At 59.8% G+C, this 57347-nt stretch carries 49 protein-coding genes and 1 tRNA gene (2 of these 50 only partly in view); 21 read left to right on the top strand and 29 right to left on the bottom strand.

Features of this window, described 5'->3' with window-relative positions; translation table 11 throughout:
* The 8 genes from tig to F6R97_RS06510 all read left to right on the top strand — a co-directional run.
* Window positions 1-764, top strand: partial view of a trigger factor gene (tig, locus tag F6R97_RS06545; RefSeq protein WP_038982404.1) — the 3' portion only. The gene continues 547 nt to the left of window position 1, outside the view; the window shows 764 of its 1311 coding nt (coding positions 548-1311); its start codon lies beyond the left edge, outside the window; it ends in the stop codon at window positions 762-764.
* Window positions 765-857: 93 nt separating this feature from the next.
* Complete coding sequence (clpP, locus tag F6R97_RS06540; protein ID WP_038982405.1) at window positions 858-1493, top strand: ATP-dependent Clp endopeptidase proteolytic subunit ClpP; 636 nt, start codon at window positions 858-860, stop codon at window positions 1491-1493.
* Window positions 1494-1605: 112 nt separating this feature from the next.
* Entirely contained in the window at window positions 1606-2889 is a 1284-nt protein-coding gene (gene clpX, locus F6R97_RS06535; RefSeq protein WP_007946893.1) for an ATP-dependent Clp protease ATP-binding subunit ClpX, read from the top strand.
* Between the two features lie 161 nt (window positions 2890-3050).
* Entirely contained in the window at window positions 3051-5447 is a 2397-nt protein-coding gene (lon, locus tag F6R97_RS06530; protein WP_007901802.1) for an endopeptidase La, read from the top strand.
* A gap of 149 nt (window positions 5448-5596) precedes the next feature.
* Window positions 5597-5869, top strand: coding sequence for an HU family DNA-binding protein (locus F6R97_RS06525; RefSeq protein ID WP_002552737.1), 273 nt, complete (start codon window positions 5597-5599; stop codon window positions 5867-5869).
* A gap of 53 nt (window positions 5870-5922) precedes the next feature.
* A tRNA-Asp gene (locus F6R97_RS06520) sits at window positions 5923-5999 on the top strand.
* A 102-nt stretch (window positions 6000-6101) separates the two neighbouring features.
* Window positions 6102-7973 (top strand): SurA N-terminal domain-containing protein, encoded by a 1872-nt coding sequence (locus F6R97_RS06515; protein WP_038982406.1) that lies wholly within the window; start codon window positions 6102-6104, stop codon window positions 7971-7973.
* Window positions 7974-8254: 281 nt separating this feature from the next.
* Window positions 8255-9109, top strand: a complete 855-nt coding sequence (locus F6R97_RS06510; RefSeq protein WP_038982407.1) for a DUF2242 domain-containing protein — start codon at window positions 8255-8257, stop codon at window positions 9107-9109.
* Window positions 9110-9456: 347 nt separating this feature from the next.
* On the opposite strand, the gene F6R97_RS06505 is transcribed toward F6R97_RS06510, so the two are convergent.
* Both F6R97_RS06505 and F6R97_RS06500 read right to left on the bottom strand, forming a co-directional pair.
* The gene (locus F6R97_RS06505; protein ID WP_038982408.1) at window positions 9457-10497 is read right to left on the bottom strand and encodes an AraC family transcriptional regulator; all 1041 of its coding nucleotides are present in this window, start codon (window positions 10495-10497) and stop codon (window positions 9457-9459) included.
* A 3-nt stretch (window positions 10498-10500) separates the two neighbouring features.
* Window positions 10501-11631 (bottom strand): carbon-nitrogen hydrolase family protein, encoded by a 1131-nt coding sequence (locus tag F6R97_RS06500; protein ID WP_315866272.1) that lies wholly within the window; start codon window positions 11629-11631, stop codon window positions 10501-10503.
* Between the two features lie 209 nt (window positions 11632-11840).
* Between F6R97_RS06500 and F6R97_RS06495 the strand changes: the two genes are divergently transcribed.
* Together F6R97_RS06495 and F6R97_RS06490 are read left to right on the top strand one after the other, a co-directional pair.
* Complete coding sequence (locus tag F6R97_RS06495; RefSeq protein ID WP_050682423.1) at window positions 11841-13880, top strand: NADPH-dependent 2,4-dienoyl-CoA reductase; 2040 nt, start codon at window positions 11841-11843, stop codon at window positions 13878-13880.
* A 169-nt stretch (window positions 13881-14049) separates the two neighbouring features.
* Window positions 14050-14973 carry a 1-aminocyclopropane-1-carboxylate deaminase/D-cysteine desulfhydrase gene (locus F6R97_RS06490; protein ID WP_315866271.1) on the top strand — a complete coding sequence of 308 codons (924 nt, stop codon included), beginning with the start codon at window positions 14050-14052 and terminating at the stop codon, window positions 14971-14973.
* A gap of 163 nt (window positions 14974-15136) precedes the next feature.
* Here F6R97_RS06490 and F6R97_RS06485 read toward each other — a convergent pair whose 3' ends face one another.
* The 3 genes from F6R97_RS06485 to F6R97_RS06475 form a co-directional block, all read right to left on the bottom strand.
* On the bottom strand, window positions 15137-15685 hold the full coding sequence (locus F6R97_RS06485; protein WP_315866270.1) for a cytochrome b: 549 nt from the start codon (window positions 15683-15685) through the stop codon (window positions 15137-15139).
* A gap of 190 nt (window positions 15686-15875) precedes the next feature.
* A complete protein-coding gene (phnX, locus tag F6R97_RS06480; protein ID WP_315866269.1) occupies window positions 15876-16703 on the bottom strand; it encodes a phosphonoacetaldehyde hydrolase in 828 nt (275 codons plus the stop codon).
* Window positions 16704-16852: 149 nt separating this feature from the next.
* Window positions 16853-17962, bottom strand: coding sequence for a 2-aminoethylphosphonate--pyruvate transaminase (locus tag F6R97_RS06475; protein WP_048396837.1), 1110 nt, complete (start codon window positions 17960-17962; stop codon window positions 16853-16855).
* Between the two features lie 113 nt (window positions 17963-18075).
* Here F6R97_RS06475 and F6R97_RS06470 point away from each other — a divergent pair, with 113 nt between their 5' ends.
* Window positions 18076-18942 carry a LysR substrate-binding domain-containing protein gene (locus tag F6R97_RS06470; RefSeq protein ID WP_050683296.1) on the top strand — a complete coding sequence of 289 codons (867 nt, stop codon included), beginning with the start codon at window positions 18076-18078 and terminating at the stop codon, window positions 18940-18942.
* Window positions 18943-19034: 92 nt separating this feature from the next.
* Here the strand turns inward: F6R97_RS06470 and F6R97_RS06465 are convergent, their stop codons facing one another.
* Window positions 19035-19913: a LysR family transcriptional regulator gene (locus F6R97_RS06465; RefSeq protein WP_050683297.1), complete on the bottom strand. Its 879-nt coding sequence runs from the start codon at window positions 19911-19913 to the stop codon at window positions 19035-19037.
* Between the two features lie 284 nt (window positions 19914-20197).
* Between F6R97_RS06465 and F6R97_RS06460 the strand changes: the two genes are divergently transcribed.
* Together F6R97_RS06460 and F6R97_RS06455 are read left to right on the top strand one after the other, a co-directional pair.
* Window positions 20198-21523 (top strand): MFS transporter, encoded by a 1326-nt coding sequence (locus F6R97_RS06460; RefSeq protein ID WP_315866268.1) that lies wholly within the window; start codon window positions 20198-20200, stop codon window positions 21521-21523.
* Window positions 21524-21533: 10 nt separating this feature from the next.
* Window positions 21534-22925 (top strand): FAD-dependent oxidoreductase, encoded by a 1392-nt coding sequence (locus tag F6R97_RS06455; protein ID WP_315866267.1) that lies wholly within the window; start codon window positions 21534-21536, stop codon window positions 22923-22925.
* A gap of 3 nt (window positions 22926-22928) precedes the next feature.
* Here the strand turns inward: F6R97_RS06455 and F6R97_RS06450 are convergent, their stop codons facing one another.
* Window positions 22929-24353: a type VI secretion system Vgr family protein gene (locus F6R97_RS06450; RefSeq protein WP_050683299.1), complete on the bottom strand. Its 1425-nt coding sequence runs from the start codon at window positions 24351-24353 to the stop codon at window positions 22929-22931.
* A 231-nt stretch (window positions 24354-24584) separates the two neighbouring features.
* On the opposite strand from F6R97_RS06450, the gene F6R97_RS06445 reads away from it, so the two are divergent.
* On the top strand, window positions 24585-25289 hold the full coding sequence (locus tag F6R97_RS06445) for a YebC/PmpR family DNA-binding transcriptional regulator (protein ID WP_038982422.1): 705 nt from the start codon (window positions 24585-24587) through the stop codon (window positions 25287-25289).
* A gap of 155 nt (window positions 25290-25444) precedes the next feature.
* Here F6R97_RS06445 and F6R97_RS06440 read toward each other — a convergent pair whose 3' ends face one another.
* From F6R97_RS06440 to F6R97_RS06405, 8 genes are all read right to left on the bottom strand, one after another.
* The gene (locus tag F6R97_RS06440; RefSeq protein WP_315866266.1) at window positions 25445-26746 is read right to left on the bottom strand and encodes a leucine-rich repeat-containing protein kinase family protein; all 1302 of its coding nucleotides are present in this window, start codon (window positions 26744-26746) and stop codon (window positions 25445-25447) included.
* A gap of 248 nt (window positions 26747-26994) precedes the next feature.
* On the bottom strand, window positions 26995-28041 hold the full coding sequence (locus F6R97_RS06435) for an ABC transporter substrate-binding protein (protein ID WP_315866265.1): 1047 nt from the start codon (window positions 28039-28041) through the stop codon (window positions 26995-26997).
* Between the two features lie 18 nt (window positions 28042-28059).
* On the bottom strand, window positions 28060-29175 hold the full coding sequence (locus F6R97_RS06430; protein ID WP_050683229.1) for an NAD(P)/FAD-dependent oxidoreductase: 1116 nt from the start codon (window positions 29173-29175) through the stop codon (window positions 28060-28062).
* Window positions 29172-30527, bottom strand: a complete 1356-nt coding sequence (locus F6R97_RS06425; RefSeq protein WP_315866264.1) for an NAD(P)/FAD-dependent oxidoreductase — start codon at window positions 30525-30527, stop codon at window positions 29172-29174. The genes F6R97_RS06430 and F6R97_RS06425 overlap by 4 nt, the downstream gene beginning before the upstream one ends.
* A gap of 154 nt (window positions 30528-30681) precedes the next feature.
* Window positions 30682-30972 (bottom strand): (2Fe-2S)-binding protein, encoded by a 291-nt coding sequence (locus F6R97_RS06420; RefSeq protein WP_048396853.1) that lies wholly within the window; start codon window positions 30970-30972, stop codon window positions 30682-30684.
* Window positions 30973-30979: 7 nt separating this feature from the next.
* Window positions 30980-31774, bottom strand: coding sequence for an ABC transporter permease (locus F6R97_RS06415; protein WP_315866263.1), 795 nt, complete (start codon window positions 31772-31774; stop codon window positions 30980-30982).
* 6 nt (window positions 31775-31780) lie between these two features.
* Complete coding sequence (locus F6R97_RS06410; RefSeq protein ID WP_038982429.1) at window positions 31781-32650, bottom strand: ABC transporter permease; 870 nt, start codon at window positions 32648-32650, stop codon at window positions 31781-31783.
* Entirely contained in the window at window positions 32647-33672 is a 1026-nt protein-coding gene (locus F6R97_RS06405; RefSeq protein ID WP_048396864.1) for an ABC transporter ATP-binding protein, read from the bottom strand. The genes F6R97_RS06410 and F6R97_RS06405 overlap by 4 nt, the downstream gene beginning before the upstream one ends.
* Window positions 33673-33916: 244 nt before the next feature.
* Between F6R97_RS06405 and F6R97_RS06400 the strand changes: the two genes are divergently transcribed.
* The gene (locus F6R97_RS06400; protein ID WP_007896916.1) at window positions 33917-34753 is read left to right on the top strand and encodes an IclR family transcriptional regulator; all 837 of its coding nucleotides are present in this window, start codon (window positions 33917-33919) and stop codon (window positions 34751-34753) included.
* A gap of 148 nt (window positions 34754-34901) precedes the next feature.
* Here F6R97_RS06400 and F6R97_RS06395 read toward each other — a convergent pair whose 3' ends face one another.
* Entirely contained in the window at window positions 34902-35654 is a 753-nt protein-coding gene (locus F6R97_RS06395; RefSeq protein ID WP_315866262.1) for an anti-sigma factor, read from the bottom strand.
* Entirely contained in the window at window positions 35651-36157 is a 507-nt protein-coding gene (locus F6R97_RS06390; RefSeq protein WP_048396953.1) for an RNA polymerase sigma factor, read from the bottom strand. Before F6R97_RS06390 ends, F6R97_RS06395 begins: the two co-directional genes overlap by 4 nt.
* A 164-nt stretch (window positions 36158-36321) precedes the next feature.
* On the opposite strand from F6R97_RS06390, the gene F6R97_RS06385 reads away from it, so the two are divergent.
* Both F6R97_RS06385 and F6R97_RS06380 read left to right on the top strand, forming a co-directional pair.
* Window positions 36322-37416, top strand: coding sequence for a catalase family peroxidase (locus tag F6R97_RS06385; protein ID WP_315866261.1), 1095 nt, complete (start codon window positions 36322-36324; stop codon window positions 37414-37416).
* Window positions 37413-37958 (top strand): cytochrome b, encoded by a 546-nt coding sequence (locus F6R97_RS06380; RefSeq protein WP_038982436.1) that lies wholly within the window; start codon window positions 37413-37415, stop codon window positions 37956-37958. Before F6R97_RS06385 ends, F6R97_RS06380 begins: the two co-directional genes overlap by 4 nt.
* A 139-nt stretch (window positions 37959-38097) precedes the next feature.
* Here F6R97_RS06380 and F6R97_RS06375 read toward each other — a convergent pair whose 3' ends face one another.
* Window positions 38098-39297: an MFS transporter gene (locus tag F6R97_RS06375; protein WP_315866260.1), complete on the bottom strand. Its 1200-nt coding sequence runs from the start codon at window positions 39295-39297 to the stop codon at window positions 38098-38100.
* A 96-nt stretch (window positions 39298-39393) separates the two neighbouring features.
* Here F6R97_RS06375 and F6R97_RS06370 point away from each other — a divergent pair, with 96 nt between their 5' ends.
* Window positions 39394-39840 (top strand): winged helix-turn-helix transcriptional regulator, encoded by a 447-nt coding sequence (locus tag F6R97_RS06370; RefSeq protein WP_048396955.1) that lies wholly within the window; start codon window positions 39394-39396, stop codon window positions 39838-39840.
* A 94-nt stretch (window positions 39841-39934) separates the two neighbouring features.
* Here the strand turns inward: F6R97_RS06370 and F6R97_RS06365 are convergent, their stop codons facing one another.
* Complete coding sequence (locus F6R97_RS06365; RefSeq protein ID WP_038982442.1) at window positions 39935-41086, bottom strand: M14-type cytosolic carboxypeptidase; 1152 nt, start codon at window positions 41084-41086, stop codon at window positions 39935-39937.
* Between the two features lie 483 nt (window positions 41087-41569).
* The gene (locus tag F6R97_RS06360; RefSeq protein ID WP_038982443.1) at window positions 41570-41911 is read right to left on the bottom strand and encodes a DUF6124 family protein; all 342 of its coding nucleotides are present in this window, start codon (window positions 41909-41911) and stop codon (window positions 41570-41572) included.
* A gap of 129 nt (window positions 41912-42040) precedes the next feature.
* On the opposite strand from F6R97_RS06360, the gene F6R97_RS06355 reads away from it, so the two are divergent.
* A complete protein-coding gene (locus tag F6R97_RS06355; RefSeq protein ID WP_030130884.1) occupies window positions 42041-42706 on the top strand; it encodes a LexA family protein in 666 nt (221 codons plus the stop codon).
* A 39-nt stretch (window positions 42707-42745) separates the two neighbouring features.
* On the opposite strand, the gene F6R97_RS06350 is transcribed toward F6R97_RS06355, so the two are convergent.
* The 4 genes from F6R97_RS06350 to F6R97_RS06335 form a co-directional block, all read right to left on the bottom strand.
* The gene (locus F6R97_RS06350) at window positions 42746-44701 is read right to left on the bottom strand and encodes an acetyl/propionyl/methylcrotonyl-CoA carboxylase subunit alpha (RefSeq protein ID WP_038982444.1); all 1956 of its coding nucleotides are present in this window, start codon (window positions 44699-44701) and stop codon (window positions 42746-42748) included.
* Window positions 44701-45516, bottom strand: coding sequence for a gamma-carboxygeranoyl-CoA hydratase (locus F6R97_RS06345; RefSeq protein ID WP_008014289.1), 816 nt, complete (start codon window positions 45514-45516; stop codon window positions 44701-44703). Before F6R97_RS06345 ends, F6R97_RS06350 begins: the two co-directional genes overlap by 1 nt.
* Before the next feature lie 124 nt (window positions 45517-45640).
* Window positions 45641-47248 carry a carboxyl transferase domain-containing protein gene (locus F6R97_RS06340; RefSeq protein ID WP_315866259.1) on the bottom strand — a complete coding sequence of 536 codons (1608 nt, stop codon included), beginning with the start codon at window positions 47246-47248 and terminating at the stop codon, window positions 45641-45643.
* A gap of 12 nt (window positions 47249-47260) precedes the next feature.
* Window positions 47261-48424, bottom strand: coding sequence for an isovaleryl-CoA dehydrogenase (locus F6R97_RS06335; protein WP_048396880.1), 1164 nt, complete (start codon window positions 48422-48424; stop codon window positions 47261-47263).
* Window positions 48425-48766: 342 nt separating this feature from the next.
* Here F6R97_RS06335 and F6R97_RS06330 point away from each other — a divergent pair, with 342 nt between their 5' ends.
* Window positions 48767-50464 (top strand): AMP-binding protein, encoded by a 1698-nt coding sequence (locus tag F6R97_RS06330; protein WP_315866258.1) that lies wholly within the window; start codon window positions 48767-48769, stop codon window positions 50462-50464.
* A 675-nt stretch (window positions 50465-51139) separates the two neighbouring features.
* On the opposite strand, the gene F6R97_RS06325 is transcribed toward F6R97_RS06330, so the two are convergent.
* The 3 genes from F6R97_RS06325 to F6R97_RS06315 form a co-directional block, all read right to left on the bottom strand.
* On the bottom strand, window positions 51140-52039 hold the full coding sequence (locus F6R97_RS06325) for a hydroxymethylglutaryl-CoA lyase (protein WP_048396882.1): 900 nt from the start codon (window positions 52037-52039) through the stop codon (window positions 51140-51142).
* A 146-nt stretch (window positions 52040-52185) separates the two neighbouring features.
* Window positions 52186-52587, bottom strand: coding sequence for a MerR family transcriptional regulator (locus F6R97_RS06320; protein ID WP_038982455.1), 402 nt, complete (start codon window positions 52585-52587; stop codon window positions 52186-52188).
* 196 nt (window positions 52588-52783) lie between these two features.
* Window positions 52784-53713, bottom strand: coding sequence for a LysR family transcriptional regulator (locus F6R97_RS06315; RefSeq protein ID WP_038982456.1), 930 nt, complete (start codon window positions 53711-53713; stop codon window positions 52784-52786).
* Between the two features lie 165 nt (window positions 53714-53878).
* On the opposite strand from F6R97_RS06315, the gene F6R97_RS06310 reads away from it, so the two are divergent.
* Window positions 53879-55108 (top strand): acyl-CoA dehydrogenase, encoded by a 1230-nt coding sequence (locus F6R97_RS06310; protein WP_038982457.1) that lies wholly within the window; start codon window positions 53879-53881, stop codon window positions 55106-55108.
* A 142-nt stretch (window positions 55109-55250) separates the two neighbouring features.
* On the opposite strand, the gene F6R97_RS06305 is transcribed toward F6R97_RS06310, so the two are convergent.
* On the bottom strand, window positions 55251-56585 hold the full coding sequence (locus F6R97_RS06305) for a substrate-binding domain-containing protein (RefSeq protein WP_038982459.1): 1335 nt from the start codon (window positions 56583-56585) through the stop codon (window positions 55251-55253).
* A 152-nt stretch (window positions 56586-56737) separates the two neighbouring features.
* A protein-coding gene (gene xthA, locus F6R97_RS06300) for an exodeoxyribonuclease III (RefSeq protein ID WP_123358309.1) crosses the window boundary here: on the bottom strand, window positions 56738-57347 show its 3' portion. It continues 203 nt past the right edge of the window; only the last 610 of its 813 coding nucleotides appear in the window; the start codon falls outside the window, past its right edge — the gene reads right to left on this strand; its stop codon occupies window positions 56738-56740.

The raw sequence follows: 57347 nt of genomic DNA, 5'->3' as shown, positions 1-57347 counted from the left end.
AGGGCACCCAGCTGGTGCTGGGTTCCGGCCGCATGATCCCTGGCTTCGAAGACGGTCTGGTCGGCGCTAAAGCCGGCGAAGAGCGCGTTCTGAACCTGACCTTCCCTGAGGACTATCAGAACCTCGACCTGGCAGGCAAAACCGCTGAGTTCACCGTGACCGTGAACACCGTTTCCGAGCCTAAACTGCCAGAGCTGACCGAAGAATTCTTCGCTCAATTCGGCATCAAGGAAACTGGTCTGGAAGGCTTCCGCACCGAAGTTCGCAAGAACATGGAGCGCGAACTGCGTCAGGCGATCAAATCCAAGGTCAAGAATCAGGTTATGGACGGTCTGCTGGCCACCAACCCGATCGAAGTGCCAAAGGCTCTGCTGTCCAACGAAGTCGACCGTCTGCGCGTGCAGGCTGTTCAGCAGTTCGGCGGCAACATCAAGCCTGACCAACTGCCGGCCGAGCTGTTCGAAGAGCAAGCCAAGCGCCGCGTTGTGCTGGGTCTGATCGTGGCCGAAGTGGTCAAGCAATTCGACCTCAAGCCTGACGAAGCCCGCGTTCGCGAGATGATTCAGGAAATGGCTTCGGCTTACCAGGAGCCTGAGCAGGTTGTGTCTTGGTACTACAAGAACGACCAGCAACTGAACGAAGTCCGTTCGGTTGTGCTGGAAGAACAAGTTGTGGATACTGTTCTGCAGAAAGCTAGCGTGACCGACAAATCGGTCTCTTACGAAGAAGCGGTCAAGCCGGTAGAAGCTCCACAAGCCGACTGATTGTTCTTGCGGTAAGAAGTACACACCATAAGCCAGCCTTCGTGCTGGCTTATGCGTATTCAAGACATAACTATTTGGGAGTGACTGCAGAGCATGTTCCGTAATTCGTATATTCAGCAGAACTCTGATATCCAGGCCGCAGGCGGCCTGGTCCCGATGGTTGTCGAACAGTCTGCTCGTGGCGAACGCGCCTATGACATCTACTCGCGCCTTCTCAAGGAGCGAGTGATCTTTCTGGTTGGTCCGGTAGAGGACTACATGGCCAACCTGATCTGTGCGCAACTGCTGTTCCTTGAAGCGGAAAATCCGGACAAGGACATCCATCTCTATATCAACTCGCCGGGCGGTTCGGTGACGGCGGGCATGTCGATCTATGACACCATGCAGTTCATCAAGCCAAACGTGTCGACCACCTGTATCGGTCAAGCGTGCAGCATGGGCGCGTTTCTACTGACGGCCGGTGCCCAAGGCAAGCGTTACTGCCTGCCGAACTCGCGTGTGATGATTCACCAGCCACTGGGCGGTTTCCAGGGCCAGGCCTCGGATATCGAAATCCATGCCAAGGAAATCCTCTTCATTCGTGAGCGTCTCAACACGCTGATGGCCAAGCATAGCGGGCGCACTCTTGAAGAAATCGAGCGCGATACCAACCGCGATAATTTCATGAGTGCAGATGCGGCGCGTGAGTACGGGTTGATCGATGAAGTGATCAACCAGCGGCCCGCTTAAAATAAGCAGCTCAAAATAAGGTTGGTCGGCAGGTCCGATCACCAGCGGGCTTGAAAAAGCCCGCAATAGCCTTCATCTTGTGTTGCAAGCCTATCGGATTTGGATCGAACGAATGACTGACACCCGCAACGGCGAGGACAACGGCAAGCTGCTCTATTGCTCCTTCTGTGGCAAAAGCCAGCATGAAGTACGCAAATTGATTGCCGGCCCCTCGGTCTTTATCTGCGACGAGTGCGTCGACCTGTGCAATGACATCATCCGTGAGGAGGTGCAGGAAGCCCAGGCCGAAAGCAGCGCGCATAAATTGCCTTCGCCTAAAGAAATCAGCGGCATCCTTGATCAGTACGTGATTGGTCAGGAACGTGCGAAAAAGGTTCTGGCCGTAGCGGTGTACAACCACTACAAGCGTTTGAACCAGCGTGACAAAAAGAATGACGACGTCGAACTCGGCAAAAGCAACATCTTGCTGATCGGCCCGACAGGCTCGGGTAAAACCCTGCTTGCCGAAACACTGGCCCGCTTGCTGAACGTTCCGTTCACCATCGCCGACGCAACCACCCTCACCGAGGCGGGTTATGTAGGGGAAGATGTCGAGAACATCATTCAGAAGCTGCTGCAGAAGTGCGATTACGACGTAGAAAAAGCCCAGATGGGCATCGTCTACATCGATGAGATCGACAAGATCTCGCGCAAATCTGACAACCCGTCGATCACCCGGGACGTTTCCGGTGAAGGCGTGCAGCAGGCCCTGCTCAAGTTGATCGAAGGCACGGTCGCTTCCGTTCCACCTCAAGGTGGTCGCAAGCATCCGCAGCAGGAATTCCTTCAGGTCGACACCCGTAACATCCTGTTCATCTGCGGTGGTGCGTTCTCCGGTCTGGAAAAGGTTATTCAAAACCGTTCCACCAAGGGCGGCATTGGTTTCAACGCGGAAGTTCGCAGCAAGGAAGAAGGCAAGAAAGTCGGTGAATCCCTGCGTGAAGTCGAACCTGACGATTTGGTCAAGTTCGGTCTGATCCCGGAATTCGTCGGTCGTCTGCCGGTACTTGCCACGCTGGACGAGCTTGATGAGGCTGCGTTGATGCAGATTCTCACCGAGCCGAAAAATGCTCTGACCAAGCAGTATGCCAAGCTGTTCGAGATGGAAGGCGTGGATCTGGAGTTCCGGGCCGACGCGCTGAAATCGGTCGCCAAACGTGCTCTGGAACGCAAAACCGGTGCCCGTGGACTGCGCTCGATCCTCGAAGGTGTATTGCTCGACACTATGTATGAAATCCCCTCGCAGTCCGAGGTGAGTAAAGTAGTGATCGATGAAAGCGTTATAGAAGGTAAGTCCAAGCCACTGTATATCTACGAAAACAGTGAGCCGGCTGCCAAGGCAGCGCCAGACGCCTAAGCGTCACACTGCTGGAATAAAGAAGGGGCCTTCGGGCCCCTTTGCTTTTAACGCGTTTTAACATTTTATTTGCGCTTGTTTTTTTTGAAAACAGCCCCCATCTTGGTTTCAAGCTTACATCCATCTGTTTACGGCCTTATGGCCGCCGTAGAGGCGAAATCATGAAGACAACCATCGAATTGCCTCTCCTGCCATTGCGTGATGTCGTGGTTTATCCGCACATGGTTATCCCGCTGTTCGTGGGGCGCGAGAAATCCATCGAAGCCCTCGAGGCAGCGATGACGGGCGACAAGCAGATCCTTCTGCTGGCTCAGCGAAATCCTGCTGACGACGATCCCGGTGAAGAAGCACTTTATCGCGTAGGCACCATCGCTACCGTTCTGCAGCTGCTCAAGCTGCCTGACGGCACAGTCAAGGTTCTTGTCGAGGGCGAGCAGCGGGGCGCCGTGGAGCGCTTCAGCGAAGTCGACGGCCACTGCCGTGCCGAAGTTTCGCTGATCGACGAAGTCGACGCGCCTGAGCGCGAGTCGGAAGTGTTTGTCCGTAGCCTGCTGGCTCAGTTCGAACAATATGTGCAGTTGGGCAAGAAAGTCCCCGCTGAAGTCCTGTCGTCGCTTAACAGCATCGATGAGCCAGGCCGCCTGGTCGACACCATGGCCGCGCACATGGCCCTGAAAATCGAGCAGAAGCAGGAAATCCTCGAAATTATCGATTTGTCGGCCCGGGTCGAGCACGTTCTGGCGTTGCTGGATGCCGAGATCGATCTGCTGCAAGTCGAAAAACGCATTCGCGGCCGCGTTAAAAAGCAAATGGAACGCAGCCAGCGCGAGTACTACCTGAATGAGCAGATGAAGGCCATTCAGAAAGAACTGGGCGACAGCGACGAAGGCCACAACGAAATCGAAGAGCTGAAAAAGCGTATCGATGCCGCTGGTCTGCCGAAAGACGCGTTGGCCAAGGCTCAGGCCGAACTGAACAAGCTCAAGCAAATGTCGCCAATGTCCGCGGAAGCGACGGTGGTGCGTTCGTACATCGACTGGCTGGTTCAAGTGCCGTGGAAGGCCCAGAGCAAGGTGCGTCTGGACCTCGCTCGTGCCGAAGACATTCTCGACGCCGACCACTATGGTCTGGAAGAAGTCAAAGAGCGGATCCTCGAATATCTCGCCGTGCAGAAGCGCGTGAAGAAGATTCGTGGTCCGGTGCTGTGCCTGGTTGGGCCTCCAGGGGTGGGTAAAACTTCTCTGGCGGAGTCGATCGCTCACGCCACCAACCGCAAATTCGTCCGCATGGCCCTCGGTGGTGTGCGCGATGAGGCGGAAATTCGTGGCCATCGCCGGACTTATATCGGTTCGATGCCAGGAAGATTGATTCAAAAGATGACAAAGGTGGGCGTCCGCAACCCGCTGTTCCTGCTCGATGAAATCGACAAAATGGGCAGCGATATGCGTGGCGATCCGGCGTCGGCGTTGCTGGAAGTGCTCGATCCCGAGCAGAACCACAACTTCAACGATCACTATCTGGAAGTCGATTACGACCTGTCCGATGTGATGTTCCTTTGCACCTCCAACTCCATGAACATTCCGCCGGCGCTGCTGGACCGGATGGAAGTGATTCGTCTGCCGGGTTACACCGAAGACGAGAAGATCAACATCGCCGTCAAATACCTTTCGCCGAAGCAGATTACGGCCAACGGTCTGAAGAAGGGCGAGCTGGAATTCGATGCCGAAGCGATCCGCGACATCATCCGCTACTACACCCGCGAAGCCGGTGTACGTGGGCTGGAGCGCCAGATTGCCAAGGTTTGCCGCAAGGCAGTCAAAGAGCATGCGATGGAAAAACGCTTCTCGGTGAAGGTCACTGCCGACATGCTCGAGCACTTCCTGGGCGTGCGTAAGTTCCGTTACGGTCTGGCTGAATCGCAGGATCAGATTGGCCAGGTAACGGGCCTGGCGTGGACTCAGGTGGGCGGCGAATTGCTGACCATCGAAGCCGCGGTCGTACCGGGTAAAGGCCAGTTGATCAAGACGGGTTCCCTGGGTGACGTGATGGTCGAATCGATCACCGCAGCCCTGACCGTTGTCCGCAGTCGTGCGAAGAGCCTGGGGATTCCCCTGGACTTCCACGAGAAGCGCGACACCCATATCCATATGCCTGAAGGGGCAACGCCGAAAGATGGCCCTAGCGCCGGTGTAGGCATGTGCACGGCCCTGGTGTCAGCATTGACTGGCATTCCTGTACGCGCGGATGTTGCCATGACCGGCGAAATCACCTTGCGTGGTCAGGTGTTGGCGATTGGTGGTTTGAAGGAAAAACTGCTGGCTGCTCACCGCGGTGGAATCAAGACGGTGATCATTCCTGAAGAGAACGTACGCGATCTGAAGGAAATTCCTGACAATATCAAGCAAGATCTACAGATTAAACCAGTTAAATGGATTGACGAGGTCCTGCAAATTGCGCTGCAATACGCGCCGGAGCCCTTGCCGGATGTGGTTCCGGAGATCGTTGCAAAGGATGAAAAACGCGAGTCTGACTCTAAGGAAAGAATTAGCACGCATTAGTACGCATTTGCCTGGGGGGCTTGTTGACAGTTTTTTAGAGCCCTTGTTATAAAGCGGCTCTTAAGTGTCTGTAGGCCATTCAGCACTCGTTTTTTTGCTTTCACCAAAAAACTTAGAATCAAACTCAAATAGATATAAGGGGACTTAGAGTGAACAAGTCGGAACTGATTGATGCTATCGCTGCATCCGCTGATATCCCGAAAGCTGCTGCTGGCCGTGCGCTGGACGCTGTAATCGAATCCGTCACTGGCGCTCTCAAGGCTGGCGACTCTGTTGTTCTGGTTGGTTTCGGTACCTTCTCCGTGACCGATCGTCCAGCTCGCATCGGTCGTAACCCACAGACCGGTAAGACGCTGGAAATCGCCGCCGCCAAAAAACCAGGTTTCAAAGCCGGTAAAGCACTGAAAGAAGCTGTCAACTAAGTTCGATTCAGGTTTTTGCCTATCCGGGTCGGGGTCATTCCTGACTTGGCAGCGGAGCGGTAGTTCAGTCGGTTAGAATACCGGCCTGTCACGCCGGGGGTCGCGGGTTCGAGTCCCGTCCGCTCCGCCAGTTACGAGAAGGCGCATCCTCGGATGCGCCTTTCTTCTATCCGGATTCTACCCACGCTCCACGGTTGCCTAATTTTGAAGTTCAACCGTTTCTGGGGGACGCATGCTGCAGAATATCAGGGACAATTCACAAGGCTGGATTGCCAAGACCATTATCGGGATCATCGTTGTACTGATGGCTTTCACCGGTATCGAGGCCATTTTCCAGGCGACGACCAACAGCCAGGATGCGGCCAAGGTCAACGGTGAAGAAATCAGTCAAAACGAGCTGAACCAGGCGGTTGATATGCAACGCCGTCAGCTCATGCAACAGCTTGGCAAGGATTTCGATGCTTCCTTGCTCGACGAAAAAATGCTTCGCGAATCGGCCCTCAAAGGCCTGATCGATCGCAAACTGCTGCTGCAAGGCGCAGAAAAATCGAAATTCGCTTTCTCCGAAGCAGCTTTGGATCAGGTGATCCTGCAAACGCCTGAATTCCAGGTGGATGGCAAGTTCAACGCCGAGCGCTTCGACCAGGTGATCCGTCAACTCGGCTATAGCCGTCTGCAATTCCGCCAGATGCTGGCTCAGGAAATGCTGATCGGTCAGTTGCGCGCTGGCTTGGCCGGTAGCGGCTTTGTCACCGATGCACAGGTTCTGGCCTTCGCCCGTCTGGAAAAACAGACCCGCGATTTCGCCACCCTGAACGTCAAGGCAGATCCTGCGGCGGTGAAACTGACTGACGACGAAGTCAAAGCCTACTACGACGAACACGCCAAGGAATTCATGACGCCGGATCAGGTGGTCATCGACTACCTCGAATTGAAGAAGGCGTCCTTCTTTGATCAGGTCAGCGTCAAGGACGAAGACCTGCAAGCGGCGTATCAGAAAGAAACCGCGAACCTGTCCGAGCAACGCCGGGCGGCGCATATTCTGATCGAAGTGAACGATAAGATGACCGAGGCGCAAGCCAAGGCCAAAATCGAAGAAGTGCAGGCGCGTCTGGCCAAAGGCGAGACATTCGAGGCCCTGGCCAAGGAATTCTCCCAGGACCCAGGCTCGGCGAACAATGGCGGTGACCTCGGTTATGCAGGTCCAGGCGTCTACGATCCAGCGTTTGAAAAAGCCCTGTATTCGTTGGCCAAGGATCAGGTTTCGGAGCCGGTTCGCACTGACTTCGGTTTCCACCTGATCAAGCTGCTGGGCGTTGAAGCCCCTGAAGTGCCGACGTTTGCCAGTCTGAAAGACAAGCTGACCCGCGAGCTGAAAACCCAGCAGGTCGAGCAGCGTTTCGTCGAGGCGACCAAGCAATTGGAAGACTCGTCGTTCGAAGCCTCCGATCTGGCCCAGCCGGCACAAGACCTGAAGCTGACCGTTCATACCTCCGCTCCATTCGGCCGTGAAGGTGGCGAAGGTGTGGCGGCCAACCGTGCTGTAGTGACCGCTGCGTTCAGTCCTGAAGTGCTGGATGAGGGTGCCAACAGCACCGCCATCGAGCTGGACCCGGAAACTGTGATCGTGCTGCGCGCCAAGGAACACCGCAAGCCTGAGCAACTGCCACTGGAAAGCGTGGCTGCCAGCATCCGTGCGCAACTGACCAAGGAGCATGCCAGTGCTGCCGCCAAGACCAAGGCTGATCAACTGATCGTCAGCCTTCGCGATGGCAAGACTGCGCTGGACAAGGCGATCGATGGCCAGAACTGGAAAGTGACTCAAGCGGCGAATCGCGCTCAGGAAGGGGTCGACCCAACTGTGCTGCAAGCGCTGTTCCGCATGCCGAAACCGGTTGCCAAAGACAAACCGACCTTCAGCAGCGTGACCCTGGCCGATGGTAGCCTGGTGATCGTGCGTCTGAACGGCGTGAACGAAGCCGCGGCGCCGACCGAAGAAGAGAAGGTTCAATACCGTCGCTTCCTCGCCTCGCGCATTGGCCAGCAAGACTTTGCGGCTTACCGCAAGCTGTTGGAAAGCGAGGCTGAGATCAAGCGTTTCTGATGCTTGGTTGAGCTATGCGCGACACAAAGACCCCGGCCGAAAGGCTGGGGTTTTTTGTGGGTGAAACGAAAAGATCGCAGCCTTCGGCAGCTCCTACAGAGGCACGCGATGCCATGTAGGAGCTGCCGAAGGCTGCGATCTTTTGATCTTCGCTCCAGATGGGACTTTCTCCTTAGAACCCGGCTCAACAAACCTGTAACCGTTTTAAGACACAATCGATGCTCCGCTAAGCATCGATCTGTTGCACAATACGCCCCGAACCGTTTTCCTCAGGATGTTCAATGTTTAGATCAATTCCCATGCGTGTTGTCGGGCTGGCCTTGGTGCTGGCCGCCGCTGCCGGTTGTTCATCGAAGAAAGCCGCCATCTACGAGCATGAGAACTTCGACGATTCCGGAACGTTTTCGCGCAATTACCCGGTGACCGATAAGCAGTCCTGCGAGGCTGCCCGTCGGGCTTTGCTCAGCCAGGGTTACATCATCACCAGCGCCGATCCGAAGCTGGTCAGTGGTCACAAGAGCTTCCAGCAGACTGGCGAGACCCACATGGAGATCAGCTTCAGCGTGGTTTGTGCCGATGATGGCAGCGAAGGGCACCACGCGACCGTGTTCGCCAATGCTCTGCAGGACCGTTATGCGCTGAAGAAGACCAACAACTCCGCCAGTCTCGGTGTTGGTGTGTTGGGCTCGGTGTCGATGCCGATCGGCTCGTCCGACGACTCGATGGTCAAGGTCGCCAGTGAAACCGTGTCCTCGGCCAAGTTCTACGAGCGTTTCTTTGCCTTGGTCGAGTTATTCCTGCCGCCGGAAGCGAAGAAGGCCGCGCACATTACCGAGAAGCCGAAGACTGATCTGGGTGTGCCTGAAGTCAAGGCTGCGCCGGCTCAGTTGGCGCCAACCCCGACCCCGACGGCAGAACCAGCGCCTGCTCCAGCGCCGGCAGCCGAACCTGCACCTGCCGAAACCGCTCCAGCCAGTTCGGAGCCTGTTGCACCGCCTGCTGAAACGGCGCCGATCAGTCCAGAGCAGGGCAGCGAGCCGGCTTCGTCCACAGAATCAGGGTCGCCGCCGGCAGACTCAAGCACCATGCCCCCTCCGAGCGAGCCGATTTCGGCCATGCCTGTCTCCGGGCAGTAATCGGTTAATGTTACGGATCGGGTCAGACGACTCCGATCCCGTAACACCTTCCAAGATTGATCCACATCAAATCGAGCCGAATTCCCACAGCTCGTATCGAAAAAATCCTGTGATAAATTCCTGACCACCTGCTACGTTTTATTTAGTAGCGAAGTAGTGTCGTGCCAGTGTCATTTTTCTTTCATGCAGGCACTTTATGCTCAGGGCGCTAGTCATTTATTCAGACGTTTTTTTCTACAAGCGATGGGGGTTTAATAATGGACGATTATCAAGAAGAACTGCTCGAGTATCAGGCGTTTGAACTGGACCCGCTGGAACCGGCCGAAGACGCTACCGAGTTGTAAGTCTTACGCGGATTGGCGATGACTGCGGCGAAACTCGCCGGGGGTCTGGCCGTTCCAGCGTTTGAAGGCCCGTTGAAAGGCTTCGGCTGAGGCAAAACCCAGCAGGTAGGCGATTTCCCCGAACGCCAGTTCGGTGTCGCGGATGTAGGTCATGGCCAGGTCGCGACGTGTGTCATTGAGGATCGCGCGAAATTGCGTGCCTTCCTCGGCGAGTTTGCGGCGCAAGGTCCAGGTTGGCAGCTTCAGGCGTGCCGCCACTTCTTCCAGGTCGGGTTCCCGACCACCATTGAGCAACGGCCCCAGTAACTGAGTGATGCGTTCACGCAGGCTGCGGGTGCGTGTCAGTTGCTCCAGTTCCCGTTCACACAGTTGCAGCAGGTGCCGCCAGGTGCTCGGGCAGTGCTGCGGGTTGCGCTGGGCGAGGCTGTCCAGGCTCAGCCGCAGTTGATTCTGTTCGGCGCCAAACTGAATCGGACTATCCCCCAGCACGGCGTACGCCTCGCGGTAATCCGGCGCTTCAAATTCGATCTCGATCCGTTCGGCGCGTAGCGGGGCAGGGCTTACGCTGGATAATTGCTGTAACCAGCCGGCGAGGATCGAATCCACCACGAAGCGGTTGTAGGCGTTATAGGGGCTGATGGAATAGAACCGCAGCCAAGCGCCTTGGGCGTCTTCGTGAAAGCTCGACTGGCCGCGATAGTTGGAGCCGTACAGCGCTTCGAAGCGAACCAGGCAACGCGCCGCTTCCCGCACGGTGGGGGCCTGGGCGGCGGTGACTCCGGCCAGGCCGGCCTGGCTCAGGCGACTGAGCCGGCCCATGCGCAAGCCCAGTGCCGGGTCGTCGGTCAGTTGAATGGCGCCGTGACCCAGGCGCATGTAGCGCGGGATCGAGAGACGGGCGCCGGCCTCGGCCAGTCGCGCGGCGTCGAGACCGTACTGTTCAAGCAGCGGTTGTGGGTCCAGGCCATGGCTGCGCACGGCATCGGCCAGGCTATGGACGAAGCCCACCGATAGATCCCCGAGACGCATCGGTTGCGGTTTCATCGTTTACAGCCAGAGGTTCAGCAAACGTGCGCCCCGGGCATCGCCGTCGGCAAAATGCTGCCCGTTGCTGCTGAGGAAGCTTTGACCGGCGCTGCCCTTGTCCCAGAATTGACCGCGCAGGAACACGCTCATGCCGGCGATGGCCTGGCTGCCGGGCGGTTGGGCGCTCAGCGTCAACCGATGCCAGGCCTGACCTTCACTCAGTTCGCCAGCCTTGAGGTTGACAGAATTCGGCGTGGACTGGCCTTTGTAGCCGGGCCACGGTTGATCCCAGGACCCGCGCCCGACGACGAACGCCGGGACCGCCACCAGCTGCGCGCCTTGATCGTCGAGTTTGCGATAGTTGTCGGGATACCAACTGTCGCTGCCGATCAGCACGCCCAGGCGTCCGGCCGGTGTATCGACGACGTTGATCGTTTGTTCGGAATTGGCTTGGACAGTGTCGTGCCCAGCGAAAGTCGAGTGCATTTGCCGCTGAGGCTGGCCGATCGGCAAACCGTCGCGACCGAACACTACGCTGCTGTTGTACAGGGCACCGCGGCCAATCTTCAGGGTGCCATCGCTGACACTCGGCTCGGGCAACACGATGGAACCCGCCACCAGAGTGATGCGGAACTCTTTTGCCAAGCCGCCAAACAGCGCCTGGTAATTCTTGGCCATTTTCTTGGCTTTCATGCGCAAGTGCGCGTCGTCGAGGCGGCTGCCGCCCTCGGCACTGATCAGAGCGCGGATGAACTGCAACGGGTTGCTCACAGCCAGCCAGTTCATGGCTTCCTTGAGAGAAGTGGCCTGGTACAACTCGTCCTTTTCGCCGCTGATCATCAGCCAGGTGCCGACATGTTCGGGCAGTACGACGATGGTTTTTTCATTCAGCAGGCCCTGATCCTGAGCCTTCTGCAAGTAAGCGGCGAGCTTGCGGTGCAGGCGTTCGGGGCTTTGGTAGTCGGTGGGGAACAGCTCGGGCTGGATCCCCAGCAGATTGCCGCGATCGGCGGGAGTGCCCTGATCGACCGCGAGACTGATGCGCAGGTCCGACAGGTAATGACCCACCGGACGGTCCGCGGCCCACATCGCGTAGGTCGTGAGGGCGGCGATCAACGCCATGGAGAAGGTCAGGTACAAAAGTTTGCGCATGGGGAAACAGTCAGCGGCCGTGTGCAGGGTTCGCGACTAGGGTAGGGCCCATGCCCGCGCTTGCCAAGGGGCGCTGCACATTTGGATCAATAAGTTGTCAGTTACGGTCATTGAGTGACAGCAGTGCGACTCTTAGTCTGTCGAACATGACTGACGGGGGCCGAAGAGCTCCTGCATTTTTTCCGTGATCGCTCGTTGTGGAGTTACCGATGGCCGCCGCTCATTACCCGCACCTGTTGGCCCCGCTGGACTTGGGTTTTACCACGTTGCGCAACCGCACCCTGATGGGCTCGATGCACACGGGCCTTGAGGAAAAGCCTGGCGGTTTCGAGCGCATGGCTGCGTATTTCGCCGAGCGTGCCCGTGGCGGTGTGGGCCTGATGGTTACCGGCGGTATCGGCCCGAACGATGAGGGCGGGGTTTACTCCGGCGCGGCCAAGCTGACCACTGAGGAAGAAGCCCTCAAGCACCTGATCGTCACCCGAGCGGTGCACGAGGCGGGCGGCAAGATCTGCATGCAGATTCTTCATGCCGGGCGTTATGCCTACAGCCCGAAACAGGTGGCACCGAGCGCGATCCAGGCGCCGATCAACCCGTTCAAGCCTAAAGAGCTGGACGAGGAAGGCATCGAGAAACAAATCAGCGATTTCGTCACTTGCTCGACCCTGGCGCAAAAAGCCGAGTACGACGGCGTCGAGATCATGGGCTCCGAAGGTTATTTCATTAACCAGTTCCTCGCGGCCCACACCAACCATCGCACTGATCGCTGGGGCGGCGCTTACGAAAACCGCATGCGCCTGCCGGTAGAAATCGTCCGCCGGGTGCGCGAAGCGGTCGGCCCGAACTTCATCATTATCTTCCGCCTGTCGATGCTTGATCTGGTTGAAGGCGGCAGCAGCTGGGAAGAGATCGTGCAATTGGCCAAGGCCATCGAGCAGGCCGGTGCGACGATCATCAACACCGGCATCGGCTGGCACGAAGCGCGGATTCCGACCATCGCCACCAAGGTGCCGCGTGCGGCGTTCAGCAAGGTCACGGCCAAGCTGCGTGGGGAGGTAGGAATTCCGCTGATCACCACTAACCGCATCAATACCCCGGAAGTCGCCGAGCAGATTCTGGCCGAAGGCGATGCCGACATGGTGTCCATGGCGCGCCCGTTCCTCGCCGACCCGGATTTCGTCAATAAAGCTGCTGCTGGTCGTGGCGATGAAATCAACACCTGCATCGGCTGCAACCAGGCATGCCTGGATCACACCTTTGGCGGCAAGTTGACCAGTTGCCTGGTGAACCCACGGGCCTGCCATGAAACCGAACTCAACTACCTGCCGGTGCAGCAGATCAAGAAAATCGCTGTGGTCGGTGCCGGTCCTGCGGGCTTGTCCGCTGCAACCGTGGCCGCCGAACGTGGTCATCAGGTGACCTTGTTCGATTCGGCCAGCGAAATCGGCGGCCAGTTCAACATCGCCAAGCGTGTGCCGGGCAAGGAGGAGTTCTTCGAAACCCTGCGCTACTTCAACCGCAAATTGCAGACCACCAACGTCGAGCTGTGCCTGAACACCCGTGTGGATGTGGTGAAGCTGGTCGAGGGCGGTTACGACGAAATCATTCTCGCCACTGGCATCGCCCCAAGAACCCCGGCGATTCCGGGCGTCGAGCACGCCAAGGTGCTGAGCTACCTGGACGTGATCCTCGAGCGCAAACCGGTGGGCAAGCGCGTCGCGGTGATCGGTGCCGGTGGTATCGGTTTCGACGTGTCGGAATTCCTCGTCCATCAGGGCGTGGCCACCAGTCAGGACCGCGAAGCATTCTGGAAGGAGTGGGGCATCGATACACACCTCGAAGCGCGCGGCGGTGTTGCGGGGATCAAGGCTGAACCGCATGCGCCGGCCCGTGAAGTGTTCCTGCTGCAGCGCAAGAAATCCAAGGTCGGCGACGGTCTGGGCAAGACCACCGGCTGGATTCACCGCACGGGACTTAAGAACAAGCAGGTGCAGATGCTCAACAGCGTCGAGTACCTGAAAATCGACGACGAAGGCCTGCACATCCGCATCGGCGAAAGCGGCGAACCGCAGGTGCTGCCGGTGGACAACATCGTGATCTGCGCCGGGCAGGATCCGTTGCGTGAGTTGCAGGACGGTCTGATCGCGGCGGGGCAGAACGTGCATTTGATCGGTGGCGCGGACGTGGCGGCGGAGCTGGATGCCAAACGCGCGATCAACCAGGGTTCGCGGTTGGCGGCTGAGTTGTAACAGCAAGCCCAGCGTGCCAATGGCCATCGCGGGCAAGCCCGCTCCCACAGATTCTATGTTGTTCATGCATTTTGTGAGCGACGCAAAATCCCTGTGGGAGCGGGCTTGCCCGCGATGGCATCCTCAAGGCTGCTAAGATGCCGGCTTCTTTCCCAGAGCCGGCAACTCGATGCTTCTCCCGCCCAGCGACTGGCTACCCCAAGCCCCCCTCGAATCCCTTCACCTCGACTGGCTCACCACCGCCGGAATCGAAGTAGCAATCCTGCGTCTGGACCAGATTGACCCGCTGATCAGTGGCAACAAGTGGTTCAAACTCATCGAACACCTGAAAGCCGCCGACCAGAGCGGCGCCCAAGGCATCATCAGCCTGGGTGGTGCTCATTCCAACCATCTCCATGCATTGGCCGCAGCGGGCAAACGCTTCGGTTTCACCACGGTCGGCCTGCAGCGCGGGCATCCGCAAGAAACGCCGACGGTGAAGGACTTGCAGGCGTTCGGCATGCACTTGCATTGGTTGGGTTATGGTGGTTATCGAGCGCGGCACGAACCAGGCTTCTGGGCACCATGGCGGGAGCAATATCCCGAGCTACATCCAGTACCGGAAGGTGGTGGCGGCTTGCTTGGGGCGAAGGGTTGCGGGCAATTGGTGACTCTGGCCCGCGAGCAATTGAGCGGTCTGGGCTGGAGCAATTACGACGGCTGGTGGCTGGCCTGCGGAACGGGTACGACCCTGGCCGGTCTGGTTCTGGCCGAGGCGGGTGAGCATCCGGTGTATGGCGCGTTGGCGGTGCCTGACGACCATGGCGTGGCGCAACAGGTCGAGATGATTGTGCAGGAAGCCGGCCTGATCGATCCCGGCTATGAACTGCTGGACGCCAGCCGTGGCGGTTTTGCCAAAGTCGACCCGCCGTTGCTGGCGTTCATCGAGCAGACCGAACAGGCCAGTGGCATTCCCCTCGAACCGCTGTACACCGGCAAAGCGTTGCTGGCGCTCAAGCAGCAAGTCGAGGCGGGTAAATTTGCCCGGGGAACGCGGCTGGTCTTCATCCACACCGGCGGCTTGCAGGGCCGCCGGGGGTTCAGTTCACGGTGAGGGGACTAAGAAATTCGAGCGACGAATATCCTGTAGGAGCGAGGCTTGCCCGCGAAGAATGCACCGCGGTTTTTCAGGTATTACGCGTCATCGTTCTTCGCGGGCAAGTCGGATCGCCGCACCGCTCGCTCCTACAGGTTTTGTGTCTTGATTGAGTAGCCGCTCAACCACGCTTGGGCATCATCCGCAGCAAGGTGTTATCGCGCACCACATAGTGGTGATAAAGCCCGGCCACGGCGTGCAGTCCGATCAGCCAATAGCCGATCGTCCCGCCGAGCACGTGCCAGCCCTCAAGCTCCTTGGCAAACGGTTTGTTTTCTTCGATCAGCAACGGCAGATCGATGCCATAGAACATCACCTGATGCCCCTCGGCGCTGGTAATCAGCCAGCCCAGAATCGGCATGGTGATCATGAAAATATACAACGCCCAATGCATCAGTTTGGCGAGCAGGGTTTGCCAGCGAGGCGAGGCGGGGAATATCTGCGGTGCCGGCCCCAGGCTGCGGGCGAACAGTCGCAGCCAAATCAGCACGAACACCGTCAAGCCGAGCATGAAGTGCGCTTCCTTGATCAGCGTCCGGCCGCCGCTGCCTTTGGGGAATATCCCGCGCAATTCGATACAAGCGTAAACCACTATTAACAGCACCAGCATCAACCAGTGCAGCGCGATCGATACGGAGCTGTAGCGTGATTCGGAATTCTTCCAGGGCATACGGCGTTCCTCACAGGTGTGGTCTGAAGTCACCGTTCTTGTTCGACGGCGTGGCGTTAACTGTAATCCTGTTTGGAGGATTTGCCTGAGACCAATCGGCTGTTCAATGCTCTGAATCAAGTAATCGGCCACAAAAAAGCGCCAGTTCCGTTAAAGGTACTGGCGCTTTTTTGTGAGGCGAGGGATGCAATCAGTTGGTTTGCGGCATCTCGCCCTTGGCCAAGCGCTTGTTGATGTCGGCGATCACCTCGGGCAAGTCGGTGATGGTGTCGATCATGTAGTGCGGCCGCGAACCTTCGAACATCGCGTGAATGCGCTTGCGTTCGCTGGCCAGTTTATCGCTGCTCAGGGCGCGATAACCTTCGTAGTCCAGACCCAGCGCGTTGCCGGAACAGATCAACGCCACGGTCCACATGCCGGCGCGGCGACCTTCGAGAATGCCCGGGACCGTGTCATCGATCTTCACGCAGGCCGCGACGTCGTCGATGCCCAGGGCGATCACGTTGGCCAATGCCTGAGCCGGCCAAGGGCGACCGTTGGGCACTTCGTCGGTGGCGACCACGTGATCGGCGATGTAGCCATTGGTGGCGGCCAGTTCGACGACTTTGTCCATGACCTGTTTCGGGTAGCCGGAGCACGAGCCGATCTTGATCCCTTGTTGACGCAGGTTGGCGATGGTGTCCAGGGCACCCGGAATCAGTGCCGAGTGTTCGGCGATTTTTTCGATCTGCAGCGGCATGAAACGTTTGTAGATGGCAGTGACGTCATCGTCGGTCGGGGTGCGACCGAACGCGTGGCGGTAACGCTCGGCGACTTGCGGCTGATCGCACAGGGTACGAATGTGGTCCCACTTGCCCATGCCCATCGGCCCGCGGGCTTCTTCAATGGAAACCTGGACGTCGAACTCGGCGAAGGCTTCGACAAAAATCTGCGTCGGGGCGAAGGAGCCGAAGTCGACCACGGTGCCGGCCCAGTCGAGGATGGCGGCTTGGAGTTTGGTTGGGTTGCTGTAGTTCATGGTGATTAAATCCTGTGGCAACTGGCTAATAGGGAGCTGCTTTTGGTGGGAGCGGGCTTGCTCGCGAAGGCGGTGTGTCAGTCGACATCAATGTTGAATGTCAGTCCGCTTTCGCGAGCAAGCCCGCTCCCACAGGGATTGGGGGTGAATCAGATTTCGAGGACTTCCATCTCGCGCAGCACATCGGCGACTGCCGCCACCGCCGCGTGCATTTCGCCCTGGTTGACGTGGCCGATGCAGCCGACGCGGAAGGTTTCGACCTGGGTCAGTTTGCCGGGGTAGAGGATGAAACCCTTGGCCTTGACCCGCTCGTAGAATTCCTTGAACTGATAGCGCGGGTCTTTCGGCGCGTGGAAGGTGACGATGATCGGCGCCTGGATCGCGGCGGGCAGGAAGCTGCGCAGCCCCAGTTTGGCCATGTCATCGAGCAGCACCTGGCAGTTATTGGCGTAGCGCTGATACCGTGCGGGCAAGCCGCCTTCTTCGTTGTATTGCAGCAGCGCTTCGTGCAACGCCGCGACCACGTGGGTCGGCGGGGTGAAGCGCCATTGGCCGGTCTTGGCCATGTAGGTGTGCTGATCGAACAAGTCCATCGCCAGTGAGTGCGAGTTACCGGCGGCATTGGCCAGCGCTTCTTTGCGTGCAAAGACGAAACCCATTCCCGGCACACCTTCCAGGCATTTGCCCGAGGCGGCGATCAGTGCGTCGAATGGCACGTCTTGGGCGTCGATCGGCAAGGCGCCAAACGAACTCATGGCGTCGATGATCAGGCGCTTGCCGTGCTGCTCGATAACGTGGGCGATTTCCGCCAGCGGGTTGAGGATGCCGGTGCTGGTTTCGCAGTGAATCAGCGCGACGTGGGTGATGCTGGCATCGGCCCGCAGCAGGCGGTCGACGTCGGCGGCGGTGGTTGGTTCGTCTTCGGCGGTTTCGAAGGTGCTGAACGAGCGACCGAGCACTTCGCAGATTTTCGCCAGGCGTTTGCCGTAGGCGCCGTTGATCAGTACCAGCACTTTACCGTCGCGAGGCACCAGCGTGCCGATGGCCGCTTCGACCGCGAACGTGCCGCTGCCTTGCAACGGCACGCAGTGATGGCTGTCGCCGCCGTTGATGATCGTCAGCAGTTGTTCGCAGAGGCTGGCGGTCAGTTGGTTGAAACGGTCATCCCATGAGCCCCAGTCGACCATCATTGCCTGACGGGTGCGGCTCGATGTGGTCAATGGGCCGGGGGTGAGCAGGATGGGCTCGGCAGTACTCATTCTTGTGTCCTCGCAAAGGCTCAGTGGGATGAAGCTACGGGACATAAATTGCAATTCGGTGAGCTATCAATCAAATTGTTTGTTGTTATGCCAGCCATCAGCGAGGGTTATTCATGAATCTGTTTCAGCTGCGCGCCTTCGACGCTGTGGCTCGGGAAGGCAGCTTCACCCGCGCCGCCGAGCGCCTGTTTATCAGCCAACCGGCCGTCACCGGGCACATCAAGGCGCTGGAGGAGCACTACCAGATCACCTTGTTGCGACGCACCGCGCGGCGCGTCGAGCTGACGGAAGAGGGCACCAAACTGGCAGCGATCACCCGGGCGATGTTTGGTCTGGCCGAAGAGGCGCAGGTGATGCTGGAGGCAAACCGGCAGCTACTGACCGGGCGCCTGGAAGTGGCGGCGGACGGGCCGCACATGGTCATGCCGATGCTCGCCAGCCTGCGCGCGCGTTATCCGGGGATCACCGTGAACCTGCGGTTGGGCAATGCTCAGGAAACGTTGGCGGCGTTGTTGTCGGAGCATGCCGACGTGGCGGTGCTGACCGAGGTCGAGCCGCGCAAGGGGCTGCACCTGCAAGCGTTGAGCGAGTCGAGGATTTGCGCGTTGGTGCCTGCTGGACATCCGTGGGCGCAGAAGTCGAAAGGGGTACAACTCAAGGAGCTGGACCAGGTGATCATGGTCTTGCGCGAGCCGAGTTCGATTACCCGACGCACCTTCGACGAAGCGTGCGCTCAGGCCAAGGTCAATCCACGGGTGTTGCTGGAGCTGGACAGTCGCGAGGCAGTGACCGAGGCCGTGGCCGCAGAATTGGGCGTGGGCGTGGTGTCGTCGGTGGAAGTCAGCCACGACCCGCGAGTGGCTGCGGTGCCGATTATTGGCGAGGGGTTGGTCAATCGGCACATGATCGGGTGCATGGAACGGCGGCGGGATTTGCGCTTGATACAGGCGTTTTTTGGGTTGGCGCCAAATCTGACTTGATCGTGGAATCCCTGTAGGAGCTGCCGAAGGCTGCGATCTTTTGATCTTCGCATTTAAAAGCAGAATCAAAAGATCGCAGCCTTCGGCAGCTCCTACAGGGTGGGTAAGCTTTCGCGAACCATCTCCAGAAACGTCGCCACCACTCGCCGCGAACTCTGTTCGCGCAAGCACACCAGCGTCTCCGTCAGCCGCCGTGTGCAATCGGTAATCGGCAACGCGCACACCCGCGAATCCGCGCCAAATTCAGCGGCCGACACCACTCCCACGCCAATCCCGACCACCACTGCCTCGCGCGCCGCTTCCCGGCCTTCGACTTCAATCGCCGGGCGGATGCGAAATCCGGCCCGGGCCATTTCTTCTTCCAGGGTTTGCCGCGTCACCGAGCCGATTTCCCGCAGCACCAACGGCGTGTCGTCCAGATCCGCCAGGCAGATGGACTCGCGATCGGCCCATGGATGATGGCGTGAAACGAAGGCCACCATCGGGTCATTGCGCAGCGGCAACGAGAGCAAACGATCGTCGCTGACATCGCGCCCCAACAGGGCTAGGTCGGCTTGATAGTTGAACAGCCGAAACAGCGATTCGTCGGTGTTGCCGGTTTCAATCTTCACGCTGATGCCGGGGTAGCGCTCGCAGAACCGTGCAATCTGCGGCAGCACATGCACCGGCGCATCGACCGCCAGAATCAGGCTGCCGGTTTGCAACGCTTGAGACGCGTGAAGCAACTCCTGCGCCTCGGCTTCGATGACGAACAGTCGCTGGGTGATGCTCAACAGGCGTTCACCCAGATCGGTCAGGCGCACGGAGCGTTTGTTGCGGTGGAACAGCAACACACCGAAACGCTCTTCGAGCTTGCGCACTTGGTCGGAAATCGCCGGTTGCGTCAGAAACAGCCGCTCGGCGGCCCTGGTAAAGCTTCCATGGACCGCGACGGCGTGGAAGGCTTTGAGCTGGGCGTGGGATACCGACATCGAACTCTCCAGTAACGAGCTTAAGCAGTAACAAGCTGAGCTTATATTGGAAATACGATAAATCGATTTCACTTATTAATCAGTAATTGTTTTTATCGCCTCAGCCCCGGTGACTGTTCAGTCGAACAGCGCGCGGTGGCCATGAGCCCGTGCGTGCAATCAGCAGGACTCATCTGACCGGTATCGCCTCAGGGAACAGGCGATACCGCAGTGCTCAACAATAAAAAACACAGGCGTTTCTTCCAATTCTGCCGGCACACTCACACCCTGAGGTCAGAACCACAATGAACAGTCCCATCGGTACCATCAAACGTTGGCGCGTGCAGATTTTCGCCATCACCTGGCTCGCGTATGCCGCGTTCTACTTCACCCGCAAAGCCTTTTCCGTGGCCAAACTGGGGATCGCCGAAGACCCCGACTTCACCCTCGACAAAATGGCCATGGCCAACCTCGACGCCATCTACCTGGCCGCTTACGCCATCGGGCAATTCACCTGGGGCATCCTGGCCGACCGCTTCGGGCCACGGGTCGTGGTGCTCGGCGGATTGCTGATTTCCGCGTTGGCCGCGCTGGTGATGGGCAGCTTTGCCACGTTGCCGATTTTCGCCACTTGCATGCTGATTCAAGGTTTGGCGCAGTCCACCGGATGGTCGGGGCTGTGCAAGAACATAGGCAGTTTCTTTCCTGCTGAGCAGCGTGGGCGGGTGTTGGGTTTATGGAGCTCCTGCTACGCCTTTGGCGGGTTGGTAGCCTCGCCATTTGCAGGTTGGTGGGCGTATACGCTGATCGGCACTTGGCACGCAGCGTTCATTTCCAGTGCGGCGGTGGTTGGGCTGGTCGCCGTGCTGTTTTTTATTTTCCAACGTAACAAACCCGAAGACGTTGGCTTGCCGGCGGTGGAGCCGGAACCTGCGTTAACCGCCGAAGAGGCGCACGCTCAAAGCAAGATCAGCATCCTGGCGCCGCTGCGGGAAATCCTGCGCAACCGTACGGTGTTGGTGCTGGGGCTGGCGTACTTTCTGTTGAAACCGGCGCGCTACGCAATTCTGCTGTGGGGGCCGGTGATCGTCTTCGAGCAAATGCCCACGGTGGGCAAGGTTGGCGCGGCGATCATTCCCACCGCGTTCGAACTGGCCGGGTTGCTCGGGCCAATCCTGCTGGGGCTGGCCTCGGACAAATTGTTCGGCGCCCGACGCATGCCGGCCTGTGTGCTGAGCTTGTTGGCACTCACCGTTTCCCTGGCGCTGTTCATGGGCGCCCTGCATACCGGCAGCGTCTTGCTGGTGGTGGCGCTGCTGTTCGTCATGGGCCTGACCCTATACGGGCCGGACTCGATGATCAGCGGCGCGGCGGCGATCGATTTCGGCACCGCCAAGGCCGGTGCCACGGCGGCGGGCTTCGTCAACGGTTGCGGCTCGATCGGGGCGATTCTCGGCGGGCTGCTGCCGGGTTACTTCGACTCGGTCACGGTGTTCATTGTCTTTGCCGGCTGCGCATTATTCTCCGCTCTGGTGTTGATTCCTTACTGGAACAGCCGCCCGGCTGGCCTGCGTCCCGAAAGTGCATTTGTGCCTAACCAATCGATGACCGTAAAACCCCTGCGTACATAAGGATTACCCCATGAGACCTTACTGGCTGGAACAGGCGCTGGCGGCCGAGTCCTGCGCGCCGTGCGAACCTTTATCCGGGGATACCCGCGCCGACGTCTGCATTGTCGGTGGCGGCTACACCGGGTTGTGGACCGCAATCATGCTCAAGCAGCAGAACTCCGAACTGGATGTGTTGCTGATCGAAGCGGACATCTGCGGTGCCGGTGCCAGTGGGCGCAACGGTGGTTGTGCGCTGTCGTGGTCGGCCAAGTATTTCACCCTGGAACGGTTGTTTGGCGTCGAAGAAGCCGTGCGCTTGGTCAAGGAGTCCGAGCGTAGCATCCACGCTATCGGTGACTTTTGCGAACAGTACGCGGTGGACGCCGATTACCGCCTCGACGGCACGCTCTACACCGCTACCAACCGCGCCCAATGTGGCTCGACCGACGCGGTGATTGCGGCGCTGGAGCGCAACGGCATCAATTCTTTCACCCGGCGGCCACTGGCGGATGTACAGCGCATGGCCGGTTCCAGCAAACACCTGGAGGGCTGGTTTTCCCCGGCTGCCGCGAGTGTTCAGCCGGGCAAACTGGTGCGCGGCCTGCGTCGGGTGGCCTTGCAGCTGGGGGTGAAGATTCATGAAAACACCGCGATGACCGGCCTGGTAGAGGGCAAGCCTGCGGGGATTAAAACCCCCAATGGCACAGTCCGCGCCGACCGGGTGGTGCTGGCGATGAATGCCTGGATGGCCCGGGCGTTTCCACAGTTCGAACGCAGTGTGGCGATTGTTTCCAGCGACATGCTGATCACCGAACCGCGGCCGGATTTGCTCAACGAGATCGGTTTGACCAGCGGCGTGACGGTGCTCGATTCGCGGATTTTCGTGCACTACTACCACAACACCCCGGACGGTCGAATCATGCTCGGCAAGGGCGGCAATACCTTCACCTACGGTGGGCGAATGTTGCCGGTGTTCGATCAGCCATCGCCCTATGCCGGCTTGTTGCAGCACAGCCTGAGCGAGTTCTTCCCGGCGTTCGCCAAGGTCAAGGTCGAGGCCACCTGGAACGGGCCTTCGGATCGCTCCGTCACCGGTTTACCGTTCTTCGGCCAGATGAGCGCCAGCGACAATGTGTTTTACGGTTTCGGTTACTCCGGCAGCGGTGTCGGGCCTTGCCATATGGGCGGGCAGATTCTCGCCTCGATGGTGCTGGGATTGGACAACGCCTGGACCCGCTCGCCCTTGGTGAACGGCCCGTTGGGTTTTTTTCCGCCGGAGCCGATCCGCTACCTCGGCTCATTGATGGTGCGCAATGCCATTCGCCGCAAGGAGCGCGCCGAGGATTATGGGCATCGGCCACGGCACCTCGACGTGCGCCTGGCCAAGTTTGCCGCAGCGGCGGGCAAGGCCGACAAAGGATGAAACTCAAGGTGCGAGATCCGAGCGGTTGACCAGCCAATCGAGCAACAGACGGCCATCGCGACGTGGCTCGGGAGCGGGGCGGGAAGGCTGGGGATGGCCCATGCCAGCACACAAAACCGGCCGATCCGGGTCGCTGTCGAGGAAGCTGACCAACACCTCAATGCCGGCCATGGGCAGCCTGGCCGGATCGATCCGACCGTCCGGCGTTGCGAGGGCGACCGGTAGCCAGAGACCGTCGGATTCATCCGCGTCGAACGCTGGCGTCGGCCATAGTTTGACCTGTATCCGGCTCTGGTCATCGAGCACCACCGGTTGCCCGTCGGAGCCCAGTACCCGGGCGGTCTGATAGCCCGGGATGCTCGGCCTGGCCTGTTTGAGCGCCGGCCTGAACACCGTTGACCAAGGAATGGCAGTGAACTGATTGCTGTAGCGCCGGGCACTGCCGGGCTTGTCTTCAGTGAGAATTGACGACTGCTGTCCGTGGTGCCGGATATCGGTGAGCAGCCACTGATCGTTGAAACTCGAGAGCGGATGCTGCGCCACTTGCAGGATCCGTCCACTGCGCAGTTCGTTGTAGTTGCTTTGGCCGTGGATCTGCCGTTGCTGGCAGCGCAGGCGTTCCAGTCGTCGGCGGCTGAGCTGATCGTGATGAAGCTGTTCGGGCGCGGGGCGTGCCGTCATCGGGCCGGTTCTGGCGAGCGGGTGGTTGGCCGCTCCATCGCCGACCACCTGCGCACCGCGGTTTTTGGCCTCCCATCGTGCCGGGGCGAGGTCCGGGTCATGGCGCTGGAACAGTTCGCTGATCACCGGCAAGCCGGAGTCGTTGAATGTGTCGTCATGGAACGGCATCAGCAGCGGTTCCTGAGGGAAACTCAGGCTGTCATCGGCCAGTACCAGCACGTGCCCGTCGTGCTGATGTTCGAAGTGATAGTGGATGCCTTCTTCCTCACACAGCCGCTGCAGGAAGGCCAGATCGCTCTCATCGTACTGAATGCAAAAAGGCCGGGGCGGGTAGCAGCCGTTTGCCAGTTCGAAGCGGTAGCTGTGCTCGGGTAATTGATGCTCTTCCAGCAACTGGCGCACGATCGCGGGCACGCTGAGACGATGAAACACCCGACGCGAACTGTGTATGTGAAGTTGTTGAAGATGGGGCGCCAACACCAGGGAGTAGCCGACCCGGTGCGGGCCGCGATGTTCGCGACTGACGCTGTGGATCACGCCGTGAATGCCTTGGTCACCCGCCAACCGCAAAAACGCCGGTTGTTGCAGCCATTGGTCGGGATGCATCGCCGGTGCGAGGCCAATCACGTCGATGTCGAATCGATAGGGCTGGTTGAGACCTTCACGGCCACTGAACTGCAACACCTGCAGACTCAAACCGCCGTCGAAGAGTGTCAGGGTGAAGGGGCTTTCCTTGTCGTTGTGCATCGAGCGCGCTTCTGCCAGGGAGGATGGGCGCAGAGGGTACGAAACCACAGCCCTGAAGCGTCACCGCAAATCGACTTTTCAGAATCGCCCTACAAACATTGGTGAAGATGTCGATTCAACACAGGGTGAAGATCTTGGAATTTTTGGTCGATTGGCATCTTTAGGCCGTATAAACTTGCGCAACGCGTCGGCCAATAGATGTCTCGGCGCCACAGATCAAGAGAGTGAGTAATGGGCGCACAGTGGAAGGTTAAACACAAAGAAGCGGCATCTAACGCCAAGGGCAAGATCTTCGGCAAACTGGTGAAAGAAATCACCATCGCTGCCCGCAACGGTGCCGATACCGCCACCAACGCACACCTGCGTCTGGTGGTCGAACAGGCGAAAAAAGCCTCGATGCCCCGTGAAACCCTGGAACGCGCGATCAAGAAAGGCTCCGGCCAGCTCGGCGAAACCGTGCAATACCATCGCGTGACCTATGAAGGGTTCGCACCGCATCAGGTGCCGCTGATCGTTGAATGCGTGACTGACAACATCAACCGCACCGTCGCTGAAATCCGCGTCGCGTTCCGTAAGGGCCAATTGGGCGCTTCCGGTTCGGTGGCCTGGGACTTCAACCACGTCGGCATGATCGAGGCGTCCCCGGACAGCCCTGACGCCGATCCGGAAATGGCTGCGATCGAAGCCGGTGCCCAGGATTTCGAACCAGGTGAAGACGGCGCGACGCTGTTCCTGACCGAACCAGCGGACCTGGATGCGGTCCAGAAAGCGCTGCCGGAGCAGGGTTTCACCGTGTTGTCGGCCAAGTTGGGCTATCAGCCGAAAAACCCGGTCAGTGGTTTGAGCGATGAGCAGATGGCAGAAGTCGAAGCATTCCTCGAAGGCCTCGATAACCACGATGACGTGCAGGACATGTTTGTCGGGTTGGCGGGTTAAGCGGTTCCGACAGTTTGTGATCTGACTTGTGGCGAGGGAGCTTGCCTGTGGCGAGGGGGCTTGCCCCCGTTCGGTTGCGCAGCAGCCGTCGCTTTTGGGGTCGCTTCGCAACCCAACGGGGGCGAGCCCCCTCGCCACAGGTTCTGTCTTTGCGGTCAGAAACCCTTCAATTCCCGCACAACCTCGCTGAACCCCGGCCGCGCCAGCACATCCGGCTGACAGCAGCGCTGCTGCAACGCCCCTAACGACTCACGCCCTTCATCGCTCAACCCCGAGTCGATCCGCTCCAGCAATTCCCCCAGCAGCACCCCGAATGCCCGCACCTCGATCCGTTGCAGTGCGCGGCTTTCAAGGCTGTCCGAAGTGGCATGGAAAGACGCCGCGCCAAAGTCGCCCAACAGGCAATCACCGTCCTCGTTCCACATGATGTTGTGACCATAGAGATCACCGTGAGTGATGCCTTGGCGGTGCAAATGTTCAGCCACTGAAGCAATGCCACTGGCGATGCGCAGCGCCACGCCGGCGCTGAACCAGGTGTCATCGGCGTAGACGTCGCGGGTGCAGGACGCCAGGCTCGGCAGCCCGGCCAGGTTGCGGTAACTCGGATCGATCAGTTGCATCACCAGCCCGGCCTGCGCTTGCGGATGACCGACAATCCGCCCTTCGACCCGGATCAGATTGGGATGGATGCCGGCGGTGATGCAGGCGTTCATTTCGTGCAGCGGCGAGCCATCGCTGGTCATTTCGCCTTTATAGAGTTTTACCGCGACCTGTTTCGTCTGCTCCCACAAACCCTGATGAATAACCCCCGACGCGCCTTCGCCGAGTTTTTTCTCCAGGCTCAGTTGGGGCCAGGGAATACTCGCGGTGGCTTCGAGTGCGGCGGCATCGGCTTCGGTTTCCAGCGGGTTACCGGCGTACGCCAGCCAGGTCAGGCTCGGCAGGGTCAGCAGCCACTCGGGAAGCTCGGTGAGCTGATTGGCGGCGATGCGGATCAGTTCGAGTCGATGGCAGTGCTCCAGGCTTTCGGGCAAATGCTGTAACTGGTTGCCGGCGAGCATGAGCTTTTGCAGATGCGGGCGTTCACCCAGTTCGGTCGGCAGTTCCGTGAGGCGGTTGTCGGTCAGGATCAGCCAACGCAACAGCGGTGGCAGGGCGCCGCCCGGCACGTTTTCGATGGCGTTGGCCTTGAAGCCGATCATCGTCAGCGCGGTGCACTGGCCAAGGCAAGCGGGCAGTTCGGTGAACTGATTGTCCGAGCAGAACAGCACGCGCAAACGGGTCAGGCGGTGCAGGTCGTCTGGCAGGCTGCATAAAGCATTGCCGCTGAGGTTGAGCACTTCCAGCGAGTCCGCCAGGTCGAAGATTTCCCGGGGGAACTCGGTCAGGCCGCAGGACAGATCCAGGCGGGTGATGCCCGACAGTTGGCCGGCGCGCAGTTGTGCGAGGGTATCCATGGGCAGGTTCGCTATTGATCAGGAGGAGGGCGTGAGGGCCTGGAAATGGGCGACATGATAGCGGGAAAATCGGGCTTGCCCTAAAGGCCAGTAAGTCAAGACGCAGAACCTGTGGGAGCGTGGCTTGCCCGCGAAGAATGCACCGCGGTTTTTCAGGTATTACGCGTCATCGTTCTTCGCGGGCAAGCCACGCTCCCACAGGATTATCGTCGCTCAAATTTCTAGCTGCGATCTTTTGATCTTCAAGGTTAGCGCTCGATACTGCGATTCCACCGGGCATTCCACGCCGGGCGCTGTTCGTTGACCTGATCCCAGTCGATGGCGATCGCGGTCGTCAGGTACTGCTTCATCGCCTCGACCTGACCGCGGGTCTTGTCGGTGGTTGGCGTATTCGGGTTGGATGGAATCTGATCGCCGTCTTCCAGCGCGGCGGCTTGCGCTTCGGGCGTCAGCAGGAAGGCGGCGAGTTTCTGCGCCAGTTCCGGTTGGGTGTTATTGGCGATGGCGCATTCGGCGACGTTGAGCACCACGGAGCCTTCCTTCGGCTGCGCATATTCCACCGGCATGCCCTTGAGTTTCAGCGCGGTGACCTGGGTCGGCGTCAGCGGGAACAGCGCCGCTTCGTCGGTCTGGAGCATTTCGGAAATCTTCGCTGAACTTGGAATGTACTCCAGCACGTTACGCCCGACGGTGTTCGGCCAAGCCTTGAACCCTGGTTCGACGTCGGTTTCGCTACCGCCCTGAATCCGGTTGAACATCAGGAAACCGTGCAGGCCGAAGGTCGAAGACGCCATCGACTGGAATACCAGTTTGTCCTTGAAGCGCGGGTCGGCCATGTCCATCCATGAGGTCGGTGCGTTCCAGCCTTTTTCCTTGAACAGCCGCGTGTTGTACGCCAGCCCCGTGACCCCGAGGCTGACCGCCACGGCTTGATCCTTGATGCGGCCCTTGGCTGGAATCTGTGCCAGAGGCGGGCTGTCGTCGAGTTTGTCGCACAATCCCATGGCGATGGCGCGGTACATGATGCCGTCGTCGAGGAACATCACGTGCATCTGCGGGTTGCCTTTGCTGGCCTGGACCTTGGCCAGAATATCGGCGGAGGTACCCGGCACGATCACCACTTTGACGTTGTTGGCTTTCTCGAAAGCCGGCAGCACCTTGTCGGCGTAGAGCCGCTCCATGGTTCCGCCGTTCATGCCCAGGTAAAGCGTCGGTTCTGCCTGGGCCTGAGTGACCGTGAGCAGGGCGCTCATGCAGGACAAACCGAGCAGTGCAGTGCGTTTGAGGTTATTCATTGGCGCGACCTTCCTCTATCAAGCAACGGAGATGGAGTGAAACCGGGTGATGGAAAACGCATCCAGCGGCGTCTTTGACGCGCCGCTACAGATGATTTCGGTGAGCGCCTGGCCCACCGCAGGCCCGATCTGAAAACCCGCGCCGGCAAAGCCGAACGCGTGCAACAGACCGGGTTGAGTGCTGCTGTGGCCGATCACCGGTTGGCGATCGGGCAGATAACCTTCGGTGCCGCTCCAGGTGCGAATCGCCTGGGCGCCCTCAAGAAACGGGTAGAGTTCGACGGCCTGGCGCAGGATCTCGATGACGGCGTTCTGACCAGGTCGGGCGCGGGCGTTATCGAGGGCAAAGCCCTGGCCGCCGCCCAACACACAATTGCCGCGAGCGACCTGACGGGCATAGATGCCACCGCCCTCGACGCCGGTGCTGGCGTTCATCACCAGCGGCAACGGTTCGGTGACCAGCATTGCCGGGTGACCGGCGTGCATTGGCACCGCTTCGCCGAATTGCGCAGCGAGCTTTCCGGCCCAGGCGCCAGCGCAATTCAGCAGCCAGGGAGAGTGCAGATCGAGACCGGTTTGAGTGCTGACGCGAAAGCGCTGACCGTCATGCTCCACTGCGGTCACTGCGCATTGTTCATGGATTTGCGCACCGTGCCGACGCGCGGCCTGCGCGAAGGCCGGAGACACCAGTCGCGGGTTGGCGTGGCCGTCGTCCGGGCACAACGAGGCACCGACCGCGACCTCTCCGACCCACGGAAAACGTGCGCGCAACTCATTGCGGTCGAGTACCTGCAAATCGAGGCCGAACCCCTGGCTGCTGGCGGCGTAATCCTGCAAGGCGTGCAGGTCGTTGAGGCTGCGGGCGAGTTTCAGGTGACCGCTGCGCTGGTACTCGCCGTTGATGCCGATCAACTGCGGCAGTTGCCCCCAGATCTCGTGAGCCCGTTGTGACAGCGGTAATTGCGACAGCGGTCGGCCCTGACGCCGCACGCCGCCGTAGTTCACGCCGCTGGAGTGAGAACCGCAAAAGTCCCGCTCCAGCAACGCGACGCGACGACCGGCTTTGCTCAGAAACAGGGCGGCGGAAGCCCCGACAATGCCGCCGCCAATGATGACTGCATCGACTTCGATCATGGCTCGACCTCCAGACCGAACGGCAGGGGTTTGATCGGCGCCTGCGCCCGCAACCGGCCGATGTCGGACACCGCGCGCTGGCTTTCGCAGGCAATGATTTCCGCTGCGGCAGCGCCACACATCCGTCCCTGGCAGCGACCCATGCCGACCCGGCAATGGGCCTTGACCCGGTTGATCTCCCAATGGCCTTCGCGCACCACCTGACGGATGTCGCCGACGCGCACTTCTTCGCAGCGACAGATCATCAGGTTATCCGGGGCGTCAGCGGCCCAGCTTTCGGGAAAGATGAAGGCGCGCTCCAGGCCTTGGCGGAATCTGCCGATAGTGTTCAGCGACTGTTCCAGCTGAGTGGCTCGCTGTGGCGGGATCAGGTAACCGATGTCTTCGAGTAACGCCAGGGCTGCCCGTTCACCGGCCATTTCAGCCGCGTCGGCACCCATGATGCCGGCGCCGTCACCGGCCAGGTACACCTCGGCGATGCTGCTGCGACCGGCGCGGTCGCGCTGCGGCAGCCAGGCACGGTTGAGCGGGTTCCAGGTGAATTCGCAACCCAGCAGGTCGGCGAGTTGGGTTTCACTGCGCAGACCGTGAGCGAAGGCTACGGCGTCGCATTCGATTTGATGTTCGCTTGCTGCGTTATGCCAGTTCAGCGATTGCACGCGGTGTTCGCCATCGATGCGTTTCAAGGTGGCGCCCTGATGTACCGGGATGCCGTGGGCGGTTAGCCAGGTGCGGTAATAAATGCCTTTGGCCAGCGTGGAGGGTTGCGACAGCAGGCCGGGCAGGGCACGGGCCTGAGCGCTGAAGGGCGAGCTGTCGAGCACAGCGATCACGTCGGCGCCGGCGTTGGCGTATTGGTACGCCACCAGATACAGCAACGGTCCGCTGCCGGCGAACACCACGCGTTCACCGATGGCACAGCCTTGAAACTTCAAGGCAATCTGCGCCGCGCCGAGGCTGTATGCCCCCGGCAACGTCCAGCCTGGCACGGGCAAAATCCGGTCGGTGGCACCCGTGGCGACAATCACCCGGGAGAATTCCAGTCGGGCGGCGCGGCCCTCATGCAAGGTGTCGAGCGCGCCAGCCTCCGCGTTCCACACCAGCGTGTCGGGGCGGTAATCGAGTTGCTCGCGCAGTTCGTCGATTGTCTGATGCAGTGCCTTGGCCTTGCGTGCTTCGAAGCCATACAGCTTGACTGCCGAACGTTTGAAATTCGCCGGTTGACGCCGATAAATCTGCCCGCCACCGCGTGCGGCTTCGTCCAGCAGGACAGGGCGCACGCCATGAGCCACCAGCGTCTGCGCGGCACGAATCCCGGCGGGGCCTGCGCCAATGATGACTACGGACTTCATACCCACCCCCTATGTGATCGACGCCCCAATCCTGTGGGAGCGGGCTTGCCCGCGATGACGGCGGCACATTCAACATCGGTGGTGGCTGACAGTCCGCTATCGCGGGCAAGCCCGCTCCCACAGGGGATCGGGTTTCTGCAGGGAGAATTCGTGTTCATACCGATCGCCCCGGTTCGCGGCTGATGTGTTGTCCGGCTTCAAGCAGCGTTGAGCAGGCGCGCACCCGGCGGCCATCGCCCAGGCGTACCCAGCAATCCTGGCAGGCGCCCATCATGCAGAAACCGGCGCGGGGTTCGGCGCTGAAATCGCTGCCGCGCAGGTGTTCGCTGCAGGTCAGTACGGCGGTCAGCAGGGTATCGCCGAGCAAGCCACTGGCCGGCTTGCCGTCGAGGGTAAAGTCCAGGGCCGGGCGGTCGCCTTCGGCCAGTCGTTTCAGCAGAGCCATGGCGCCCTCATTGTTTACCCACCAGAACCCGATCCAGGCCGTAGACCCGATCGAGCAGAATCATCGTCAGCGCGGTCAGCGCAATCACCAGTGCCGACACCGCCGCCATCATTGGATCGATGGATTCGGTGGCGTACACGTACATACGCACCGGCAGCGTTTGCGTGGCTGGCGAGGTGACGAAGATCGACAACGTGACCTCATCGAAACTGTTGATGAACGCCAGCAGCCAGCCACCGGCGACCCCTGGCAAAATCATCGGCAAGGTGATTTGCCGGAACAGCGTGAAGCGTCCGGCGCCCAGGGATTGCGCGGCGTGTTCGGCGCTGCGGTCCAGACCGATGGCCGAGGCCAACACCAGGCGCAACACATACGGCGTGATCACCAGCACATGGGCGAAGATCAGCCAGGCGAAGCTGCCGTTGACGCCCATCAGTGCAAACAATCGCAGCAACGCGACGCCCAGCACTAGGTGCGGAATGATGATCGGCGACAGGAACAGCCCATTGAAAAAGTCCCGTCCGGGGAATTCGAAGCGCGTGATCGCCAGGGCTGCCGGCACCGCGATCAGGGTCGCCAGGGTGGCGGCGCAGAACGCCAGGATCAGGCTGTTGTAGAACGCATCGACAAAGTCCGCGCGCTCGAACACGGCGCGGAACCAGCGCAGGGAAAACTCCGTGGTCGGCAGGCTCAGGGTGTTTTCCGAGGTGAAGGCGACAAGGCACACCACCACCAGCGGCGCGAGCATGAACAGCACCACCAGGGTATGGAACAGCAGGGCGAAAGGACCGTTTCTGGACATGACGAGTTATCCCAATGACTTCTTGTAGCGGCCTTCGATCATCCGGTTCCACGACAGCATGATCAGCAGGTTGAGCAACAGCAGCGCGACGGCGATGGCCGCGCCCATCGGCCAGTTGAGCTCCGACAGGTACTGGTCGTAGATCAGCGTGGCGACCATCTTTATCCGGCGTCCGCCGAGCAGTCCGGGAATCGCAAATGAACTGGCCGCGAGGCCGAACACGATCAAGGTGCCGGAGAGCACGCCGGGCATGATTTGCGGCAGTACCACTTTGCGCATCACGGTGAGGTGGCTGGCGCCCAGTGACAGCGCGGCCTGTTCGGCAGCCGGGTCGAGTTTTTGCAGCGAGGTCCAGACCGGAATGATCATGAACGGCAGCATCACGTGAACCAGCGCAATCACCACCGCGAACGGCGTGTAGAGCAATTTCATCGGCGAACCACCGAAGGCTTGCAGCGTCTGGTTGACCAGGCCGTCGGCACCGAGCAACAGGCTCCAGCCGAAGGCGCGCACCACCACCGAAATCAGCAACGGCGTGAGGATCAGAATCAGGAAGATCGAGCGCCACGGCGCGCCCATGCGGCTGAGGATGTAGGCTTCGGGCACACCGATCACCACGCAAAGCAGGGTGGTCAGGGCGCTGATCCAGAACGTGCGTAGAAAGATTTCGTAGAAGTACGGATCGCCCAGCAGGCTGCTGTAGTGATCGAGGGTGTAGGCGTCGCTGTTGATCCCCGAGCTGTAGTCGAAGACGTTGAACGACAGCACCAGCGTCAGCAGCAACGGGATCACCAGCAGACCAAAGTACAACGCCAGGGCCGGTGCGGATAACCAGTAGCCCTGACGTCCCTGGCGGATGACGGCAAGCGTACTCATGCCGATACCTCGTCGACACTCAGCACCCGCAGCAATGTTGCATCCCAATCGAGACCGACCGCCGTGCCTTCGATCAAGGGCGCCGAACCGTCGTTGCGGCGCACCACGCTGAGTTCGCCCAACGATGTCGATACGCCGTACAGCCATTGGCTGCCCAGGAAAAAGCGGCTGACGATCTTGCCTGGCAGACGGCCCAGGCCTTTATCCAGCAAGTCGATTTTTTCCGGGCGCAGGCTCAGGGTCAGTTCGCCGTCGCCACGGTTGCAGACCTGCACAACACCAGCGCTGTCTCGCTCACCGGGCAGCAGATTGGCCTTGCCGACGAAGCCGGAAATGAACTCGGTGCGCGGGTGTTCGTAGAGGGTGTAAGGCGCGTCGATCTGAGTGATGCGTCCGGCCTGCATCACCACCACCCGGTCGCTGATCGACAGCGCTTCGGACTGATCATGGGTGACCATCAGTGTGGTGATGCCGACTTCACGCTGGATGCGGCGGATTTCGAACTGCATCTCTTCGCGCAGATTGGCGTCGAGGTTGGACAGCGGTTCGTCGAGCAGCAACACCGGCGGCTCGATCACCAACGCCCGGGCCAGCGCAACCCGTTGGCGCTGGCCGCCGGAAAGCTCCCGTGGATAACGCTCGGCGTGTTGGTTCAGACGTACCAGTTTCAGCACCCGATCCGCCCGTTGCTGCAACTCGCCGTTGGGCACTTTGCGCATGCGCAGGCCGAAGGCGACGTTGTCTTGCACGGTCATGTGCGGGAACAGCGCGTAACTCTGGAACACCACGCCCAGACCACGACTGGCGGGTTTGGCGTGGGTGATGTCGCGACCGTCCAGCACAATGCGCCCGCTGCTGACTTCGACGAAGCCGGCAATCATTTGCAGGGTGGTGGTTTTGCCGCAGCCGGAGGGGCCGAGCAAGGAGACGAACTCGCCTTTTTCCACCGAAAGGTTGGTGGCGACGACCGCGTCGATTTCGCCGTAACGTTTGCCGAGGTTTTCAAGTTGCACGAAGGCCATGACTGCGCTCCACCTGAGATTGTTATGCGTCGCCAAAGGCGCGCTTTTTTGTATGGGCAGATACGAAAAGGATGTTGCCGGGGTGCGTTGGCGCTCGACTTCTGTCGGCTGCCGCTGTTGTTCGAATCGCCCCTGATGGACGCAGAGTAGGACGAAGAATAGGATGGGCTCAATGGCCTATTTCACTGAAGCGATGACTATTTTCAGTTTCATTCAGTGAGTAAATTTATTGTCGAGAAATCACATGCCTGATTCCATTGAGCGGAATGAAAACAAAAATGAAGTCGGCGTCGGTGCCGTCTCGAGGCTATTTGCGGTGCTACGCAGCCTGGGGGATACCGTCGAAGGCGGAGAGCGCGTGACGCAACTGGCGCAACGCATTGGTTTGTCGCAACCGACCACCCACCGCTTGCTGCGCAGCCTGATGGACGAGGGCATGGTCGAGCAGGACGCGCGCAGCAAACGCTATCGCCTGAGCCTGGAGTTTTTTGCCTTGGCGGCCCGCGCCGGCAACACCGGCAACTTGCGCGAACTGGCGCGGCCGGCGTTGCTGCGGCTGTCGGCATCGTTGGGGGATTCGTTGTTTTTACTGGCACGCAGCGGCTTCGATGCGATCTGTCTGGACCGCAGTGAAGGGCCGTTTCCGATCCGCACGTTCACCGGTGATATCGGCGGGCGGGTGGCGCTGGGTGTGGGGCAGGGCAGCCTGGCGATTCTGGCATTTCTGCCAGAAGAGGAACGCGACACGGTGATTCATTACAACTTGCCACGGCTCAAGGATTTTCACCTGTACGACGAAGTGTTCCTGCGCTCGGAAGTCGAGAATGTGCGCACCCTCGGTTACGCCGGGCGCAATACCGGCGTATTGCAAGGCATGGCCGGGGTGGCGGTGCCGATCCTCGACCGCGAAGGTCGGGCGGTGGCGGCGCTGAGTGTGGCCACGGTCAGCGATCGCCTGGGGCCGGATCGCTTGCCGACGGTGGTGGAGATGCTCAAGCGTGAAGCCGCGCTGATCGGGCCGCGGATCAATCCGTTCGACCCGCTGTTGCGAAGGCCTTCGCAAGTGTTTGGGCAGGGGTGACCACAATCTCAGGCCTCCACAAATCCCCTGTGGGAGCGGGCTTGCTCGCGAAAACGGTGTGTCAGTCGACATAAACGTTGAATGTTAAACGGTCTTCGCGAGCAAGCCCGCTCCCACATTCGGTTGGTGTTGTCTCCGCTTCCTGAGATCAAAATTTCAGCGTCTGTTTGAGCATCTGCGCCGCCGGTGTATCACTCGGGCTGACCATCGCATAGTTGTACCCGGCCCCCGACCAGTACTCGGCCTGCAATTCACCATCGCTACGACTACCGCGAGGCAGCAGGGTGTTTTTCGGCCCGGGTGGACGGACGTAGAAGCTGACTTTATGGCCGCTCTGATCCTCGTACACCACCATCGCCGCCGGCCCTTGTTCGGTGCTGAGCAACCGCCCGCTGATGGGTGTGTATCCGGCAGCGGTCAGGTTCGGCAGACGATGGGCCTGGCTGAAATACCGATCGAGCCAGCCCTGCATATCGCCGTCATCGCTGACTGTGTAATCCGCCGGCAGGATGCCTTGCTGGGCAATCAGCCGGTAGGCCTGCATCGCATCGGTCATCGGCAACGGGGCGCGGACCAGGGTCATTTCCCGTGCCTGCCAACCGCTCAAACCGCCGACGCTGACCGCGATCAGCAACACCGCCGCGCTGGCCAGATGACGGCGCGACTGGTGTTTGACTCGCTGGCGGATCATTGCCGGGTCGAGTTCCGGGTTGGCCGGTTGCTGCAAGGCGCCGCTCAGGGCCGCGCGCAATTGTTGGGCATCGTGTTGCCAGGCGCGTACTTGCGCGGCCACTTCGGTGTTGTTGGCCAGATAAGTCTCCACCCGATGTCGGTCGGTATCGCTGAGTTGGTGATCGACGTAGGCGTGCAGGTCACGTTCGCTGGGAGGCATGGTGATCATTTGAGTCTCCGCAGAGAAGGGTGGGTGATTTCGCCGTCGCTGAGCTGGCGCAAGGCCTGGCGTGCGCGGGACAGGCGCGACATCACGGTGCCGATGGGGACGTCGAGAATCTCGGCGACCTCCTTATAGCTCAAGCCTTCCACCGACACCCAGAGCAACAGTGCGCGCTGTTCGGTGCTGAGTTGATCGAAGGCTTGCAGGGTCGATTGGGCGATCACCGTGCGTTCTGCCGAAGGTTGCGCATCATCACGGCCGGTAAAGAATTCGAGCATCCGCGCATAACGCCGGGAACGGCGATGAGCGTCGAGAAACTGCCGATAAAGGATCGAAAACAGCCAGGCACGCAAGTCGCCCTCGGGACGTTTGTCGCCCCAACTCGACAGCGCGCGCTCAAGGCAGGCCTGCACCAGATCATCGGCGCTGCTGGGGTTGCGCGTGAGCGATACGGCGAAACGCCGCAGCCTGGGAATGACTTCCCTGAGTTGTTCGTCGATATCGTTCATGAAGTTCTGACCAGTCACTACGCTGTGGTGAGTGTTCAGGAAGACGCCCGGCATTGGAGGTTATTCCACGCCTGGAAAAATAAACACCGGGCGATGGAATAAACCCTGGCGCGGTTCGTCTGCCTGATTCTTCTCACTTGTGGCCGATGGCCCTGGAGTCATTCATGGTAGATCGCTCATCACCGCCAACGGGGCCTGGCCGGCCACCGCTGAGTGCCGCGAGCCTGACGTTGCGCCTGACCGGCATTGCCGTGGTGGTCGCCGCGCTGGCCGGGGCTTTTGCCTATGTCAACGGCACACTCGACCCACAGCGCCTGACGCCGAAAGACTTGGTCAATGTGCTGGAGAAAAACAACGGCGTGCACCCGGGATTCCGTCGTAACCACGCCAAAGGCGTGTGCGTGATCGGGCATTTCGAGAGCAGTAGTCAGGCGCGCGAGTATTCCAGCGCCCAAGTGTTCAGCGAAGCGCGGACCCCGGTGGTCGGGCGTTTCGCGCTGCCTGCCGGCAATCCTTACGCGCCGGACAACAGCGTGCCGATCCGCAGCCTGGCGTTGCGTTTTACCCAGGCAAACGGTCAGCAGTGGCGCACCGGGATGAACAGTATGCCGGTATTCCCGGTGGGCACGCCCGAGGCGTTCTATCAGTTGCAACAAGCACAGTCACCGGATCCGGCTACCGGAAAACCGAACCCGGCGGCTGTGCCAGCGTTCTTTGCGGCGCACCCCGAAGCCGTGCCGTTTCTGACGTGGGTCAAGACCGCCAAACCGTCGGCCAGCTACGCGACGGAAACCTATAACAGCGTCAACGCGTTTTACCTGGTGAACGCAGTCGGTCAGCGGCAAGCGGTGCGTTGGAGCATGACGCCAGTGGCTCAGGACGCGGCAGGTGCAACGGCCCCCGAGGGCGGTGATTTCCTCGAGAAAGATCTGGTACAGCGCTTGTCCGCCGGCCCGTTGCGTTGGCAGTTGAACATCACCCTGGCGAACCCCGAGGATTCGGTCAACGACGCGAGCAAGGCCTGGCCCGTCGATCGAAAAGTGCTGAACGCCGGCACGTTGGTGCTCGAAAGTACTCAGCCGCAACTCAATGGCGAGTGCCGTGACATCAACTACGACCCACTGATATTGCCCAGCGGTATCGAAGGCTCCGACGACCCGCTGCTTGCCGCTCGCTCAGCGGGTTACGCCCGTTCCTACCTGCGTCGCACCAGCGAAGTGAAGCAGTTACCCAACGCCAAACAGGAGTCTCGACAATGAGCGCTCAACCGAACCATTTCGCGCCATTGGCGCGGCTGCTGCACTGGCTGATGGCGCTGATGATCATCTCTATGCTGTTTATCGGCGCGGGCATGGCGGCCTCGGTGTCCGAGCGTCATGAGTGGCTGATCCATTTGCATAAACCTTTGGGCGTTGCGATTCTGTTGCTGGTGATCGTGCGCCTGGCCGTGCGTTTTTCGACCCGACAACCACCGCTGCCGGCGGACCTGCCGGGTTGGCAAGCGCTCGCGGCCAAGGCTTCGCATATCTTGTTGTACGCCTTGATGCTGATTTTGCCGCTGCTGGGCTGGGCGATGATTTCGGCGGCTGGCGACCCGGTGATGCTCAGTAGTTCATTGCAGTTGCCTTCGATCTTGCCGGCAAATGCGCAGGTGTTTGCGTTCCTGCGCAAGGCGCATGGGTATCTGGCGTATCTGCTGTTCCTGACCGTGCTGCTGCATTTGGCGGCGGCGTTGTTTCACGGTTGGGTGCGTCGGGATAATGTGCTGAACAGCATGCTGCGGGGTAAGGATCGCGGGTGATCCCAACAGCTGCAGCCAAATTCTGCGGATGTACACGGTCAATGTAGGAGCTGCCGCAGGCTGCGATCTTTTGATCTTGGCGCCGTAAGACCGCGAAGATCAAGATCAAAAGATCGCAGCCTGCGGCAGCTCCTACGCGTCAGTGTGAAGCTGCTTCCACAGATCGGTCCTTCGTGGCCAACGTCATCCACCAATAAATCAGCGCCACGGCATTGATCCCCGCACCCAGCCAACACACTCCAATCCATCCCGCCCAGGCGTACATCGCCGTCGAACCGATGGAACCCAAGGCGCTGCCGATCGAATAGAACAGCATGTAGCCGGCGGTGAGTCGGCTTTGCGCTTCGGGACGCACGCTGTAGATCATGCTCTGGCTGGTAACGTGAACGGCTTGCAAACCCAGATCCAGCGTAATCACCCCGAGCAGCAGCGCCCATAACGAGGATTGGGTGAGTGCGATGGGTAACCATGAGGCGAGCATCAGCAGCAACGACAGTCCACTGGTCCATTGCCCCAGACCGCGATCGGCCAGATGCCCGGCGCGAGCGGCGGCCAGCGCACCGGCGGCTCCGGCCAGGCCGAACAGTCCGATTTCGGTGTGGGAAAGTGAAAGCGGCGGGGCACTCAGCGGCAGTACCAAGGGTGTCCACAGCACCATGGCGCTGGCGAAGGTCAGCAGGGCGAGCATGGCCCGTTGACGCAATACCGGTTCTTCCTTGATCAACGTGAATACCGAACCGATCAACGCGGCGTAAGCGCTTTCCGGTCGCGCCTCTTCGTGCTTGGGCAGCACACGAAACAACAGCAGCGCCATCAGCAGGGTCAACCCGGCGGACAACAGATAAATCGAACGCCAACCGGCCAGATCGGCCATGCCGCCCGCCACCGTTCGTGCCAACAGAATGCCGACGACAATGCCGCTGGTAATCACGCCCACCACACGTCCACGTTGCGCCGGGATGGCCAGGGTCGCGGCGTAGGCCACCAGGACTTGCGTCACGACCGCCAGCAATCCGGTCAGCGCCATGCCGAGCAACAGCCAGATGCTGTTCGATGCTAACGCGATCATCAACAAGGCCAGTGCTGAAAGCAGAGTTTGCACGACGATCAGCCGGCGGCGGTTGAGCAGATCCCCTAGCGGAACCAGCAACAACAGACCCACGCCATAACCGATCTGGGTAAGGGTGACGACGATACCGATGGTTGCCGGATCCATGGCGAAGGCTTCGGCCATGGCATCGAGCAGCGGTTGTGCGTAATACACATTGCCGACGGCCAGGCCGCAGGCGACGGCAAATAGCAGCACCACTGCGCCGCTTAACGGGTGGTCAGGTTTCATCACAGGCTTCCTTGTGTGGTTTCAAAATAAAACCAGTTGTACGGTAGGGAGTCTGGTTTTATATTGCAACCACATTTGTTGCCGGCGGACGCGGTCATGGTTAAACGTACAAGCATGGAAGGCGCCGAATGCCCGGTTGCCCGTTCACTGGATGCGATTGGTGATTGGTGGTCGTTATTGATCGTGCGCGATGCGTTCGATGGCCTGCGGCGATTCGGTGAGTTCCAGCGCAATCTGGGTATGGCCAAAAACATTCTCTCGGCACGTCTGCGTACGTTGGTGGCTCACGGTATTTTCGATTTGGTGCCTGCGTCGGACGGCAGCGCGTATCAGGAATACGTGCTGACGGAGAAGGGCAAGGGTCTGTTCCCGTTGATCATCGGATTGCGGCAGTGGGGCGAGGCGTTTTTCTATGAGGCGGGGGAGGCGCATTCGCGGGTTGTCGATCGTGAGAACGGTCGACCGGTGCGGGCTCTGGAATTGCGTGCCGAGGATGGGCGCTTGTTGGGGCCGGAGGATTGTGTGCGGATTGCTGCCGAGTGAAACGTCAAAAGATCGCAGCCTTCGGCAGCTCCTACAGGCGTACTCAAAACCCTGTAGGAGCTGGCGAAGCCTGCGATCTTTTGATCTTAAATAATCAACGCAAGGTATCGACCATGTCGGCGATGGTTGTCAGCACGTCCTTGCCCAACTGCTTCGAGCGTTTGCCGGACCAGCCGGTCAGCGGGTTCGGTGCGTCGTTGTGGTCTTTGAAGGGCATCTCCAGGGTCAGCGACAGGCAGTCGAACTTCTGACCGACGCTGTTGCAGGCCAGGGTCATGTTCGCTTTGCCAGGCTCGTCGCGGGTGTAGCCGTGTTTGGTCTGGAAGTCTTTGGTTTGATGTTTCAGATGACTGCGGAAATGTTCTTCGAGTTTTTCGATCCGCGACGTATAGCCCGGGTTACCTTCGCAACCGGCGGTGAACACGTGGGGGATTTCTTCATCGCCATGGATGTCGAGGAACAGGTCGACGCCATACTTTTCCATCTGCTGCTGAACGAACAGCACTTCCGGGCTGACTTCCTGGCTGGCGCTCTGCCACGCACGATTCAGGTCCTGGCCCATGGCGTTGGTGCGCAAATGACCGTGGAAGGCGCCGTCCGGGTTCATGTTCGGCACCAGGTACAGGTCGGCACTGGCCAGGAGTTTTTTCAGCACCGGGTCGTCGTGTTTTTCCAGGCGCTCGATCACGCCTTCCATGAACCATTCAGCCATGTGTTCGCCGGGGTGTTGCTGGGCGATGATCCAGACCTTGCGCTGACCTTCGGCACCCGTACCTTTGCGCAGTAACTGGATGTCGCGACCTTCAACGCTCTTGCCGGTGGCCAGCAGTTCTGTACCGGCTTTGGTCAGTGCCTGTTCGATCAGCCAGTCATGCCGGCCTCGGCTGTAGGGTTCGAAGTAGGCGAACCAGGCATGAGTGGCAGTGGCTTCGAGGCTGAAACGCAGGCAGTCGCCTTCGAAAATGGTCGGCACCCGGAACCAGTTGACGTGGTCATAGGACGCCACCGCCTGATAGCCATCCCAGGCTTTGTTGTACGAGGATTTACTGGCGTTGTTCAGGCGAAACCAATGCTCCTGTCCGACGTGCAGACCGCTGGCCTTGAAGTGGAACCACTGGAAATGCTGGCTGCGAGTGTCTGGCTTGATCGCCAGCAGCGCTTGCAAAGGATTGCTGATGTCCAGCACTTCGATGTTGCCACTGTCGAAGTTCGCGTTGATGTCGAAAGAAGATCTAGCCACGGCCATAATCAATTCCTGAATATGATTTTTATGGCTGCTACTTTACACGCAAGGAAGGGAGAAACCGGGGGAAATTGCGAGGGTGAGAATGGGGGGCGTCCTCCTTGACGCCGACGCAGCTTAGAGACTGTGCGAGTGATTCTCAAGTGCTATTTTGCGTTAGTTTGGCCCAATGCTACCGGGCCTCTCTTGCCAACAGACATTCTTTTGATATCATCCGCGCCAATCGAATTTGCAGCACCGACAGACTTCATTAGCCTGAAGCCAAAGCCAGAATAACTGGCAAAAAAAGACCCGGCAAAAAGCCGGGTCAAAAACCGTGATTAGCCTGATGAGGAGATAGTCCAGGAGACCGACCTAAGGTCCCTTGGGCCATCGACTGATCTCGCGATCAGTTGATGCAATAATAATCATTATCATTTGCAAGTCAAATGTTTTTATCTGCGCGATTGGAAAATTTTTCCTGTCTTCCTCCAAAGCGCTTCCTCGTCAATCGTTCTGATTGCCCTCCAGGGACCTGTCGACCATCGCCTTGGCCATGTCGATCATGTGCACCGTCGAAAACGCCAGATCCCGGCTTGCGCCCTGCAGCTGGTTGGCTGACTCATGCGCGGTGGCGGCAGCACAGCGCAACAGATCCGAAGCATGGACCAGTGCCTCTTCGCTGCTGATGTTACGGTTCACATCGAAGAAACGTTCTTCGCTGGCCTCTTCTGACACAGCTGGTTTCAAGTAATAGTCCAGCGCCCGCTGCGCGGCGGCAGAGCCTTTTGGCGAGTTGAGCGTAGTGTCGAATTGGGTGTCGGGCAGGGTAATGCTGGGGATGGTCATGACGATGGCAAGCTCCGTGATAGATTCAAATCCGTGAGCCCAGCTTAGTACTTACTGTATTTGTATCTTGGATTTAAATACTACAATTTGTGTTTTGTTGGTCGGAGTACCCCACGTATCGTGCCGCACATGGATAAATGGATTGAATTGGTCAAGGCCAAAATGAGTGAACTCAAAGTCACTCAAGAGATACTCGCCGAGCGCATCGGAATGTCCCAGGGCGGCGTCGGCCATTGGCTGAATAAACGTCGTCAGCCCCGCATCCAAGAGATGAACCGTGTCTTGCAGGCGCTGGGGATGGACTATCTGGAAGTCGCGATGGTGATCAGGGAACCGCAGATCTCACAGGATGAAGAGATCTCTCTGGCGCAAAAGTACAACCCGTACTTTCGCTACCCGGTCAGTGACTGGCGGGAAACCGGGGAGGTGCGCGACGGGGAGTTATTGACCTACGGAGCTTCATCGGCTGTCAGCAAACCGCGCTTCGAGCTGTCCGATTACCACGCACAGGGCGCGGCGTTCTGGCTGGTGGTGGTCGGCGATGCGATGACCGCGCCCACGGGTGTGAGCATTGCCGCGGACATGTTGATTCTGGTGGACCCGGCCATCGTGCCGGAGCCTGGCAAACTGGTGATCGCCCAATGGCCCGGCAGCGCCGAGGCGGTTTTTCGCAAACTGATCGAAGAGGGCGGGCAGCGTTATCTGGTCCCGCTCAATCCGACCTATCCGAAAGCCCTTTACACCGAAGAATGCCGAATCATCGGCGTGGTGGTTCAGGCGACTGCCAAATTCTAATCAGATCGGTCCTCGCAAAGCGTAGGACCGATCTTCATTTCACGCGTGTTCCAACTCCACCAAGGCACTGCCTTCGCTGACCATCTCGCCTTCCTGGCAATACAACGCCTTGATAATCCCCGCGTGGGGCGCGCGAATGCTGTGCTCCATTTTCATCGCTTCCAGCACCACCAATTGCGCCCCGGCGTCGACCGTTTGCCCGGCCTCCACCAGCACTCGCACGATGCTGCCGTTCATGGGGGCGGTGAGGCCGCCTTGATGGCTGTGACTGGCTTCGACAGCGCTGATCGGGTCGTAGGCCTCGATGCGGCGCAGCTCACCGTCCCATTGCAGATACAGCGTATCGCCACGGCGGATGGCCCGATGCTGGCGGCGCAAGCCGTTGTGTTCGGTCAGCAGGTATTCACCCTTGAGCTGGGCGGTATGAGCGTCGGCATCGCCCAGGGTCAGCGCCCGGTCTTGCCCTTCGCAACTCAAATGCAGGGTGATTTCTGTCGGCAGTCCGGCACGGAATCCGTTGCTGATACCCCAAGGCGAACTCAGGTCATCAGCGCGGGTCGTGCTCGGCTGGCTCTGGGCAAATGCCTGCGCGGCCGCTTGCCAGAATTCATCGCTGAGGTCTGAAGGTGCTGGCAGCAGTTGTTCCTGATAACGCGGAATAAAACCGGTATCCAGCTCCGCCGCGGCAAATGCAGGGTGGCCGATGATCCGGCGCAGGAAGTTGATGTTGGTTTTCAGGCCGCCAATGGCAAACTCATCAAGCATACTCAGCAACCGCAGCCGCGCCTGCTCACGGTCTTCGCCCCAGGCAATCAGCTTGCCGAGCATCGGGTCGTAGAACGGCGAAATCTCGTCGCCTTCTTCGACGCCACTGTCCACGCGACGCCCCGGTCCTTCGGCGGATTCGCGGTACAACGCCAGACGCCCGGTGGCCGGCAGGAAATCATGGCCCGGGTCTTCGGCGTACAGCCGCACTTCGATCGCATGGCCGATCAGCGGCACCTGGTCTTGAGTCATTGGCAGCGCTTCACCGCGAGCCACGCGAATCTGCCAGGCCACCAGGTCGAGGCCGGTGATGGCTTCGGTGACCGGGTGTTCAACTTGCAAGCGCGTGTTCATCTCCATGAAGAAGAACTCACCGCGCGCATCCAGCAGAAACTCCACGGTGCCGGCACCGACGTAACCGATGGCCTGGGCCGAGCGCACAGCGGCTTCACCCATGGCCCGACGCAATTCCGGGCTCAGGCCCGGAGCCGGCGCTTCTTCGACGACTTTCTGATGCCGGCGCTGAATCGAGCAATCACGTTCGTTGAGGTACAGGCAGTTGCCATGCTGGTCGGCGAATACCTGGATTTCCACGTGGCGTGGTTTGAGCAGGTATTTTTCCACCAACATTCGCGAATCGCCGAACGAGGACAGCGCTTCACGTTGTGCCGAGGCCAGGGCTTCGGCCAGTTGGCTGACATCCTCGACCACTTTCATGCCTTTACCGCCACCGCCCGCCGTGGCTTTGAGCAGCACCGGATAACCGATGCGTTCGCAGGCGTCGCGGAAGGTGTCGAGGTCCTGAGCTTCGCCGTGATAGCCGGGCACCAGTGGCACGCCGGCGGTTTCCATCAAGGCTTTGGCCGCGGACTTGCTGCCCATGGCGTCAATGGCCGAGGCAGGCGGGCCGAGAAAGATCAGGCCGGCCGCTTCGATCGCTCGGGCGAACCCGGCGTTTTCCGAGAGAAAACCATAACCGGGATGAATCGCCTGAGCGCCGCTGGCTTTCGCGGCAGCGATTAGTTTGTCGATTTGTAGGTAACTGTCGGCGGCTTTGCTGCCGCCCAGGTCGACGCGGATATCGGCTTCGCGGCTGTGCCGGGCGTCACGGTCGGTGGCGCTGTGCACGGCCACGGTGGTCAGGCCCAGAGCCTTGGCGGTGCGCATCACTCGGCAAGCGATTTCGCCGCGGTTGGCCACCAGCAAGGTGGTGAGAACAGGTGCGCTCATCAACGCGGCTCCTTGAGGGTGGTTTCGGCTTGCCAGTTCGGAGGACGTTTTTGCAGGAAGGCGCGCAGGCCTTCCTGGCCTTCGGGACTGACGCGGATTCGGGCGATGGCGTTCTCGGTGTAGCGCCGCAGCGCCGGGGTCAGCGCGCCGTGGCCGACCTCACGCAGCAAATCCTTGCTGGCGCGCATGGCCGCCGGACTGTTGAGCAGCAGGTTGTCGATCCACTGATCGACTTTCTGCTCCAGTTCAGCCATCGGGTAGCTTTCCGACAACAAGCCGATTTCCCGAGCCCGTTGCCCGCCGAAACGTTCGGCGGTCAAGGCATAGCGCCGTGCCGCGCGTTCGCCGATGGCTTGCACCACGAACGGGCTGATGACCGCCGGCGCCAGGCCGATGCGCACTTCCGACAGGCAGAACTGTGCGTCGTCGGCGCCGATGGCCATGTCGCAGCAGCTGATCAGGCCCAGCGCGCCACCATAGGCCGCGCCTTGCACCACCGCCACGGTCGGGATTTTCAGCTTGGCGAGGTTGTACATCAACTCCGCCAGTTCCCGGGCGTCGTCGAGGTTGGTGTGGTAATCGAGTTCGGCCGATTGCTGCATCCAGGCCAGATCGGCACCGGCGCTGAAATGCTTGCCGCGCCCACGGATCAGCAGAAAACGCAGGCTGGCATCGCTCGACACTTTGTCCAGCGCGAGGATCAGTTCGCGGATCATTTCGGCGTTGAAGGCGTTGTTCTTTTCTTCACGGCTGAGCCACAAGGTCGCAAAACCCCTTGGATCGGTCAGCAGTTCGAGGGTATTGAAGTCGCTCATATTCATCCGTCTCCACAACTCTATTCTGTAGGAGCGAGGCTTGCCCGCGAAGGAAGCGCCGCGGTGTACCTGTTGCACCGCGTCATGCCTGTTCGCGGGCAAGCCTCGCTCCTACAAGGTCGGATTACATCCGGAACACGCCGAAGCGGCTCGGTTCGATTGGCGCATTCAGCGACGCCGACAAGGCCAGGGCCAACACGTCGCGGGTCTGCGCCGGGTCGATAACGCCGTCGTCCCACAGTCGAGCGCTGGAATAATAGGGATGCCCCTGTTCTTCGTATTGATCGAGGATCGGTTGCTTGATCTCGGCTTCCTGCTCGGCGCTGAAACCATGACCACCGCGCTCGGCTTGCTCACGCTTGACCTGCACCAGCACGCCCGCCGCCTGTTCGGCTCCCATCACGCCAATCCGTGCGTTCGGCCACATCCACAGGAAGCGTGGATCGTAGGCCCGACCGCACATGCCGTAGTTACCGGCGCCGAAGCTGCCGCCGATGATCACGGTGAATTTCGGCACCTTGGCACAGGCCACGGCGGTCACCAGTTTCGCACCGTGTTTGGCAATGCCGCCGGCTTCGTATTTCTGGCCGACCATGAAGCCGGTAATGTTTTGCAGAAATAGCAATGGAATGCCGCGCTGGCAGGCCAGTTCGATAAAGTGCGCGCCTTTCTGCGCGGCTTCGGCGAAGAGGATGCCGTTGTTGGCGAGGATCGCGATCGGGTAACCGTGCAGGTGGGCAAAGCCGCACACCAATGTCGTGCCGAACAATGCCTTGAATTCATCGAACACCGAGCCGTCCACCAGGCGCGCGATCACTTCGCGCACGTCGAATGGTTGCTTGGCATCTGCCGACACCACGCCGTACAACTCATCACTGCTGTACAGCGGCGCGATCGGCGTGTGTTGTTGCAGTTCACCGAGCTTGCGCCAATTGAGGTTCGCGACGCTGCGCCGGGCCAAGGCGAGGGCGTGTTCATCGCTCTCGGCGTAATGGTCGGCGACGCCGGAAATCTTGCAGTGCACATCGGCCCCGCCGAGGTCTTCGGCGCTGACCACTTCACCCGTTGCGGCCTTCACCAGCGGTGGGCCGGCGAGGAAAATCGTTGCCTGCTGACGAACCATGATCGCTTCGTCAGCCATGGCCGGCACGTAGGCGCCACCGGCGGTGCAGGAGCCCATGACCACCGCAATCTGCGGAATGCCCATGGCGCTCATGTTGGCCTGATTGAAGAAGATCCGCCCGAAGTGTTCGCGGTCGGGGAACACTTCATCCTGACGCGGCAAGTTGGCACCGCCGGAGTCCACCAGATAGATGCAGGGCAGGCGATTCTGTTGGGCGATGGTTTGCGCGCGCAGGTGTTTTTTCACGGTCAGCGGGTAATACGAGCCACCTTTCACGGTGGCATCGTTGGCGACGATCATGCATTCGACGCCTTCCACCCGACCGATTCCGGCAATCACACCAGCGGCGGGAACGTCTTCGCCGTACACCGCGTAGGCCGCCAGTTGGCTGATTTCGAGAAATGGCGAACCCGGATCGAGCAGACGATTGATCCGTTCACGCGGCAGCAGTTTGCCCCGCGATGTATGCCGTTCTTGAGCCTTCGGGCCGCCACCTTGCTGCACTTTCGCGAGCAGGGTGTGTAGGGCGTCGACCTGTTTGAGCATCGCCGCGCTGTTGGCCGCGAACTCCGCCGAACGGGGATTGAGCTGGGTATGCAGGATAGCCATGTGCAGCTCCGTTTAGCGGGTTTCGTTGAACAGTTCGCGACCGATGAGCATGCGACGGATCTCACTGGTGCCGGCGCCGATTTCGTACAGCTTGGCATCACGCAGCAGACGACCAGCCGGGAATTCGTTGATGTAGCCGTTACCGCCGAGAATCTGGATCGCGTCGAGGGCCATTCGGGTCGCGCATTCGGCGCTATAGAGGATGACTCCGGCGGCGTCCTTGCGCGCGGTTTCGCCGCGCTCGCAGGCTTGGGCCACCGCATAGAGGTAGGCGCGGCTGGCATTGAGTTGGGTGTACATGTCGGCGACTTTGCCCTGGATCAGCTGGAATTCGCCGATGCTCTGGCCGAACTGTTTGCGGTCGTGGATGTACGGAACGATCAGGTCCATGCAGGCCTGCATGATCCCGGTCGGGCCGCCGGAAAGCACCACGCGCTCGTAGTCGAGGCCACTCATCAGCACTTTCACACCGCCGTTAAGTACGCCGAGGATGTTTTCTTCCGGGACTTCGACGTCATCGAAGAACAGCTCGCAGGTGTTCGAACCGCGCATGCCGAGCTTGTCAAACTTGCTGCTGCGGCTGAAGCCTTTCCAGTCGCGTTCGACGATGAACGCGGTGATGCCATGCGGGCCTTTTTCCAGGTCGGTCTTGGCGTAGATCACGTAGGTGTTGGCGTCGGGGCCGTTGGTGATCCAGGTCTTGCTGCCGTTGAGCACGTAGTGATCGCCGCGTTTGTCGGCGCGCAGTTTCATCGAGACCACGTCGGAGCCGGCATTCGGTTCGCTCATGGCTAAGGCACCGATGTGCTCGCCGCTGATCAGCTTCGGCAGGTATTTGCTTTTCTGTTCGTGAGTGCCGTTGCGATTGATCTGGTTGACGCACAGGTTGGAGTGAGCGCCGTAAGACAAAGCGACCGAGGCCGAACCACGGCTGATTTCTTCCATGATGACCACGTGGGCCAGGTAACCCAGGCCAGCACCGCCGTACTCTTCCGGCACGGTAACGCCCAGCAGGCCCATGTCGCCGAATTTGCGCCACAGATCAGCCGGGAACAGGTTGTCGATGTCGATCTGAGCGGCGCGCGGGGCGATCTCTTTGGCGACGAAGGACTGAACCTGATCGCGCAGCATGTCGATGGTTTCACCGAGGGCAAAGTTCAGGGATGGGTAGCTCATGGGGCACCTTTTGGCTTTTTTGTAGGGTGGGGAGGGCAGTGATTCGGCTCTCACCTTTACGTTAACGTAAGCCTGTGATGAATGGCTGTCAATCACCCTTTACGTTAACGTCAACTTGAGCGAGAGTAGAGCCAGTTCAAGATTGAAAAGCGGACCAACCCTGTGGGAGCGACCCGTGGCGAGGGGGCTTGCCCCCGTTGGGCTGCGAAGCGGCCCCAAAATTTCCGATGTACCGAAGATCTTGTGAGTGCTACGCACTCAAACGGGGGCAAGCCCCCTCGCCACGGGTCGCTCCCACAGGTGACCGTCGGCAGCCCATTAAAAAAGACAATAGGGGTCGTCATGGATCAACCCAGTGCAAGCCCGCAGCGCAGCTATACCCGTGGTTCCCAGGACAAAGCCTTGCTGGCGATGACCATCGGTCAGGCGTTCGATACCACGGTCGCGCAATACCCGAACGGGGAGGCGCTGGTCGTGCGCCATCAACAGATGCGCTACACCTGGAAGCAGCTGTCAGAGACCGTCGACCTGCACGCCAGAGCGTTGTTGGCGTTGGGTTTGCAAACCGGTGACCGGCTCGGCATCTGGGCACCGAATTGTGCCCAGTGGTGCATCAGCCAGTTCGCCAGCGCGAGAATCGGCGTGATCCTGGTCAACATCAATCCGGCTTACCGCAGTTCCGAACTCGAATACGTGTTGAAGCAGTCCGGTTGCCAATGGCTGGTCTGTGCCGGGGCTTTCAAGACCTCCGACTATCACGCCATGTTGCAAGGATTGGTACCGGAACTGGCGGAGCAATCCATTGGCCAGTTGCAGAGCGAACGCCTGCCGGAACTGCGCGGGGTGATCAGCCTGGATGCGCAGCCGCCATCGGGGTTCCTGCCGTGGTCGCAGCTGACCGATCTGGCGGCCAGCGTGTCGGTCGAGCAATTGCGCGAGCGTCAGGACAGCCTGCATTTCGACCAAGCGGTAAACATCCAGTACACCTCCGGCACCACCGGTTTCCCCAAGGGCGCGACCCTCAGCCACTACAACATTCTCAACAACGGTTACATGGTCGGCGAAAGCCTCGGGCTGACCCCCGATGATCGGCTGGTGATTCCGGTGCCGCTGTATCACTGCTTCGGCATGGTCATGGGCAATCTTGGCTGCGTCACCCACGGCAGCACCATGATTTACCCCAATGACGCCTTCGATCCATTGCTGACGCTGAGCACCGTCGCCGAAGAAAAAGCCACCGCGCTTTACGGCGTGCCGACCATGTTCATCGCCATGCTCGATCAGCCCAAGCGCGCCGAGTTTGATTTGTCGAGCCTGCGCACCGGGATCATGGCCGGGGCGACCTGTCCGATCGAGGTGATGCGCCGGGTTATCAGCGAAATGCATATGAGCGAAGTGCAGATTGCCTACGGCATGACGGAAACCAGCCCCGTGTCTTTGCAGACCGGTCCGTCAGACGAACTGGAATTGCGTGTCACCACCGTTGGCCGTACTCAGCCGCAACTGGAAAGCAAAATCATCGACGAGGCGGGCAATCTGGTACCGCGCGGCACCATCGGCGAGCTGTGTACTCGAGGCTACAGCGTGATGCTCGGCTACTGGAATAACCCGCAAGGCACCGCCGAGGCTATCGATGAGGCGGGCTGGATGCATACCGGTGATCTGGCGAGCATGAACGACGAAGGCTACGTGTGCATCGCCGGGCGTAACAAGGACATGATCATCCGCGGCGGAGAGAATGTTTACCCAAGGGAGCTGGAAGAGTTCTTCTTCACCCACCCGGCGGTAGCCGACGTGCAGGTGATCGGCATTCCTTGCTCCCGCTACGGCGAAGAGATCGTTGCCTGGATCAAATTCCACCCCGGCCACAGCGCCACCGAGCAGGAACTGCAAGCCTGGTGCAAGGAGCGCATCGCGCACTTCAAGACGCCGCGTTACTTCAAGTTCGTCGAGGAGTTTCCGATGACGGTGACGGGGAAGATTCAGAAGTTTCGGATGCGTGAGATCAGTATCGAGGAGCTGCGCATCAACAAGGACTGACACATAACCAATGTGGGAGCGGGCTTGCTCGCGAAAGCGGTGGATCAGTCACCATTAGTATCGACTGACACACCGCATTCGCGAGCAAGCCCGCTCCCACATTTGGATCGCGAAAAACCGGAAGGCAAGAAAGCACAAAGGGGAGCCGAAGCTCCCCTTTAATTTTGTCGTACGTGCTCTTTTTTTATTATTGAGGGGCGGTCTGTTGTTGTTTTTGGTAACCGTGGCCCTTTACCGCTGTTTTTGTCGATCCCCATCCGGGATCAAGAGCAAACGTATTTTTTTGAGCGCTGATCTACTTTTTCGCTAAGCGATCCAACCAGTTCGGGAGCTACCTGAAGGTAGTTTTATTGTTCTCTGCCCGGTTGCGGGTTACTTCGAAAAGCACCCTGTAAAGCACATCTTCTCCAAAAAAATCTGTTAGCTGCGTCTCTGCCGTGTTGTTCTTGTTATGTCAGAGTCGTTACGTCTTATTTTTATTGGTTTGCAGTTTTTATTCTTGTTATGCCATAGAGATAGCAGAAGCCGTGCCAACTTTTAAAAATCCTTTAAATTCAATGCTTTGAGTTTTTAGTGGGATTTTTCATTCGGTCCAAACCCGACAATTTGTTTCCGTGTTACTCGTTTCCGCCCACGTTTCAGAACACGCGGTAACACCCGGACACATCCACGCTGTCACTGTGCGCTGCGGGCCTTGGCCACGCGCGAACCGGTAGGACGCCCCAGCACTGCGCAAATCTGTTGGCCGGCCCGAATCAAGGCGTCCAGGTCGATTCCGGTCTCGATGCCCAGGCCGTTGAGCAGGTAAACCACGTCTTCGGTCGCGACATTACCGCTGGCGCCCTTGGCGTACGGGCAACCGCCAAGGCCGGCGATGGAGCTGTCGAACACCGCAATGCCTTCCAGCAGGCTGGCGTAGATGTTGGCCATGGCCTGGCCATAGGTGTCGTGAAAGTGCCCGGCCAGTTTTTCCCGTGGCACATCGGCTGACACCACTTCGAACATCTTGCGGGTCGCGCCAGCGGTGCCGGTGCCGATAGTGTCTCCCAGCGAAACCTCGTAGCAGCCCATCGCATAGAGCTCGCGAGCGACCCGGGCGACTTGTTCAGGTGCGATGTCACCTTCATAAGGGCAGCCCAGCACGCAGGACACGTAACCGCGCACGCTGACACCGTGTTGTTTGGCGGCATCCATGATCGGCACGAAGCGCTCCAGGCTCTCGCTGATCGAGCAATTGATGTTGCGCTGGGAAAACGATTCGGACGCTGCGGCGAACACGGCGACTTCCTTGACCCCGGCGGCAATGGCATCTTCAAAGCCCCGCAGGTTGGGGGCGAGGGCGCCATAGGTCACGCCCGGCTTGCGCTGGATCTGCGCGAAGACCTCGGCGGAACCGGCCATTTGCGGCACCCATTTGGGCGAGACGAAACTGCCGACTTCTATATAACCCAGGCCTGCGGCGGTCAGCGCGTCGACCAGTTGCACCTTGTCTGCAACGCTGATGGGCTGGGCTTCGTTTTGCAGACCGTCGCGAGGGCCGACTTCGACCAGGCGTACGTGGGTGGGTAGGGACATGGGAATCGACCTGTGCTGATTGTCTGAATGCTGAGAGAACCTGTGGGAGCGGGCTTGCCCGCGATGGCGGTGGGTCAGTCAGCATCAATGTTGAATGTCATGCCCTCATCGCGGGCAAGCCCGCTCCCACAGGGAACTGTGTAGATCTACTGGACTGATTCCTGGCTCTTGATCGTCTGCTCCAGCGCCTGAGTACAGCGCTCTTCAGCCGTGTCGAGCTCCAGTTTCATCTGTTCGATGTCCAGCAGTTGCTGTTCGAGTTGTTCCCGACGTTCGGCGATTTTCGCCAGCATGCTGTGCAGTTGCTTGGTGTTACCGCTGGAGGGGTCATAGAGTTCGATCAGCTCTCGGCATTCGGCCAGGGAAAAACCAATGCGCTTGCCCCGCAGGATCAGCTTCAGGCTGACCTTGTCACGGGGCGAATAAATGCGTTCCTGGCCGCGACGCTCGGGGCTGAGCAGGCCTTGCTCCTCATAGAAGCGAATGGCCCGGGTGGTGATGTCGAGCTCGCGGGCGAGGTCGGAAATGCTATAGGTCTGGCTGCTCATGGAAGCGCTCGAAAAAGGTCATGGCGCTAAGCTAATGGCAGGTTGACGTTTACGTCAAGGGGCATGGATCTTCGTGGGTATCACTGACCTCTTCGCGGGCAAGCCCGCTCCCACAGGTGACCGCGTTCTCTCAGGGGAATGCGATCAAATGTGGGAGCGGGCTTGCCCGCGAAGAACGATGACGCGGTCCAAAGCCCTACACCTTATCGAGCTTCTTCTCATGCGCCGTAACCTGCTGGCACAACTCGATCATCTGCTCGCGCATCCAGCGGTTGGCCGGGTCCTGGTCAGTGCTTTCATGCCAATAAAGGTGAGTTTCCACCGGCGGGACCTCTTTAACCGGCAGGTTCACCGCGTACAAGTCATGGCGACGGGCGAAGCGTTCCGGCACGGTCATGACCATGTCGGTCTGCTGCAACACCTGGGACGCCATCAGGTAATGCTGGGAGCGCAGGGCGATCTTGCGCTGGATGCCCATTTTGCCCAGGGCCAGGTCGACATAACCCAGACCGCTGCGGCGGCTGGAGATATGGATGTGGGTCAGGGACAGATAATCGTCGAGAGTGAATTTGTCTTTGCCTGCCAGTGGATGCCCCTTGCGCATGGCGCACACGTAACGGTCCTCCATCAACTTGACGTGACGTACCTGCGGGTCGGTGTTGAGCGGCGCATCCACCGCGAAATCGAGACGACCGGCGGCCAGTTCCTTGGTGGTCTCGCGACGTTTGGACAGGAAACTTTCGATGATCACCGTCGGCGCCAGGCGTCGCAGGCGCTGGAACAGCGGCGGCAGGATCACCGCTTCAGTGAGGTCGGTCATGCTGATGCGGTAGGTCTTGACCGCCTGCAACGGGTTGAAGATGCGGCTTTCCTGCACCGACACACGCAGCAAGGAGAGGGCGTTGCGCACGGGGCCGATGATGTTCTGCGCCATCGGCGTGGGCACCATGCCTTGGGCGGTACGCACGAAAAGCGGATCGTTGAAGGTCTCGCGCAGGCGGGCCAGAGCGTTCGAGACTGCCGGTTGAGTAATGCCGACAATCTGCCCGGCCCGAGTCAGGTTGGCTTCGGTGTAGATCGCGTCGAAGACGATGAAAAGGTTGAGGTCGACCTTGCTCAGATTCATTGCGCTGCGCTCTCTGCTTCTTGTTTTAGGAAGGTGGCTCGATCAGTCGATCATATATCGGTGATGAATGTTAATACACGCCGAGAATAGGCTAGGTAAATTATCAACGCTGTTCTAGCATCGATTGCATGACCTGAACAACCTCCCTTTAGAAGGTAGCTGCCCATGGATTTCGCTTATTCGCCCAAAGTGCAAGAACTGCGTGAGCGCGTGACCGCGTTCATGGACACCTACGTTTATCCCGCTGAAGCGGTGTTCGAACGCCAGGTCGCCGAGGGCGATCGCTGGCAGCCGACAGCGATCATGGAAGAACTCAAACTCAAGGCTAAAGCTGAAGGCCTGTGGAATTTGTTTCTGCCTGAATCCGAACTCGGTGCCGGCCTGACCAACCTCGAATATGCGCCATTGGCGGAAATCATGGGCCGCTCGCTGCTGGGCCCTGAGCCGTTCAACTGCTCCGCGCCAGACACCGGCAACATGGAAGTGCTGGTGCGTTACGCCAATGAAGAACAGAAGCAGCGCTGGCTCGAACCGCTGTTGCGCGGCGAGATCCGCTCGGCGTTCGCCATGACCGAACCGGATGTGGCCTCGTCCGACGCCACCAACATGGCCGCCCGCGCTGTGCGTGATGGCAACGAATGGGTGATCAACGGCAAGAAATGGTGGACCTCAGGGGCCTGCGATCCGCGCTGCAAGATCCTGATCTTCATGGGCCTGAGCAACCCGGATGCACCGCGCCATGCGCAGCACTCGATGATTCTGGTGCCGGTGGATACCCCAGGCGTGAAGATTGTGCGTCCGCTGCCGGTGTTCGGTTATGACGACGCGCCTCACGGTCACGCCGAAGTGCTGTTCGAAAACGTCCGGGTGCCGTACGAAAACGTTCTGTTGGGTGAAGGACGCGGCTTCGAAATTGCTCAAGGTCGCCTAGGCCCAGGCCGGATTCACCACTGCATGCGTTCGATCGGCATGGCCGAGCGTGCGTTGGAGTTGATGTGCAAACGCGCGGTCAACCGCACCGCGTTCGGCAAACCCTTGGCGCGGCTGGGCGGCAACATCGACAAAATCGCCGACTCACGGATGGAGATCGACATGGCGCGCCTGCTGACGTTGAAAGCGGCGTACATGATGGACACCGTCGGCAACAAGGTGGCGAAGAGCGAAATCGCGCAGATCAAAGTCGTCGCGCCGAACGTGGCATTGCGGGTGATCGATCGGGCGATCCAGATCCATGGCGGGGCAGGGGTTTCCAACGATTTCCCGCTGGCCTACATGTATGCGATGCAACGCACCCTGCGCCTGGCCGATGGCCCGGACGAAGTGCACCGCGCGGCGATCGGCAAGTTCGAGATCGGCAAGTATGTCCCGAAAGAGATGATGCGTAGCGGGCACTGACAGGCACCGCGTCATCGTTCATCGCGGGCAAGCCCGCTCCCACAGTAGCAGTGGTGTTCACAGATTTTGTGTACGACACGGACACTGTGGGAGCGGGCTTGCCCGCGATGGCGTCGGCCCATTCAGCCCATAAACATCAGATTCAATACACCCAAACCTCAACCCGCCGATTCTTGATCCGTCCCTCATCCCCGCTGTTGGTCGCCACCGGCATCTCGGCGCCGAAACCGCGAATCTCACGAAACACCACGCCGCTTTTCACCAGCTCTCGCCGCACCGCCATGGCCCGCAGTTTCGACAGCAAGTCGGCCCGCGCCGGGTCGCTCTTGGCGTCGCCAAACCCTACCAGCGTCACCTGTCGATTGGTTTTGTCGTGCTGCTTTATATAGTCGAGCACCCGCGACAGGTCCTGTCGGGCCTTGTTGTCCAGTGTCGCGCTGCCTTCTTCGAAACGAAAATTCACCGTCAGGCGCTGGGCATGACGGCTGAGCGCCTGATAACCCTCGGGCATCAGCGCATTCGGTGTGACGGCCATGGCCTGAACCGTCTGCGCGATAAAACCATTGTCCGCGACGATCGCCTGGCCTTTGCTGCTTTGGGCAAACTTCACCAAGGCCTTGGCCCAAGGATTTTTCCCATTCGGCGGTAAGTAAAAGAACAGCCGACGGGACAGTGGGTAATCTTCCGTCGCGATCAGGCTATTGAGCGGCAGCATGGCCTGGGAGTCGCCATCGACAATGGCCACGGCTTTGGCCTGGCGCACATAAGGCAAACCGATGAAGCCAATGCCTTGCGGGTCCAGACTGACGGCGTCGGACAATTGCTCGCTGGATTCGAACCGTTTCGCGTTGCCGCTCAGCATTTTCCCACGCGGGCTGAGGACCAATTCCTTGAACGTGTCATAGGTACCCGATTGATCATCCCGCGCATAGAGATGAATCGTCCCACCGGTGCCGCCGAGTTCTTCCCAGGTTTTCGCTTCGCCGCTGAAGATTCGCGCCAGTTGTACGGTGTTGAGTTGCTTCAGCGAATTGTTCGGATGAAGGATGATTGCCAGCCCGTCGATGGCGATGACTTGCTCGGCAATCGGGCTTTTCAGGTCGCCCAGCGGTTCGAGATCCAGCCGTTCGCTGTCCTTGATCGGGCGCGACGAGGCCGCGAGATCGGCGGATGCGATTTTCAGGGCTTTGAACCCGGTGCTGGAACCGTGGGCCGCGACCTCCACTTCAACTCGGCGTCCCTGAACGGTTTCGCCGACGATGCGTTGTTCGTTGGCTTTGTCCGGGGCTTCGCGATGAACCTTAAGCAGGCCCTGTTCGCGCATCAAGCCCTCGACCAGCGCCGGGCCCAATGCCGCACCAATGGTGTTGGAGCCCTGGATGTGCAACACCGGACCACGTTCGGGCGTCGGCAAGTCGCCAGCCGACACCGGCAGCACAGCGCCGAACAGCAACAGGAACAACACGCGCAGCGTCATGCCGGTACCTTATAAGCCTGGGAAAGTGCCGGGAGAATAAGTCAGTAAGGTTTCTGAACGATGACAGATCAAAAGATCGCAGCCTGCGGCAGCTCCTACAGGAGGTACGCCGACCCAATGTAGGAGCTGCCGCAGGCTGCGATCTTTTGCTTTTAGCTCAACTCAAGCCAGATCGGCGCGTGGTCGGAAGGTTTTTCCATCCCGCGCAAGTCGTAATCCACGCCGGCATCCTTCACTCGCGGCAACAATCCATGGGACGCCATGATCAGGTCAATCCGCAGCCCGCGCTTGGGCTCATCCTCAAAACCACGGCTACGGTAGTCGAACCAGCTGAAACGGTCGGCAACGTCCGGGTTCAGGTGACGGAAACTGTCCACCAGGCCCCAATTCTTCAGGCGGGCCATCCATTCGCGTTCTTCGGGCAGGAAGCTGCATTTGCCGGTTTTCAGCCAGCGTTTCATGTTGTCCGGGCCGATGCCGATGTCGCAGTCTTCCGGGGAAATGTTCACATCGCCCATCACCACAATCGGCTGGTCGTTGCTGAACTGGCTTTCCAGCAACTGCTGCAAATCGCTGTAGAAGCGTTCCTTGGCCGGGAATTTGGTGGGGTGATCGCGGCTTTCACCCTGTGGGAAATAGCCGTTCATGATGGTCACCGGCACGCCATTGGCGTCGGCGAAAGTGCCCCAGATGAAGCGCCGCTGAGCGTCTTCTTCGTCAGTGGTGAAGCCTTTGTACAAGGCAATCGGTTCCTGGCGCGAG

The organism is Pseudomonas sp. JV414 (assembly GCF_032424305.1).
Lineage (GTDB): Bacteria > Pseudomonadota > Gammaproteobacteria > Pseudomonadales > Pseudomonadaceae > Aquipseudomonas > Aquipseudomonas lini.
The sequence above is the reverse complement of the archived record's forward strand: the minus strand, read 5'-3'. Positions and strand labels throughout refer to the sequence as shown.

Bases quoted from the DNA above. Each gene is read 5' to 3' on its own strand.
- clpP (WP_038982405.1), top strand. From the start codon at position 858: ATGTTCCGTAATTCGTATATTCAGCAGAACTCTGATATCCAGGCCGCA.
- clpX (WP_007946893.1), top strand. From the start codon at position 1,606: ATGACTGACACCCGCAACGGCGAGGACAACGGCAAGCTGCTCTATTGC.
- lon (WP_007901802.1), top strand. From the start codon at position 3,051: ATGAAGACAACCATCGAATTGCCTCTCCTGCCATTGCGTGATGTCGTG.
- F6R97_RS06515 (WP_038982406.1), top strand. From the start codon at position 6,102: ATGCTGCAGAATATCAGGGACAATTCACAAGGCTGGATTGCCAAGACC.
- F6R97_RS06510 (WP_038982407.1), top strand. From the start codon at position 8,255: ATGTTTAGATCAATTCCCATGCGTGTTGTCGGGCTGGCCTTGGTGCTG.
- F6R97_RS06505 (WP_038982408.1), bottom strand. From the start codon at position 10,497: ATGAAACCGCAACCGATGCGTCTCGGGGATCTATCGGTGGGCTTCGTC.
- F6R97_RS06500 (WP_315866272.1), bottom strand. From the start codon at position 11,631: ATGCGCAAACTTTTGTACCTGACCTTCTCCATGGCGTTGATCGCCGCC.
- F6R97_RS06495 (WP_050682423.1), top strand. From the start codon at position 11,841: ATGGCCGCCGCTCATTACCCGCACCTGTTGGCCCCGCTGGACTTGGGT.
- F6R97_RS06490 (WP_315866271.1), top strand. From the start codon at position 14,050: ATGCTTCTCCCGCCCAGCGACTGGCTACCCCAAGCCCCCCTCGAATCC.
- F6R97_RS06485 (WP_315866270.1), bottom strand. From the start codon at position 15,685: ATGCCCTGGAAGAATTCCGAATCACGCTACAGCTCCGTATCGATCGCG.
- phnX (WP_315866269.1), bottom strand. From the start codon at position 16,703: ATGAACTACAGCAACCCAACCAAACTCCAAGCCGCCATCCTCGACTGG.
- F6R97_RS06475 (WP_048396837.1), bottom strand. From the start codon at position 17,962: ATGAGTACTGCCGAGCCCATCCTGCTCACCCCCGGCCCATTGACCACA.
- F6R97_RS06470 (WP_050683296.1), top strand. From the start codon at position 18,076: ATGAATCTGTTTCAGCTGCGCGCCTTCGACGCTGTGGCTCGGGAAGGC.
- F6R97_RS06465 (WP_050683297.1), bottom strand. From the start codon at position 19,913: ATGTCGGTATCCCACGCCCAGCTCAAAGCCTTCCACGCCGTCGCGGTC.
- F6R97_RS06460 (WP_315866268.1), top strand. From the start codon at position 20,198: ATGAACAGTCCCATCGGTACCATCAAACGTTGGCGCGTGCAGATTTTC.
- F6R97_RS06455 (WP_315866267.1), top strand. From the start codon at position 21,534: ATGAGACCTTACTGGCTGGAACAGGCGCTGGCGGCCGAGTCCTGCGCG.
- F6R97_RS06450 (WP_050683299.1), bottom strand. From the start codon at position 24,353: ATGCACAACGACAAGGAAAGCCCCTTCACCCTGACACTCTTCGACGGC.
- F6R97_RS06445 (WP_038982422.1), top strand. From the start codon at position 24,585: ATGGGCGCACAGTGGAAGGTTAAACACAAAGAAGCGGCATCTAACGCC.
- F6R97_RS06440 (WP_315866266.1), bottom strand. From the start codon at position 26,746: ATGGATACCCTCGCACAACTGCGCGCCGGCCAACTGTCGGGCATCACC.
- F6R97_RS06435 (WP_315866265.1), bottom strand. From the start codon at position 28,041: ATGAATAACCTCAAACGCACTGCACTGCTCGGTTTGTCCTGCATGAGC.
- F6R97_RS06430 (WP_050683229.1), bottom strand. From the start codon at position 29,175: ATGATCGAAGTCGATGCAGTCATCATTGGCGGCGGCATTGTCGGGGCT.
- F6R97_RS06425 (WP_315866264.1), bottom strand. From the start codon at position 30,527: ATGAAGTCCGTAGTCATCATTGGCGCAGGCCCCGCCGGGATTCGTGCC.
- F6R97_RS06420 (WP_048396853.1), bottom strand. From the start codon at position 30,972: ATGGCTCTGCTGAAACGACTGGCCGAAGGCGACCGCCCGGCCCTGGAC.
- F6R97_RS06415 (WP_315866263.1), bottom strand. From the start codon at position 31,774: ATGTCCAGAAACGGTCCTTTCGCCCTGCTGTTCCATACCCTGGTGGTG.
- F6R97_RS06410 (WP_038982429.1), bottom strand. From the start codon at position 32,650: ATGAGTACGCTTGCCGTCATCCGCCAGGGACGTCAGGGCTACTGGTTA.
- F6R97_RS06405 (WP_048396864.1), bottom strand. From the start codon at position 33,672: ATGGCCTTCGTGCAACTTGAAAACCTCGGCAAACGTTACGGCGAAATC.
- F6R97_RS06400 (WP_007896916.1), top strand. From the start codon at position 33,917: ATGCCTGATTCCATTGAGCGGAATGAAAACAAAAATGAAGTCGGCGTC.
- F6R97_RS06395 (WP_315866262.1), bottom strand. From the start codon at position 35,654: ATGATCACCATGCCTCCCAGCGAACGTGACCTGCACGCCTACGTCGAT.
- F6R97_RS06390 (WP_048396953.1), bottom strand. From the start codon at position 36,157: ATGAACGATATCGACGAACAACTCAGGGAAGTCATTCCCAGGCTGCGG.
- F6R97_RS06385 (WP_315866261.1), top strand. From the start codon at position 36,322: ATGGTAGATCGCTCATCACCGCCAACGGGGCCTGGCCGGCCACCGCTG.
- F6R97_RS06380 (WP_038982436.1), top strand. From the start codon at position 37,413: ATGAGCGCTCAACCGAACCATTTCGCGCCATTGGCGCGGCTGCTGCAC.
- F6R97_RS06375 (WP_315866260.1), bottom strand. From the start codon at position 39,297: ATGAAACCTGACCACCCGTTAAGCGGCGCAGTGGTGCTGCTATTTGCC.
- F6R97_RS06370 (WP_048396955.1), top strand. From the start codon at position 39,394: ATGGTTAAACGTACAAGCATGGAAGGCGCCGAATGCCCGGTTGCCCGT.
- F6R97_RS06365 (WP_038982442.1), bottom strand. From the start codon at position 41,086: ATGGCCGTGGCTAGATCTTCTTTCGACATCAACGCGAACTTCGACAGT.
- F6R97_RS06360 (WP_038982443.1), bottom strand. From the start codon at position 41,911: ATGACCATCCCCAGCATTACCCTGCCCGACACCCAATTCGACACTACG.
- F6R97_RS06355 (WP_030130884.1), top strand. From the start codon at position 42,041: ATGGATAAATGGATTGAATTGGTCAAGGCCAAAATGAGTGAACTCAAA.
- F6R97_RS06350 (WP_038982444.1), bottom strand. From the start codon at position 44,701: ATGAGCGCACCTGTTCTCACCACCTTGCTGGTGGCCAACCGCGGCGAA.
- F6R97_RS06345 (WP_008014289.1), bottom strand. From the start codon at position 45,516: ATGAGCGACTTCAATACCCTCGAACTGCTGACCGATCCAAGGGGTTTT.
- F6R97_RS06340 (WP_315866259.1), bottom strand. From the start codon at position 47,248: ATGGCTATCCTGCATACCCAGCTCAATCCCCGTTCGGCGGAGTTCGCG.
- F6R97_RS06335 (WP_048396880.1), bottom strand. From the start codon at position 48,424: ATGAGCTACCCATCCCTGAACTTTGCCCTCGGTGAAACCATCGACATG.
- F6R97_RS06330 (WP_315866258.1), top strand. From the start codon at position 48,767: ATGGATCAACCCAGTGCAAGCCCGCAGCGCAGCTATACCCGTGGTTCC.
- F6R97_RS06325 (WP_048396882.1), bottom strand. From the start codon at position 52,039: ATGTCCCTACCCACCCACGTACGCCTGGTCGAAGTCGGCCCTCGCGAC.
- F6R97_RS06320 (WP_038982455.1), bottom strand. From the start codon at position 52,587: ATGAGCAGCCAGACCTATAGCATTTCCGACCTCGCCCGCGAGCTCGAC.
- F6R97_RS06315 (WP_038982456.1), bottom strand. From the start codon at position 53,713: ATGAATCTGAGCAAGGTCGACCTCAACCTTTTCATCGTCTTCGACGCG.
- F6R97_RS06310 (WP_038982457.1), top strand. From the start codon at position 53,879: ATGGATTTCGCTTATTCGCCCAAAGTGCAAGAACTGCGTGAGCGCGTG.
- F6R97_RS06305 (WP_038982459.1), bottom strand. From the start codon at position 56,585: ATGACGCTGCGCGTGTTGTTCCTGTTGCTGTTCGGCGCTGTGCTGCCG.